Source organism: Rhizobium sp. N122 (genome assembly GCF_002211295.1).
Taxonomy (GTDB): Bacteria; Pseudomonadota; Alphaproteobacteria; order Rhizobiales; family Rhizobiaceae; genus Rhizobium.
Map to the genome: position 1 here is coordinate 1 of NZ_LOKU01000033.1, position 44,086 is coordinate 44,086.

Sequence of the window (44,086 nt, forward strand, 5' to 3'; positions counted from 1 at the left end):
CCGACGCCGAGGCCAGCTTCTCACATTTGCAAGCTTTGCTGGGCGCGAATTCGCCGTCGCAGATCCTCGAACAGCAGTCGACCTTTTTCCGCAAGCGGGTTGAGACAAGTTTGCAGCACGCCAAGGAGGTCCGGGTGCTCTCAAGCAGGGCGGTGGAGGAAATCTCAAAGCCGGTCAAGGATGCTTTTGACAAGGTGCTGACGGACCTCAAGGCGACGTAAAGTTGACTCGGCACTAAGATCAGGGCTGGACGAATCATGATCGGAGCTTCTTTCGAGGAGACAACATTATGCGGCCGACTGATGTTTCATCTGTTCGCGGCGCTGGCGAATTCCGGCGTGATCTGGTCAGAGAGCGGACCCGTGCCGGCCCGGAGGAACGTGGTAGGCGCGGCGGCCGCCGCCGCTGATAAGCTTGCCAGGGCCCATGGCATCTGGTGGCTGGCCACAAAGTGCGCGAGGCCATCGCACCTTACGAGGCTCTTAGATGGTTACATGTGGGGGATAGTAAAATGATTGTAGCTGTTCCAAATAGCGGGGCGTCACGGATTAACCAATCCGGTGTAGAAGCATTACGAGAATTTCCCAACTTTCCAATAGGCGGGATCTTGTTCAAGGATATAGCGCCTATGCTGGCTGGTAGAGGTGCATTGGGCGAAGTCGTTTCTACCGTCGCAAGCCAAGTGTCGGGAACAGAAATCGATGCCATTTTGGCGGTTGATGCGCGTGGTTTCATCTTGGGCGCCTCATTGGCTGATAGGCTTGGTTGCGGTTTCATCATGGTAAGGAAACCCGGTAAACTGCCGGGGGACGTCCTCTCATTTGAATACAGCTGTGAATACTGCTCCGGAACCCTGGAGGTAACTGCCGGCCTCATCGGTGACGGCCTGCGATGCCTGATTGCTGATGACCTTCTAGCGACGGGTGGCACTGCTCGGGCGACTGGGAATTTTGTCAAGTCCCAAGGCGGAGAGATCGCCGGATACGCATTCATACTCGAAATCGAAGTTTTGAAAGGCAGGCGTCAATTGGACGACGCACCAGTGATCAGTGCGATGACGTGCTAGCGCAGCAGCATAGACGTGAGGAGGCAAGCGCATGAATACCCCTGATTGGCTTTCGACACCGCAGGACGTGCATGTAACCAGTCAGACGCTACGGGCCCTCGTCACAAGTGAACTTTCGAAACGAGTCGTCTCGGAAAACGAAATTAAAACGATCTATCTGTTTCTAACACGCAAGTGCAATTTGGGATGCCACCACTGTTACATCGCAGGCGTCGGGTCCAAGGCCAAGGGCATTGATTTCAACCTGGAGACGATCCAAGGACTGATCGAGCAAGCACTACCCAATGGGCTGCGCAAGGTTAAGGTTTCCGGGGGTGAACCGATGGTTCACAAGGAATTCATGGCAGTCATGGAATATCTCGCATCCTGTGGGCTGAAGGAGCTGGTTTTCGAGACGAATGGAACCCTCTTTGACGAGTTCACGATCGAGCAGCTAAGTAGGCTCCCCAATTTGACGGTCTTCATCAGCCTCGACCATTTCGACCCAGAGGCGCACGACGCTTTCAGAGCAAAATCGGGTGCGTTCGCCAAGACTGCGATTGTCCTGCAGCGGCTTGGAAAAACTGACATCTCTACAGTGGTAACGACGACTGCCTATCGCAACAACTATGACAAGGTGATTTCGATTATAGATTTGGTGCTCGGCTGGGGCATCAAGAAGCATCGGACGCTGCTCAACATACATCCGATGGGCAACGCGCGCAGCCATGAGGACAATGCGATAAGCTTGGAGGAATGCGAGCTACTGATAGGCGATCTTTTGAAATCTCCCCATTTTGAGAGTGGCGCTGCATACATGACTCTGCCGCCGGCTCTGATGCCTCTCAAGTATCTGAACGGCGTGCATACTTGCGGTTGGGGCGACAACGTACTGGGCATACTGTCGAACGGACAAGTTTCGATGTGCAGTGCCTCCTACGATGATCCGGAAATGATCGCCGGCAATGCCTTCGAAATGCCCTTGATGGAAATCTGGCGCAACAGCCCGTTCTTCCATGAGCTACGCGAGGTGGTGAGTGGCGAGGTTAAGGGCGTCTGCGGCAACTGCGTGTTTTATCCAGTCTGTCGCGGCTTCTGCAAGATGAGTAGCTGGTCGCACTATGGTGAAAAGGACGCGCCCTATCCGCTGTGCCAGGAACTTTACAATAACGGAGGTTTTCCGGAGTACGCCCTGGTGGACCCGACGAAAGATTCCACCTACCGCCGCGGAGTTATAGCGAAAGAGCGTCGGCCCGCCGCCGAAGCTCCTGTCTATAACTTCTCGGAGGAAATCGCGGCTGCTGCGCAACACACTCACTAACGCAGGAGGCGCGACGTAATAATTGCTGTGTCGACGACGTAATTTAACCAGGTCAACAAAAATAACGTGGAGGATTGGGGATGAGCAGAGCTTTCCGAGGTGCGGCGGGTGTGGCGCACACACTTGCGAACAACGCGATACGATCCGGCAACAAAGCAGCCGCCCAGCAAGCCCAGGTGATTTCTCGTCTCGCGGAAGGACTCGCCCGGCTGCAGGCGGGTTTGGATGACCAAGCTCAGCAATTGACGGCTGGCCTTGTAAAATTAGAGCAATCGCTAAAGGTGTCACGCAGATCGCAACGGTCGAAATCCGGCTCACTCGCTGCTAACGGCGAACTACAAGACTACTACGTTGATATAACCGCCTCGAAGAAATTTGGCAAAGCCAATTGGCCGCGCGCCGCCGATTCAGGTCTTGTAGGACGCCGCATTGGGCGAGGACCGGTTAGGATGACTGGTTCCGACACACAATCGGCAAAGGCGGTTACCGCCGCATTCGCCAAACTTCTCTCGGCTCAGGCACAATTGCTGCAGATACGCAGTGAAGTGGAAGACCTCAAGAAGGCTCAGAGGTAGCGGCAATGGCTAGTTCCCGACTGTTTGGCTACGCCGTTGACGAAGAGGATGGCAAGCTGGTAATCGTGATTGACGGATTGCTTGCCGAAAGTTGCATCCGGCAAATTCGGGACAGCGCCCAGACGGGCCGCGGTGGTGAACTCTTGTCGCGATTGCTGCCGGTAAGTTCGGTTTACAAGCTTATGTCTGGACAAGAGGAACGCGCTGAAGAAACGCTCAGCCTTGAACAGTTGCTTGGACAAAACGTCGACCAGAGTTTCGCTTCCTTCGAACAACAGTTCGCCGACCTGAGGCAGACACTAGCCGAATTCAGCAGCTCGGAAAGTTCGAAATGAATCACGCAGCCGTATCAGGAGTCTCCGCGATGCTTCGGTTGTCACCAGAAGACTCTATTTTGCTGATCACCTGCCGGGCCTACCTACGACCCGAGGATGAAGAGCGTTTGGTCCGTCTCTGCAAGGAGCCTGTCAACTGGCCCTATGTGGTATGGCGCGCCGAGCATAATCGGACGGTGCCGCTGCTTGAGAATCACTTGCGCCGCCTCGATTTGTTGACACTATTGCCCACTGAGGCGGCGCATTACGTTCAGTGCTGGACTGTCATGTCAAAGGTCAGGTCCGCACTCGAATTTCGCAATCTGCCAGAAATCATGGATGCGCTGGATCGGGCCGGCATCGCCTGGTTCCTGGTGAAGGGACCAGATCTCGCGCTTCTCCACTATCCCGATCCACTCCTACGGCCGATGACCGATCTCGACATCATGGTCAAGCCCGCTGACGCGCAGCGCGTGCAGCGGCTCATGTTCGATCTCGGCTACCGGCACGGTATTTTCGACCCTTCAAATGGCAACTGGCATCCGGAACGAAAGGAACTCGATGACGAAACCTTCCGCGAAAGCTATTCCTTGCCGGTGTTTGTAAGGATAGAATCCGTTGAATCTCCGTTCCCTGGTCCCGCGGTGCCACGCCAGCTGCGCTACCGCCACGTAAAGGGATACATCGATTCCGCGAAGAAGCTGCACATGCCCATCTTCATTGATATGCATGTAAATCTTTCCGTCGGCATCGATGTCGAAGACATATGGTCAGGCGTGCGTCTTGCAAACGGTCTAGGCCGCATATTGCAGGTCCAATCCGCGACTGGCGCCGTCTGGTTCCTTTCGGCCAGGCTTTATCACGAGGCCTTCCTTTATAATTCGCTTCGACTATTGATGTTCGGCGATCTTCATGCGGTTCTACACAAAGAAATGGCGAATATTCGCTGGGCGGAGGTCGCTGCGATAGGTTACAAATACGAGATGAGGCCGGCGTTATTTTTCGTCCTGACGCAGATGAAGCGCATCTGTGGGATAGACATACCGTCCGAGTTCCTAGAGCTCATTCGACCTGATCAAACCGAGGTACCACTTCAACATGATTGGGGCGACGTGTTGCCCAAACTGCTGTCTATTCCCACTGTTAACGATCTTGAGCTGGCGTAAATATGGCGCCCGAGTCACCATATCGTACAGATCCTGCGGCGAACGACCTTCGTATCGCAGCAACCGAAACCTCTGCAAAGTTTGCGTCAACAGTCCATCGGGCCCTCACGCGGTCAGGAATAACGATCCTAAACACGCAGGTGTTCAGCAATGGCCAGATGGCTGTCACTCCGCGCGACGGCGGGCTTGGCGGAGATGTGGTGGTCGTGCAAACATTTCCTGACAGCGTTCATGATCGTCTTTTCGAGTTGTTCCTAGCGCTTGGTGCCGTGCGGGCGCGGGGTCCCCGCACGATTACCGCTGTTCTTCCCTACCTCCCATATTCGCGTTCGGATCGCCCTGCCTTCGACGGCGGACCTGTACCGGTGCGAATCCTTGCGGGGATTATCGAAACGCTCGGTATAGATCGGCTGATAACTTTCGAACTCCATGTTCCTCAGTTGTGCGCCGCATTTGCCTGTCCTGTCGTCAATCTTCAGTTCGCTCCCGCCCTAGTTCGCCATCTCGGTTCTGCGGCCGTCGATGGCGACATGGTCGTTTCACCGGACTTCGGCGGAGCGAAGCGAGCTGAGCACTTGGCGGCCCTGCTCGGCTGCCCATTCGCTGTCATGCGCAAGCACCGCAGAGACGATGATGACTTTCGGGAGAGCGTCGAGATTCTGGGGGACGTTGCTGGCCGGACGATCATCCTGATTGACGACGAAATCAACAGTGGTCAGACGGCTTTTTCAGCCGCCGCACATCTCAAAGCGGCAGGCGCTCGCAAGATAACCCTTGCCGCAGCCCATGCCATATTCACGCCGTCGCTGAACGAAAACTGGGGACGGTCTCAGATCGACCGCATCGTTGTGACCGACAGCGTCGGACGTACCGACAATTTCCCCGACAGTGTCGAAGTAGTCTCGATCGGCAACGAAATTGCAGGCGCGCTGCAGGCACGCTGAGAAGCATTACCTGAAATCTAGCATCACGCGATTAACACGTGGATCGAGCGCCTGCTCGAATGCCTCTTGGGCGTTTGACGAGGGCCAAAGATTGACCTGCAGCACGTCGAAGCGTGCGGCGTGTTCAACGATGGTTCGGATGGCATTTCTCACGTCGTCCGCGCTTTGGGCTATGGTGCCGATCAGTTCAATTTCCCGGTAATGCAGAAAGTTAGCGCCTACCGATAGCAAATCGGACGTCGGAATCGATTGGTAGAGTACAATCCTGGCACCGCGTGACGCCGCAGCTATGGCCCCCTGAATGCCTCTGACACCGAAGCGCGTGCAAAAGATGCAGTCGAAGCCCCAGCCATCCGTTAATTTCTCGACGAGTTTCGGATCAGACAGAGAATGAACTGACCCCGTTGCATGGGCGCCGGTCGACATCACAGGCCCATGCGTTGCCACGTCGTCATCGAAAAGGTAAACGTCGCATCCTTTGGTTGTCAGAAGTATCGAATGGAGAAGGCCCATCGTGCCTCCGCCGATGACGGCCACAGTGTCTCCAGCCTTTGCACGCGCCCTATTTATGCCGCGTGCCACGCAGGCGACAGGTTCAACTAACGCGGCACGCTCGGGAGCCAAAAAGGAAGGTACGGAAAAAACCTGATAGGCCGGTACGCCCACAAAATTGGCCAATCCCCCCGGCCCCTGCGGCACCCCTCCTCTCGCTTTAGGATTTAAATATGCACAGTGGTTGTCCAGTCCGAGGCGGCAGGCACGACATTGGCCGCATCTGCGCATTAAAAGCACCGCAACGCGGTCTCCTACGCGCAGGCCATCCGGTACATCGTCCGGCAGAGACACGATCGTGCCTGACAACTCGTGCCCGCCCCAATAGGGGTAAGTCGGCTTGGCGCCCCGATAAACGCGTTGCTCCGGTGTGCAGAGTCCACACAACTCTATCCGCACACCGACTTCGGACGATACGGCGAGTGGAACCGACAATGTCCATTCTTCAACCTTGCGGGGGCAAGTAATTACGAGTCCACGAACCTCCATACGAGACCTCTCGCTCCCCGACACACCGACTGTCCTAAATATGTACACTTACTTGCATCCAGAATCTAGACAACAACCACAGGCGGCAGTCAGAAAGCTGATGAAATCACGTGCCTGCTGGCGGGCTTGCTTATGTCCTGGGTCTTGACAAGCTTCTCGGAGATATCGTCGGCGCGAACGGCAAAGGACGTTTCAAGCGGCAGAAGTGTTCCCTTGCGCAAGGAGCGACGAAACTATTGAAGGTAGAGTGGAGCGCTTGGGCCGCGTCAATGCCACCAGCCTCAAACACGAGCCGCGGTTTACCAGCCCGTTCTTCGATGCATCCTCATCTGCGAAGATGCCATGTCGCCTTCCCTCATCCGCCCGCGCGACCCTCCTAAGAGCCTATCGCCACATCGTCCAAAGCTTCATCCTTCGTGGCGCACCGGTTCGAACCGAACAGACCAACAATCCGAGTCGCACCCGAGAAGGATGACGGCAACTAGATCGGTAGTTGGGCGGCCGCAACATCAGAAAGGTCTCAGCGTTTGCTGGACGCGTGCCTGCGATGGCGGTGGTGGCAACGATCTTCTCTGGCTGCCCCAGGCGCGGGAGAGGCCATTCGACGCTAGCAAGAGTTCGCTCGAACCTGATATCCGTTACCGCAACGACTTCGCTGAGACCACCTCCCAGGCACCATTCTACGATGCCGGCGAACAAGGTCAGCGTTGCCTCGTGAACGGAACCATCTCCCCTCCCCTCCCCTCCACTCTTCGAGGTGTCGACGCAAAAGCGAGAACTCTAGACCATCAGGGGATTGGCGTTCAGGCGGCCCTTCGGGAGCAGAGACGGAAATACGTCTACCAGCATGGTCGGTCCCATCGCAGACAAATCGCGTGCACATCCTGCAAGTGGTCCAGCCGCGGTGACATCCAGGATGGCAGTCGGGGCGAGAGCGTCAACCCCATCTGCCTCGCACTCGTCGACTACTTCTACATCCCAAGTGCGAGTGGAAAAGATCCTCGCACGTAGCCTATGATCGTCCTGAAGCAGCTACGCTTCGGAGTAAATTTTTGGTGTCGAGATCGCGAATACCTGCATGAATTTCTCCGCCGCCGTTAGGCGCCGGGAACTCTGCACGAATTGGAATCGGGCGTCCGTTGTAGAATGCTTACGGTTTTGTGCGAGTGAGTCGCGGCAAGGGGATCACCGACTTTGCCGAGGTCTTCTGCTTTTCGTCTAAATCGCCGGGGCACATTTGTAGGATTCACAATAAAACACACCATGACCAATCGGTACCGCGGTCTTGCTAAGCTGCAGGATATAAACGGAAAAATCCATTTACTCTACGTTCCGGGTTTATCCACGTTAGCCTTTCGTTAACCTAAAACCCCTTGCTCAAAATGCAGAATCGGCTCTAATAGCTAGTGGCGGAACTTTGGCGGTTTCGCGAAAAGTTCCGCCACTTGCAGGAAATGGATTTTGAGATGGCGAAAACCGCAGCAAAAACAGCGCCGGTCGCCGAAGGGTTGACCGCATTGATGGAGCGTCATGCTGACGCTCTCTCCAGCCAACTTCAAGCACATCATCTCAAGGTCTTCCCGCCGACGTCCGAAAAGGGCATTCGATCCTTTGCACCGTCAGAAGCCTCAAAATTGCTTGGCATCGGTGAGTCTTATCTTAGACAAACTGCTTCGGAAATGCCTGAACTGCACGTTAGTATGAGCCCTGGCGGTCGACGCACGTTCACGATCGAAGATATTCATTCAATCCGTAAGCACCTGGACCTGATTGGCCGCGGGAACCGGCGCTACCTGCCCCATCGTCGCACGGGGGAGCAGCTTCAAGTCGTCTCGGTGATGAATTTCAAAGGCGGCTCGGGCAAGACGACGACAGCCGCGCATCTGGCACAGTACCTGGCAATGCGTGGCTACCGGATTCTCGCGATTGATCTTGATCCCCAAGCAAGCCTTTCCGCACTCTTCGGCAGTCAGCCAGAAACTGACGTTGGTCCGAACGAAACACTCTATGGCGCCATCCGGTATGATGACGAGCAGGTCCCAATCGAGCAGGTTGTCCGAGGAACGTACATCCCGGATCTTCATCTAATTCCTGGCAATCTTGAACTGATGGAGTTCGAGCACGATACCCCGCGCGCGCTTATGAACCGGAAGGAAGGTGACACGCTTTTTTACGGTCGGATCAGTCAGGTCATCGAAGACATCGCGGACAACTACGATGTCGTCGTTATCGATTGCCCTCCCCAACTTGGCTATCTCACGCTTTCAGCTCTGACCGCCGCAACCTCGATCCTCGTCACCGTCCATCCCCAGATGTTGGATGTAATGTCGATGAACCAGTTTCTGGCGATGACCTCGAATCTCCTTCGGGAAATCGAGAACGCAGGCGCCCAGTTCAAGTTCAATTGGATGCGCTACCTCGTCACTCGTTTTGAACCGAGCGATGGCCCGCAGAACCAGATGGTGGGCTATCTGCGTTCGATCTTCGGCGAAAATGTCCTCAATTTTCCGATGCTCAAGACGACCGCCGTTTCGGACGCTGGCCTGACGAATCAAACCCTCTTTGAGGTTGAGCGCGGACAGTTCACGCGCTCGACCTATGATCGGGCCTTAGAGGCGATGAACGCCGTCAACGACGAGATCGAAACTCTAATCAAAAAAGCATGGGGTAGAACCACATGAGTCGGAAGCACCTCCTTGACGTCACCACGGACGCGCCCGACAGCTCATCAGCTGCTGAACACAGAGCGGCAAAGACTCGCTCCATGCCGCTTCTCGGCGTGACCAGAAAAGAACGAGATCCAGCGACGAAGCTGACTGCAAACATCGGTAACGCGTTGCGCGAGCAAAATGATCGTCTTGGTCGTGCCGAGGAGATCGAGCGGCGTCTCGCCGAAGGTCAGGCCGTGGTTGAACTGAACGCGTCGTCAATCGAGCCGTCCTTCGTTCAGGATCGCATGCAAGGTGATATCGAAGGACTTCGTGCATCCATCCGCGAGCAAGGACAGCAGGTCCCAATCCTTGTGAGACCTCATCCCGTTAAACCCGCGCACTACCAAGTTGCCTTTGGACACCGCCGGCTGCGCGCCGTTTCGGAGCTAGGACTGCCGGTCAAGGCGGTTGTTCGAGACTTGACGGACGAGCAGTTGGTTGTCGCACAGGGTCAGGAAAACAATGAGCGCGAAGACCTCACCTTCATCGAAAAGGCACGTTTCGCACACAAGCTAAACAAGCAGTTTCCACGAGAAATCGTCATCGCGGCTATGTCAATCGATAAAAGCAACTTGTCGAAGATGCTCCTGCTTGTTGACGCCCTCCCCTCTGAATTGATCGATGCCATCGGCGCCGCTCCAGGCGTTGGACGCCCAAGTTGGCAGCAATTGGCAGAGCTGGTTGAGAAAGCATCGCCTCCGGCAGGCGCTGCGAAATATGCTGCCTCGGAGGAGGTGCAGGCGCTGCCGTCGTCGGAACGGTTCAAGGCAGTGATCGACCATCTGAAACCGCGTCGGACTGCGCGCGGGTTGCCAGACGTCCTGTCGACCCCCGATGGCGACAGGCTTGCGCAGGTCACGCAGAGCAAGAGCAAGCTCGAAATTACCATTGACAGGAAAGCCACGCCGGATTTCGCGGCTTTCGTACTCGAGCATTTGCCGGCGCTTTACCAGGAGCATCGCGCAAAGCATCAACGGAAACAGGGAGTGTAACCCGCAAAAGAAAAGAGCTCCCTCAACGTCGCCGTCGTGGAAGCCCTTCTGTCTCTGTAGCAAGAACAGAATCGCATTTCCTCGAATCCTCGTCAAGAGTCTTTGGCGCCGTTTTGGTGAGCGAATTTCCTTTGCCTGCTGAAAGGTGAGAGACAATGCAGTCGGGGAATGTAGCGACGCCGTTCGGGCGGCGGCCAATGACGCTTGCGCTCGTGCGGCGCCAGGCGGCAATGGAAATCAAGCATGGAAAAGCTGCCGATAAGTGGAAAGTGTTGAGAGACGCTTCCGCCGCGATGGAACTGCTCAAGATCCAGTCGAACAGTCTGGCTGTTCTTGACGCACTTTTGAGCTTTTATCCTGACAATGAGTTGCGTCAGGATGCACAATTGATTGTCTTCCCCTCGAATGCCCAACTGGCGCTTCGGGCGCATGCAATGGCTGGCGCAACGTTGCGGCGGCATATTGCCATTCTGGTGGAGTCGGGGTTGATCGTCCGTAAGGATAGCGCCAATGGCAAGCGCTTCGCCCGCAAGGGCGACGATGGCCAGATCGAGAATGCTTTTGGCTTCGACCTGTCGCCCCTCCTGGCGCGATCGGAAGAGTTGGCGATGTTGGCGCAAAGAGTGGCGGCCGAGAGAGCCTCGCTCAGGAAAGCCAAAGAGAGCCTTACAATTTGCCGGCGGGATGTTCGCAAACTTATTACTGCTGCAATGGTCGAGGGCGCCGACGGCGATTGGAAGACGACCGAGGACATCTACATTGCGCTCGCGAGCAGAATTCCGCGCGTTCCGACCCTTGAAGGGGTCACTAGCGTTCTCAATGAAATGGAGATGCTCCGTGAGGAAGTGCTTAATCGTTTGGAAAACCTCGATAATGCTGAAAAAATTAGCACCAATGCTGCTCATATCGAGCAGCACATACAGAATTCAAAACCCGAATCCATAAATGAATCTGAACCACGCTCCGAAAAGGAGCAGGGGGCAAAGGCGAGCTTGAGCCATCAGCCGAAGAATGAATCGCAAAGGGCGTTCCCCTTGGGATTGGTGCTCAAGGCGTGCCCGATGATCAGCGACTATGCACTGCGCGGCGTGGGGAGCTGGCGAGATCTGATGTCTGCCGCTGTGGTGGTTCGATCTATGCTGGGGGTAAGCCCTTCCGCCTACCAGGATGCCTGCGAGGCGCTAGGACCGGAGAATGCTGCGGTGGCAATTGCGTGCATCCTGGAAAGGGCTAACTTCATCAACTCTCCTGGAGGCTATCTGCGGGATCTAACGCGCCGAAGTGAGCGCGGTGAGTTCTCGCTTGGCCCGATGATAATGGCGTTGTTGAAGGCCAACGGGCAAGGCGGTTTGAGGGCTGGGTAAGTGCGGCTGATCGTTATTCCTGCCGTTGAGGATTTCGGTTGTGGTCAGCTGACCACCAAGCTAACCCCTTGGAAAACACCAACTTTCAAAGGCGGCTTGTCGCAGGCATTGTGCCGGTTACCGTCTGGCTCCCGAGCCAAATGACGCCTCTTGGGGGAACAGTAGACCGTGATCTCAATACGAACGCGCCCAAGGTCGCGCACGAACAAGACCAGGAGCGAAGTCTTCGCACGAAATGGCAGCCGCCTTTCATCAATTCATTGGCACCGGCGCGGCAAATCGCAAGGCGGCCGGCTGTGCCGGCTAATCGCGAGTGGGCGATGGCGCCGCATGGATAGGACGCAATAGGAACAACTACCTGCTGCCATCCGCAGCGCCGGAATCTACGGGGCTGATTCGCGGCGGCACTTCCACAACACTGGGAGAATTCATCAACCGCTATCTTGGGCGAGGTGACGCAATGATCCACTCGACCCTATGGTCTTTTGACCAGGCAAGAATGGCATTCGAGGTGAGTTTGGTGCCGTTGTCGGAGAGATCATTGCGAGTTTCGAGCGAGGCGACGACCGGAGATCGAGGTGTCCGGGGATCGCCGCGAGGCATTCTCGCGTCGCGTCATCGACGATGTTGAGCACGCGAAACCCCCTTCCGTAAGCGAACTTGCAGGCACGCGCGCACCGATCCTGGCCAACGCGAAGGCTCTGCCCGCTGGTCGCTGGATTTTGTTCGTGACCAAAAGCAAATGATCCAGTGGAACATTTCTCCACCGAACGACTGAGGCATATACCTATCTCGCAAGGCCCAGCCATCGGCACAGTATTTGAGTCCGTTGAAGAAGGTGATGGGTCCAGGCGGCTTGGAGGAGGCATAGCCGATCCAGCCGCCGAGTTTGGCGATGATCCAAGCGGCCCAGGCGAGCGAAGCTTTGGGATGGGGATTGGATTGCAGCTTGGTCTTGCCCTTGAAGCGGCTTTCGAGGGCGGCGAGCGTGTTGATCTCGTGGGGACTGACTGCCAGGCTTGCCGGGTGAGGATCGCCGCCACTGCGGTCCTGCACGAGTTGGAGGACGATTGCCGCGGCCTTGGCGGCGATGGCGACGAGCTTTTCCAGCCGCGGCGCTAACTGCAATTGGCTGTCCTCGATCTTGAAGCCCTGCGTCTTCATCACCCGGAAGAACTGCTCGATCATCCAGCGCTGCTTGTACCAAGCGACGATCTGCCAGGCGTCAGTCGCACTGGAGAGCGCATGGGTGGTCAAGAGCAGCCAATGCAAGGGCTCGACACCGTCGGGTGCGTCCGGTTCGACGACCTCGACCCAACTGAGCCTAACCCCGTCGGGCAGCCCTTCTTCGCGCAGGTTTTGCGGTCGCCTGATCGTCGCCTGGCCGAAGCGCAGGCACAACGATGCCTGCCGCGCCGGACGGTCGGCGCGCTCGCGCAGCTCGCTCGTTTGGGTGTCGCAGAACCGAACTGTCTCTACGACATCACGCAGTTTAGAGCCGCCGATGAGTGCATGGTCATGCATGACGCGCGACAAAAGATCGAAGCGTTGGTCGGGCAGGCGCGCCCACATCATAAAGAAGTCGCCCTATTGCGCGACCTCGCCAATGAGCGATGGCGTTTCGGCGACCGGCGGCTTCGGCGGGGGGGGAGCGCCGTTGGGGTCGACCGCATCTACGGGCTCTATCGCGAAGAAGGACTTTCCGTTCGCAAGCAGAAAAGCCGGGGCGGCACGCTGTCGGCACGCGTGGCCCGATCCTGGTCGAAGCGAAGGCCAATGCCCGAAGCTCGCTGAATCTCGTTCACGACCAGTTCGCTTGCGGAAGGAGGTTTCGCGTGCTCAACTTCGTCGAAGACGTGACCCGCGAATGCCTGGCGGCGATCCCGTGCACCTCGATCTTGCGTCGTCGCGTCGCTCGCGAACTGTCGGTCCTCATCGAACGGCGCGGCAAACCGGGGATGATCGTCTCCGACAACGGCACGGAATCCTCGAATGCCATCCTTGCCAGGTCGAAGGATCATAGTGTCGAGTCGCACGGCATCACGCCGGGAAGCCGATGCAAAACGCTAATGTCGAGAGCTTCAACGGCCGGATGCGGGACGAGATGGTCAACCGAAGCCTGTTCCTCGGCTGCGATTATGCCCGAAGCGCCATTGCTGGGCCGACGATTACAACCACTTCCGGCCGCACTCATCGCTCGGACCAGACCCGGGCACGTGATGCAGATACCATTGCCGCAACCGGCTCCAACGCTGCGCGAGATGAAAGCTTCGCGTTTCCGCCACTTGGCGTACTCGGAGCGCGCAGGCTCTAGTCGCTGCCGGAGAGGATTGAGTGCTAGGTCAGCGGGTCCACTGATCGAGGTTTTTCGCCAGACTCTGCTGTCGTGGGCCAGCAAGTTTTTTGGGGTGGGACGCACTGCCAACAGCTGCTTTTCCGGTGGTCAGCTGACCACAGCTACAACACTCTGAAAAGAAACGACATTTTCGGGCGCTACTATGGACGGCGCATGACCCGCTCCTCGCGCCACCTCTCACAAGATCGGTTGTGTAGAGATAGGTACCGTCCTGTCGCCGCCATGGGTCGCGGGGTCTTGGCGGTCATTTTTGATCGTACATGACGTTCTAAGGGCATTGGTCATGGTTGCCCGGGTAGAATGGCCGACAGCCCTTCTATGCGGCTGGTGTAGTAAGGTCAGTTGATGCACGGAGCCGATTGAGCGGCTTCGTGTTCGAACGAACAATCGCGGTGTTTGTCACGACTGAAAGGAGACATTGCTTTGTAATCTTAACGGCGGTCTCCGCAGGATGCTTCAGGACGAAGACCTCCCAGGCTTAGAGGACAGTCGAAATTTGCTGGTCGTAAAACGAATGTTTGCAGATCTTCGGCCGTAATCATTCTTGTAGGAAATACAGCTGGCGGCGCGGACAAATGGCTCAATCAAATTGTCGAGCATCCTTGAAAGAACGCCGAAACGCGGACGGATTGTAAAAGAAACAAATACTGTCTGACTGAGTTCCGGCTCGCGCCCGAATTCGTCGTGCAGCCGAGACGGCTTTTTGGTAGCGAGGGGAGCGGCTGTCCTCTGCTTTTACCCGCGCCGCCGAGGGTCATGGCCCGCGCGCCTCTGCGGATCATAATCACCGCGGCTGAAGCCTTCAGCACGTTCCGGGGGAGGGGGCGAGCAGGCGGAGGAAGCCGGCTCCGCGGCGAGGATGTAGGCGCTGAGCTGAAACCGCGGAGCGATAGCGACTAGCGGTCCTGGCGCTACAGATCCCCAAAGGCCGGACCTGACGGCTATGCAGTCGAATAGCGACAAGAAAAGACTCTCTGCCATCGGGCGTCGGATGAACCATGCCCTCAACGGCGAATGAGGCCAAATCGGTGGGCTTCGTCCAGCAGGACCCGCACCGAGGACGGTTGCCAGTTCTTGCCGCTGCGCACAGGCCGTTCTCCCATCTGGTCCAGTTGCGCGGCAATGTCGCGCAGCGACAGGTTGGGATCGGCAATGGCAATTGCCGCCACCAGCTTCATCAGATAGTCTTCGGGAGCCCGGCGAGGGGATCGAGCAAGGAGTTCCTTCTCCGCGAGCTTTTCGCGTACCATGCGATGAACAGCGCGACGAAGGCGTTCGACGGTCCAGTCGTGGCCACGGCGATTGAGAACCCGCACGACATTGTCCCAACTGTGCTGCGGCCGGAGTTGACGCACCATCGGCAGCCACGTCTGCGCCGATGCAATGAGTTCATCGAGATAGAGCTTCTCCCGTGCCTGCGAGATTGCCTTGATCGCCTCCGGCCGTCGTTCTCGCAGACCGGGATTTCCAGGAAGCTTTCCGCGTGCCTTCGCCGCCTTAATGCCGGCTTTGGTACGCTCAGCGATTAGCGCCCGCTCGAGCTGCGCGACGGCGCCGAGGACCTGAAGGGAAAACATGCCTTGCGGGGTCGACGTATCGATTGGATCGCGGATCGACCGGAAATGCACGCCGCGGGCCTCGAGGTCCTCGATCACCGACAAGAGATGACTGACGGATCGGGCCAGTCGATCGAGGCGCACGACAATGAGGACGTCGCCGGCGCTAAGTTCAGCGAGTAATCGCGTCAGCACCGGTCGAGCCCGCGATGCTCCGGAACCATGCTCCTGATGGATCCGATCGCAGCCGGCTGCACGCAGCTCGTCCAACTGGGCATCGTGGACCTGTTCATCCGTCGACACCCGGGCATAACCGATCAGCCGCTTGGGAGATTGTTGGTTGTCAAATGTTTGTGGCTTTGCCATCGCGCTTGTAACGGCCCTGTCTCGAAGTAGTTTGTACAGATAAGGCATGCGTTAGAAATCGAACAGTTGCAAGCGTGTTTTATGGCCTAAATGCAGCCCCGTCAGACTCGAAATGCGACGCGGAACGAGCATCCGGCCGTAACCTGCCTAAAACGCGCACTGGTGGCCTTCTGCGGCGGAAATGCCTGAATATAAGGAGATCGGAGGAGGGGAGGGCGATCAAAGCCGTTCGAGCGACAGCGACGACGGAGAATTCTGCACTCACCCACAGGGGAGTGCTGCTCGAAGGGACCACAAGAGCGAAGACGGTTCCGCCGAACCTCGCCGAAATCTACCCAAAAGGCCGGAAAACTAAGGGTTTCCGGTCATCTAAGACGACTGACAGGGTGATTTGGGCGTCATATCAATTTACCATCGATAAGCATGACTTATCGATGGTTAGAGTAGCACCCAACGATCATACCATGTGAGGAACCAAAACTTTATGATAGAGTTCCTGTAAGACTTCGTTTACCATAATATCAATGGCTTACGATGTTTCGAAAATCAGCATTTCAAACTTGGTTAGGCCCGCTTTTGACGCGGCCGTCGCCATGACCCGTCTCGACGAACGCATCGCCCGCTCGCCGATCGGGTCCGGCTTCCTCGAGCGCATGCATTTTGCCGATGCCTGCGCCTCGCTGTGGATCGACGGCGAATTGGTGCATCTCGAAGACCTCGTCCTCCATGATGCCTTTCGCGATACCCGCACCCCCACCCACGAACTCACTATCGCCCGCGACGTTCTTCGCACGCGCTGGCGTATCGCTGCGCAGTCGTCCGACTGGGCTTTGTCGCCGGATGGTATTCGCACTTTGCGACAGACGTCGGACATCAACTCGGTCGGGCCAGAGGCGTCGACGGCAGGCGCCAGCCGCCGCGCGGTACCGGCGGGTTCGGAAGGGGAGGGGGATAATGATGATGACGACACAGAAAATCTCCCTGGCGTCGATCTTGCCGCCATCGATGCTGTGCTGGCCCGATCGGAGGCGGCGATTGAGACTGCCAGACGACCCGGCCGTGGCAGCGCTCAGGACAAAGATCCAATGATTTATGATCTCGACTGGGACGAGGATGCCCGGCTCGACGAATGGCGCGGCGTGCTGCGGCAGGCCGAACATCTTCCGGCAGTGCTGCAGGCGATCGTCGCCCTCGATGCCTGGAACGAGCTTTCGGTCCTGCAGCACGCGCCCTGGCTCGGCCGACTGTTTGCCGCCTCCATTCTGCGGGAGGCTGGCGTTACGCCAGGTACCCATCTCGCCGCCATCAATCTCGGCCTCAAAACCATTCCGGTTAATCGGCGCCGGCATCGCGACCGCGAAACCCGGTTGCTGGCCATCGCCCACGGATTTTTGGCGGCCGCCGAAATCGGCATGAAAGAACATGACCGGCTGATGCTGGCGAAAACGATGATGGACCGAAAACTGGAAGGGCGGCGAGCGTCATCAAAGCTGCCGGAACTGGTCGAGCTCGTCATGGCAAAACCGTTGGTGTCGGCCGGCATGGTGGCGAAGACGCTCGACATGACGCCGCAGGCAGCGCGGCGGATCGTTTTGGAACTCGGCCTCAGGGAGATGACCGGGAGGGGGAGGTTTCGGGCATGGGGCGTGCTGTAGGTGACGCTGGCCGAAACCGAGGTCGCCAATCGCCTGTCTTGATCGCTCTACAAGGGCCTATTTCGTGCCCTGTGGCGCCTGTCGTCGCCGTAGAGTGAAATGTATCGCGATTGCGTCCGAAATCGAAAAAGCGCTCTATAAAAATCGGCAATCGAGGGGGGGGGTTGGATGATTCGGAAAATCAAGATCCAAGGTTACCGAATACATAAGAATTTTTCGGTCGAGCCGAACCGGAAATTCAACCTGATTGTTGGAGCCAATGAGTCTGGCAAGTCAACGCTAATGGAAGCTGTCGCCCTCGCGCTCACAGGCCGGATCAACGGTCGCAGCGTCTCCGAGGAACTGAACCCGCATTGGTTCAACACATTCGTGGTTGACGAGTTCATCAAGAAGCGAGTCAGCGGTTTACCAGTCAGTTTTCCCGAGATTTTGATTGAGCTATATTTCGAGGATCTTCCGGAACTGCAGATCTTATGCGGTGCAATTAACACGCATGTGCCGACTACAGCATGTCCTGGCGTAAGCATGCGGATTTCGGCGAACCCGGACTACGCGGCAGAACTGGAAGAGTGGGCCAGGGCTCCGACATCTCTTCTCCCGGTCGAGTATTACCGTTGTGAATGGCGGTCATTTGCAGACAAGGAACTGACGACACGGCCGAAGGTCTTGGCCACTGCAGTGATTAACTCGCACACCGTCCGGACCTCGTCTGGTATCGACTATCACATGCGCCAAATCCTCGGCGACCAACTGGAGCCCGCGGAGCGAGCGCAGATTTCGCTTGAATACCGCCGTGTAAAGGCTTCAATGTCCAACACTGCATTGAACGCCGTCAATACGAGAATGAGTTCCATGCACGCGACCCTGCACAACCGGCCGATCGCTCTTGCAATGGATCAAAGCGCGAGAACTTCGTGGGAAGGTGTCGTCACCCCGCACGTGGATGACGTTCCATTTAGTATGTCTGGTCAGGGGCAGCAATCGGCAATCAAGATTTCGCTCGCGATGAACCGGCACGCCGGGCGCACCAAGTTCGTCATGGTCGAAGAGCCCGAGAACCATTTAACACACACCAGCCTCGCCACTCTGCTTTCGAGGATCGAGTCACTTTCAGGTGAGTCGCAACAGCTATTCGTTACTACTCACAGCTCATTCGTGCTCAACCGCTTGGGACTGGATGCTCTTCTTTTGATGGGCCATGATGTCACGGCCAAGCTCTCGACGCTCGACCCGGAGACAGTCAGTTACTTCAAGAAACTTCCCGGATATGACACGCTGCGCATCGTCCTTGCTGACAAGATCGTTCTGGTAGAAGGACCGTCCGACGAGATCGTGTTCGAGCGGATTTTCCATGACTGCTATGGGAAGCGTCCGATGGCGTGCGGGATCGACGTGCTGAGTATGCGCGGCCTCTCGCTGGCTCGCGGTTTGGAGCTCTGTGCCGCACTCGGCAAGCCAACAACAGCTTTGCGGGACAACGATGGCATTGACCCAGATGAGCTTCGCGGTCCTGTTGACAAGTGGCTCAAGAAAGGCGTGCGTGAACTGTTCATCGGGGAGGTCGCCCACGGTGAGACACTTGAGCCACAACTGATCCACCACACCGGTGAAGTGTTGCTGCGAGACATTCTTGGGATCGCCGATCATGCAGACCTGCTGAAATGGATGACCAGAGAAAAGACCGAGGCGGCTCTTCGAATCAGCGCTTCAGACGAAAAGATTGTTCCGCCGACGTACATGCTGGAAGCTGTCAAGTTTGCACATGGCTAACCATCTGACGCTTGCGGTCGCAGGCTCTCGGAAGACACAAAGCATCGTTGAGTACTGCGCTTCAGTGCCGCGCGAGCGCCGCGTGCTGGTCTTGACCTACACGCAGGCCAATCAAGAAGAACTGATCAGTCGGCTGAAGCGGTTCGCAGGTGACCACCATCATGTCGAAGTGATGGGCTGGTTCACCTTCCTCCTACGACATTTCGCTAGGCCCTTCGTGCCCTTCAAGTTCGCCGGGAAACGAGTCACAGGCTTCAATTTCGATGGGCGTCCCCATCGCATGTCGACCGGCATTGGTCGATTTTTGGACGCCAGCGGTGCTGCTTACGGATGTGAACTTGGTCGCCTCGCTCACGAGTTGGTTGCCCAGAGTAAGGGGACGCTTCTGAGGAGGCTGGAGTGCATCTACGACGAAATCCTGATCGATGAAGTTCAGGATCTCAGCGCTCATGATTGGGAAATCATCGACGTGCTGCTCGATTCTTCGATCGACGTTCGCATGGTCGGCGACATCCGTCAGTCGGTGCTCGCGACAAATCCGCGTAGTTCCAAGAATGCAAAATATTCGTACGCGGGGTCGATCAAGTGGGCACGCGAGCGTCAGGCTAAGGGGCGGCTCGAAATCGTGGAGAGCGTGACGACTTGGCGGTGCCATCCCGTCGTTGCGAAATTCTCTGACAGCATCTTCGATCCGTCTTGGAAGTTCCCCGAGACGCAGTCTGAAAACAGAACAGTTACGGATCACGACGGCGTATTTCTGGTATCGACAAAGCACGTCAACGAATACGTTCGTCACTTCCAGCCGCAGTGCTTGCGACACAGCATAAATTCAGGCAAGAACTTCGATCTTAACTATCTCAATTTCAAGGTGTCAAAGGGCATGACGTATGAACGCGTCCTTATAGTCCCGACCGCGCCCATCGCCAAGTTCATCGCGACTGGTGCCTATCTAGAGGCAAATTCCGCTTCCAGCTTCTACGTTGCAGTTACGAGAGCGGAGCAGAGCGTTGCGATTGTCCTGGATAAGGCAGGCTCGTCTTCGTTGCCCTTCTGGAATCCAACGGCGGCCAAACAAGAAGCATAGGTCGTCCTAGCCGGTTTAGGGCATAGTTAGAATTTATGTAATTTTTCGCCATTGACCCGGCCCCGACAAGCACTGTCAGTCCAGCTTTGGCATAAAACGAGGACTGGTCATGAGCATCAGTCCACGAGGAACCGATCGACCACCAGACGCCTGAGGCTTTCGCTCGAGTCAATCCTCGCACCAGCAAGGGCCGTGAAAATTCCCACAAGAAATGATGCTCCATAGGCCTTGGCAGCGCTATCTCGCCCAACAGGAGGGGCCGTGCGAGTTGAACCTTGCCGTAGCCTCATATACGGTTGAGGGAACAAGAGGTGATCATGTCGCGGTCAGAAACCAAATCATCTGCTGAGACTGCCAAGACCTCAGCACTCAAACCACTGTCTGCCTCGCGCTCGCGATTTGCCGGTGGTGGCGAGGCGCTTCCCCGCCAAGCGTTTGCCGGAGGCTCGTCCGTCAATGGTAGAGCCGCAGAGTTCCTCGAGCTCGTCGAGCCGCAGCGAAACGTCAAGGAGCTAGTTCTCTCCACCGAGGTTTCGCGAGTTCTTTACGATATCGCCGGCGAATATCGGTTAGGTGAAACAATCCGAAGCCACGGTCTGCCCTTGAGAACGCGGCTCTTGTTCTGCGGCCCTCCCGGGTGTGGAAAGTCAATCACCGCAGAAGTGCTGGCACGCGAACTCGGTCTCCCCTTCCTGGTCGCCAAGCTCGATGCGCTGATCGGCTCGATGCTTGGAGAAACAGCGTCAAACCTGCGCCGCATCTTTGACGCTGCGGAGCGGCAGCCGTCGGTTCTCTTCCTCGATGAGTTTGATGCCCTGGCACGCATGCGCTCTGACCCGACAGAACACAATGAGATGCGACGGGTCGTCAACAATCTGCTTTTGATGATCGAACGCTTCAAAGGGAGGGGCTTCATTCTAGCAGCCACAAACCTTGAGGCGACGATCGATCCCGCGATCATTCGCCGATTCGACGAAGTGGTCCTGTTCAATCGTCCCAACGCCTCCGAGATCCGGCGGCTTATAAAATTCAAGGTTCGTAATTTCGGCGTCGAATTCGACATCGCAGACATCGGTCGCAAATTGGTCGGCAGAAGCCATGCGGATGTGGAACGGATCTGTTTTACTGCCATGCGTCACGCAATCATGGAAAAGCGCAAGAAACTCGCCGACGCCGATGTCGAATATGCAGTAAATTCCGATCGACGTCGCAAAGAGATTCAAGATAAGCTGAGCGTCTCCATTAAATAAGGGAATACGCTTGGCTCGCCGTCCGCACCTTCCACTCCGCCGCCTCGAGGGTTCATTGGAGCGGCGCAAACGCCCCGGATTCCCTTCTTCCCCAGATCGCGATCACCGTGTGCATGGCTCGAAGTTGCAGGCCTCGCTGATCGAACTGGTGTCGCGCAAGGCGCAGCGCAATGACCCGGCCGAAGATCCGGCGATCATCATAAAAATCACTACGAATGGCTACATCAGTGAAGACGGATTGGCCGCCAATGGTTTGACGATCCTGGCACAGCGGGACGATACAGCGACCGTGGCGCTCTCGATGGATCGGCAGCTTTCTCAGGTCCGCGCTCGCTCAGCTCAATATACGGGGGACATCCCGGCCGGCCAAAAATCTGCAACCCATGCCGGGTTCTTCGACGCTATCGAAGAGTTTTCCGAGCTGGATCCATCGGACCGGATCGGCAGCGCTCTCACCCGCAATGGCTTCGATTCGCTTGCGGCAATCCCGGATGGAGGCACTTTCCTTATCGACGTCGAGCTTTGGGACGTCGATGACGAGATGCTCAGGGAAATCTATATCGAGCGCGTCAGGGTGGCCGCGGAAACGCACGGGGGCGACTTTCTCAGCCGCTACCGCGGCGCCGGACTCTTCATCGCCAGGGTCAGAGTGCCCGGCGCTGGACTAAAGGCCCTCTTGGCGATGAACGAGGTCGCGTGGATCGACCTTCCCGCTCAGCCAGATTTTGCACCGGACCCAGCTGCCGATATGACGATCGAGGTCCTGCCACCACTGGAGCCGCCGCCTGCAAGCAGTTTGTGCATCGGCATTATCGATTCTGGCATCATGGCAGCCCATCCCATTCTTGCCGGCGTCGTCGCAGGCACGTTTGGGGTTCCTGACTGGCTTGGGGTGGATGACGAGAAGCGACATGGAACGTCGGTGGCGGCCTTGGCAACCTACGGATCGCTGTCCACGCATCTGGACGAACAGCAACTCACGCCAAGGTTTCGCATCGCCAGCGCCAAGGTCGTAGACGGGAATGGCAGATTTGATGATGATCGCACGGTCGCCGACATCATTGAGGAAGCGATCAGACGGCTCCATGGCGAGTATGGCTGTCGCGTGATCAACATCTCGCTGGCGGATAACGAGCATATCGTGGGCGGAAGGCCATCGAACTGGGCGATGGTCCTCGATAACCTAGTGCGCGAACTGGGTATTATTGTTGTCGTGTCCGCCGGGAACGTCTCTGACGTCAGCGCCCGCTTGCAGAATGAAGGCCTTGCGATCTATCCGGAGTATTTGCGTGACGCTGACAACCGCCTGTTTGAGCCAGCTAGCGCGCTCAATACGCTCGTTGTTGGTTCACTGGCCCATTCAAATGGGTTGATGGCTGGCGATGAAGAAAACGTCGATGTAATCGCATTGACATCGACGCATCATCCTTCTCCGTTCAGTCGATCAGGTCCGGGATTTGCCGACAGCATCAAACCGGATCTGGTCGAACATGGTGGGACTGCCGTCTGGTTGGGCTACGCATCGACATTGTCTGCAGATCGGCCAAGCTGCGGTGTGCTGACGCTCAACGCGAACTATCTTCAGAGTCTGATGACCTATCGCCACGGTACGTCGTTCGCCGCCCCGGTCGCAGCCTTCAAGGTGGCGATGGTTCTATCGGAGTTTCCAGATCGTAGCGCGAATTTTATTCGTGCCCTCATTGGCTTGAGTACCGACCATCCGCCGGCGCTCCTCGACAGGGTGACCGTCGGAACCGGAAGAGAAAGCTATCGCCATGCCGGCTATGGCGTTGCCGATATCAACCTTGCCAGCGCATCAGAAGATCATCGGGTAGTGATGGCAATTGAAGATAGCCTACCGGTGGATCGCTTTGCCGTCTACGAAATCCCGATCCCGACCGACTTTCAGACTGTCAGGGGGCGCAGACACATTAAGGTCTCGCTCGCTTTTGACCCGCCGGTGAGAAACAGCCGGAAGGAATATGCTGGCATCAAAATGGGATATCATCTGGTTCGCGGCAAAACCAGGTTGTCGTCTTGTGCATGCGTTACATCATCGAGAATCTGTCCGAGGAGCAGATCCTGGAGATCGATCGGCAAGGCGACGTGGTGAACTGTGGTGTGACCGAATACGTTGCCGACGCCGGCAACGAGGTCGGAGGCGGCCTGGTCCTGAAACGGTATAACTTTGTCGCGCCGCTTATCGAAGCGGGAGCGCCGGTGACTGCTCAAACAGATGCCAACGTGGCTGCTCGATGATGAGCACGCAGATGATCGACGCACACTTCCTTAAATCTCTGGCTTTGCCGCAACCTTTGGAATGCAGCAAGGAAGAACGGGGGCGGGTGTGCATCATCGGCGGCAGCAGAGAAGTTCCCGGAGCCGTCCTCCTGGCCGCACTGGGCGCCATGCGGGCCGGTGCTGGAAAGCTTCAGATTGTCACCGTTGAAAGCCGCGCCGGAGCTTTGGCCGTGGCAATGCCCGAGGCATTGGTCATCGACGTGCCGGAGACGCCAGCTGGCGGACTGCTATATAGCCCTGTTGCGTCCATGGCGTCACGCTGGGATAGCGCGCACGCTTTGCTCGTCGGACCGGGAATGGTGGAAGAGGAGGATGGCCACGAGATCCTGAAATCTCTACTCGATAGTAGCGGCGAAGCAGTCATTGTCGTCGACGCCGGCGCCCCGCCGCGGATCACCGAGCTCGGCGAGGGTCTGCAAAAGCATATTGGCCGAGTCATCATCACCCCTCACGCGGGAGAGATGGCGAACCTGTTGGGCGTAGACAAAGCGGCCGTCGAGGCCGATCCCACGTTGGCGGCTTCACGTCTGACGGAGGAGTTCGGCCTTATCGTCATCATGAAGGGCAGCCAGACGGTCATAACCGCACCGGATGGGATCTGGCGCTACGAAGGCGGCGGTGTCGGGCTGGCGACCTCCGGCTCTGGTGATGTTCTCGCCGGGATCGTGGCCGGACTAGCGGCGCGTGGCGCGGAACCGGTGGCCGCCGCCATGTGGGGTGTTTTTCTTCACGGCGAAGCAGGCTCGCAACTGGCAATGAAGGTCGGACCCCTCGGATTTCTCGCTCGTGAGATCCCCGACCTGATACCGAACCTGATGAGCGAACAGCCTTAAGGCGAGCGCGCGCAGCCGCAGCAAACATGGTGGTCGGCCTGGAGCAAATCAGTCACACGATGGGGCAGGCCGGCGTGGCCGCAACCACCATCAGGAACGATCTGTATGATCTTGCGCCGTGATCCAATGAACAGAGCCGCGGGCGAGATCAGTTGCCAAGCGCCATCGCGTTGACGAGCAGCAAAGCGGGAAAGCTTGCGACGACAATTGCCGCGATCCACGCGGCAAGGATTTTCAAGATGTAAGCTCTGCGAGCCTTTCGCGTATCCCACTCGTAAACCATCTATCGCGCTCCCGATCGAACATCATTGAAACATTGTCAGCAGTCGTAGTCGAGTGGATTGGGAGCGGGTGCTGCATCGAGCGAGCCGAGCCCTCCGGGAGCTAGGTTAAGCGCGATAGGTTAGGCTACCGGCATTCTCCCGCTGAGACGTTTGATAGGACTGTGTTCAACGCGGATCGTTAACGTGCGCACGGCAGGACGGCACCCATCTGTACGCTATCCGACGGACGTGAAGCGGCCCGGAACTTCCAGACTGCGATCCAGTTAGCGGCCCTCCACCAGGAGGATACCTTAATGCCTGAACTCGATGAAAACAAGCCGGTCCCAACTCCCGCTGTAGCGACCCGGAGACCAGAGCGAAAGTCTTTGGACCTTGAGAAGGTCGACATGAACAAAGAGGGGGTTCAAGGAGATGTCTTCGTATCCAAGGGACGCGCCAGCACTTTTGCATCGGTAATCCCGGGTGTCGAAGATCGTGATGAATGACCCCGACCCAAGGTGTAGATGTCGCCTCTTTGAACGGCTGTCGAAACTTCCCACCTATGGATCACAATGGCCATATACGCTTGGAAAGTATCGGGCAGACCCGACCGCCGAGAAGATTGGCAGCCTAGCCGAGTCGGAAAGCTATCTCGACGGCTCCGACCTTCCTGGGGCCTCGCCCTCAAAAGAAATTGTCGCCCGTACCCTGCTGATGCAGTGTGAGGGCCAAGGCTTCTACAAATCAAGCGCCGACCTCAACAACCGCTGGACATTAACATGGGTGAAGATCGGGGGCAGCCGTCAAGAAAACATTTTTTGATTCGATAGATTTGCTCCAGCTGAAAATCCAAAGGTCTTCGGAAACTTTCCACGTGTCGGCAAGTTAGCGAGGCCACGGTCAATAAAGGAGTCGAACATGGCAAACGCTGATCGAAAGCCCATTGGTTCGGGATCGCAGGGAAAGGGGACGGAACAGGTGCGATGACTGAACTCGACCAGGACGTACTTCCCGAAAAAAATGGTGCTTTCCAACCGCGACAAGGCGAAGCACTCGCGCCAACGGGGATTGGACGGCAAGCCAATCCAGACTGAACAGCTTCATGATCATGAAGCCGACAAAGAGCCAGCTTGATAGGTGAAGACATGAGCAGCAGACCGCCACCCGTTCCAGATGAAAACCGCAGTCCGAAAGGGACCGGTTCGTCGCCAGAACAGCCAGCTAATCTGAAATCTCCGAAAGATCCGGCGGACAATCCCGATAAGATGGGGCAACAAGGCAACAGCAAGGTCAACACGACCCATCAGGGGTATCAGCAGGACCGATAGACCTTCGCGTCACATGCAACCGGCGTGCGAGAGAGGCGATGGAAAACAGGGGGCCGTAATGACCACACCATTGGGGCGCGTCAGAGGATTGGGATCGGCGAAGGGGGGAACCAGAAGCTATGTTCTGAAACAGGCCTCCGGTGTTGCTCTAGGAATCTTGACCCCCTACATGATTACCGAAGCTTGCGAAGCGAAGAACGAGTCTGATCGGAAAGACTGACGGTTCGATTGGAACTAGACGGCCCGGTTGCCACTGGAACAGGAGGGCGTCGGCCCGGAAATCGGCGTGGAATCGTTTACCGAACCAGTTCAAGTTCTCCAGGACACCATCCAACGGATGACCTGATGAAATACCCTCTCCTCGCCAAATACCAGCCATCTCCGTAGGGCGCACGGGGGGAAGCGTGCGGAACCAGGCGGCGGCAGAAGCCTGATCAATCTTACCTGAATCACTTGCCACTAACTCGGTCACGTGGAGCCTTTCGCTGAAAGAGATTTCTAGGTTTATTAATGCAATTCCCGTTCCCACACCTAACCTGTGACGCCAAACTCATAATCTTTGATCCGTCCCAGAGGTGGGCGAAATTAGCGATGGCAACATCGCTGGCGGCCAGTTGCCAAAACTCATCCAGACGCGCTAGCCGGTCCTCAGGCTTGTTTCCGGCGATCAACGCGCCGACGACCGCGCCGACCGATGTCCCTGCAACACGCTTGGGGCGGATGCCCGCTGCGTGCAGGGCGCGATACACCCCGGCGTGGTAGGCGCCCAGGGCATTGCCTCCCGACAGGCAGAGCCAGACTTCCGATGAGGCGTTGATGGCCGTCAAATCATGATCTCGCCACCTGTGACGGGGATGACCGCGCCGGCCATATAGCTTCCAAGCTCAGATGCCAGGAGGACATATGCGCCGGAGAGCTCCGCCGGCTGTCCGGCTCGCTTCAGCAGCGTTTGCTCACCGAACTTGGCTGCTTTTTCCGCCGGCATGGTCGAGGGGATCAGCGGCGTCCAGATCGGGCCTGGCGCCACCGCGTTCACCCGGATACCTTTTTCGGCGAGCATTTCCGCGAGCCCAGCCGTAAAATTCGAAACCGCTCCCTTGGTGGACGCATAGGCAAGGAGTTGAGGCGACGGCTGGCGCGATTGGATCGAAGTGGTGTTGATGATCGCGCTGCCGGGCTTCATGTGCGGAGCCGCTGCCTTCGACAGGAAGAAGGGCGCGTAGATGTTCGTCCGGAACGTCTCGTCCCATTCATCGGCTGTAATGTCGGCGATGTCGGCATAGGTCCGCTGGAAGGCGGCGTTGTTCACCAGAATATCGAGACCACCGAGCTCATCGACGGTGCGTTGCACGAGCGTGTTGCAGTGGCCCTCGGATTTGATGTCGCCTGGCACCACCAGCGCTTTGCGTCCGGCCTCCTCGACCCATTTAGCCGTATCTTGGGCGTCTTCATCCTCGTTGAGGTAGGAGATGACAACGTCGGCGCCTTCGCGGGCAAAGGCGATCGCCACCGCTTTGCCGATCCCGGAGTCGGCGCCGGTGATCAAGGCCACCTTGCCTTCTAGCTTGCCGTTCCCCTTGTAGGATTTTTCGCCGTGATCGGGGATGGGGTCCATCAGCGCCGTCTCGCCCGGCGGCTCCTGCTGCTGTTCGCCGTAGGGAGGGGAGGGGCGACGAATGTCGGTCATGGCAAAGCTCCTGGTTTGATTGTAGCGGGCTGCAAACCTTGGGAAGGGCACAAGGTTCCGTAGCAAATCGCCGATGAGGCAGAGGAACTATTTCTCGCATTGGCGCTTCTCAAAGTTGCACCCCTTGCAACGTGCTTTTGGCGTTTTCAATTTCCTCTATTGCTTAGTCCATTATGCTTCATGCACTGATACCCGAACGCTCCGACGGCTCAATTTCGAACCGCCGCGTCTTCGTTCACAAGGACGACTGGCATCCCGAGGAGGATGATGATCCGCGTGGTCGCCCCGCCGGCGAGGCGGCCGCCATTCTAATGGAGGGAGCCGGTCGCGCAGGAACCCCATTAGCGGACATGGAAGTTCGCGCAGACCCTCTGGGTTATGCGCATAGTCGAGTATGATCTTGAATCAATCTCGGCTTCAAGTACCTCCTCCATGACAGCACGGATCACCTCGGGCAGCGCATCGGGTTCGAAAGCAAAATATCTTTGACGGCACCAACGGCAGTCTTATCTTCAGTCTTGGTCATGGTGGCGTTCCTTCCAGGAAATCAGGTGACGTTGAACATCACCAGCCTGCCATGGCCGACCCTCTCGGCGAAATTTGCAGAATCTTCCGCACACTACCAAAAATAGTCGCTGTCAGCGACTACTGCGCGACACTGAGGCCCTGATCATGATGACAACGGTCGATATGCTCCAAGAGCTTGGGCATTCCGTCCGCAAGGCTGGGTCGGCCGAAGAGGCACCACGCCTGATCGAGGCAGAGGTGCCCGACGTCATTGTCAGTGACCTTAGCTTTCCGGGAATGGGGGGAGAAGCTTTCTGAAAAAAGGTGTTTACAAATCTCAGGCTGTTCAAGATGCCAAGGCGGAACACTGCGCCTATCCGCAGGTTAGGCAACGCGATGGAGTATGGGACATGTGACGGATAGGGGGCTTTGAAAATGAGTTCAGCGATGTCGGCGGTAGCGCTTCTTTCGGCGGCTTTGGTCCTCATTAACCCGACGCGCTGGTCCGCAGCGGGGGCTTGCGCGTTGAACGCCATCGCGTCAACGTACGGATGGTGGAGCCTCATCTTCAACTGATACTGTGACCTAGCGTTGATTGCCGCTCCGCAGCGCTGAACGCTTCAGCCCCGCTTTTGTGGTCTCAGCAGGACGGGCTGTTCGCGCGGCTTCGCCAATACAGGCTGGCAAGGCGTTTCATGCCTTCAGTTAAGTTCGACGCCGACCGAATCGGATTAACCATGATCATCTCGGAATCATTGCTGACGAGAGACCGGTACCGGCGCGGCTACCGCTCCGGCCACTACGGTCGTAACGCTCTTCTGCAAACGAAGCCTGCAATCCGCGCGCACAGCTATCGGCGCGTGCGACGTCCGGTGATGAAAGAAGCTGCATGGACGAGGCGAGCCGTCGGCTTGTACGTTAGAGATCTATGAAAACATGCGCTATTTGTCATTATAATATTTTAAGGAATCTATCCTTCGTAAAACGCCTCTTTAAACTGTGCGATTTAGGACAAAAGTTCGGCGCAGCATAATAAATGTAACAACGTTTCTTGTTCTTTGGTATTGAATGTGAGGCCGCTCAACTGTTTGTTGCTATCACCCTGAGCATCTAGTTCTCCTGTATGTTGGGCGGCCGACTATTATTGGCTCTTAGGCTGGAGGACCTGCGTTGCCACGCCCTGTAGAAAGCGTGGCGGTGGCCGCGGTCGGAAGAACCAGAAAGAACGAGCTCCTGAACATTATGAAGAACAGGACTTCGCGCATATGAAACCGATAGCAACCCTTCGGGTGATTATCCTTTCAGATGCCTCGCATCGTTTTCCCAAGTTCCGCGTAGGAGGAAGCACCGAGAATGACACCAACTGCTCAATTTAATCGCGCCATCTGCGTTCAACGCGGTTATCTCACTAAAGACGTCAAAACCCTAGACGACGTACTAGAATACCTGGAAAGCTGGCCGCAAGAGCGGCGGGGACTGGCGTACGAGACCTTGTACAAAGCGTGTCGCGAAGCTGCCGCTGGAAGATTTCCGGTGAGCGCCGTTGCGGAGAATTTTCGTCGCTTCTTGAAAAAGGCCGATATGCTGGCCGAAACTCAGCCAATTCGTGCGTTCACCAATTAGCTCACTGATCAGACAAATGCGATCACTGCCCGCGCCGTGAAGTAGTCGGATTGTAGATACCACGTTTGTGGTTCTGTCATATTCAGGGCTCCCGCATCAGCTCCGCTATACTGTCACGATCCAACGGCATGTCGCGACCGTGAGCGCGGATGTGGAGAAAAATCCCAAGCAGGATATGGTCAAATGCCTTCAGGTAGTCGATTGCATCGCTAAGGGCTGAAATTCTCGCTCATCATCCTGCTCCATGTGGCGGCAAAGCCACTGGATCCGGCACCAGGATAGTCGGCTGCGGTTCCCGACCTGCGGGCATTCAGCTTATGCTTGTCCAGGTGTGAAGAAAGCCAAATACGCCACCGCTACCATTATCGCGACAACGAAGATGGTCAGCACGTATTTGATCAGGCCTCTCGCGGCTTTTTGATCTGTATTGCGCATACGAGCTATAAGATCGGTCGACTATAGAAGTTCCTGTCGTTCGCATACTAGACGGTTAGCTTCTTAACGACCTCATCGATCGTCTTTCTGACGGGATGATAACTTGGTGCGCCATCCTGTTGCGGCGCACGGCATGGAGGTGGGTGCTGTTGGCGAATTCTTGCACAACCTGTTCCGGATTATTGAGCACCATGGCGGGGTTATGACCCTTATTGGAATGGCACCAGTCTCATCTCGGTCTCCTCTCGAGTTCATCTCTGGCGTCGAACCATGAGTGCCGGCGTTAGTTGCAGGGCTATTGGGCATTCCTGTAGCCGTTCAAAACACGAAACCTAATCAATCCATTGGTCGCCCCCTTGGGCCTGACCGAGGACCGAATGACACCGACCTCATCGCCGGGGTTCCACGGCACCATAAGCGGGAAGTAGCGCGACTGTGGACAGTCTGGGCACGATGAATTGGTGCATCACGTAAGGCTCTGTGGCCGGCAAGGGAGGATGGAGGAGGCCTTCGCCGCTTTGGTCTTTTTGACGGTTGGTAGGCCTATACCGCGACGCTGTTCGTCAGCGCATACTGCTTCGCGGCGTCAGTTATTTTGATGATGCCAAGGGTGGCTTGGGAACAAGCATCGAGTTTCCGGCATTCATCCACAATTGCTCGCGGTTTCTCTCATGGTATCATCGCCCATCGAAAACACATCCGCAAAACGAGACCCCAGCATTCTAAGGGCGTTGGGCCCGGGATTGGTCACTGGAGCCGCCGACGACGATCCCAGCGGCATCGCAACTTACAGTCAGGTCGGTGCCGAGTTCGGCTTTGCTTTCGGCTGGACCATGCTTTTCAGCTATCCTCTGATGACGGCCGTCCAAGGTTTGAGCGCGGGCATCGGGGCCGTGTCAGGAAAGGGGCTCGCCAAGAACCTCAAGCTCCATTACCACCGCTGGTTCGCCTACGGCGCTATGGCCCTATTGTTCACGGCGAACTTCGTCAACATCGGTGCGGATCTCGCCGCCATGGGGGCAGCGCTCCGGCTCCTGGTAGGTGGGCCAGAGGTTGCTTACGCCTTGCTGTTTGGCGTCCTTTGCGCGACGATCCAGGTCTTCGTACCCTACCCCGCTTACGTCAATGTCCTGAAGTGGTTGACGCTTTCGCTCTTTGCATACGTCGCGGTGGTTCTTGCGGCGGAGGTGCCCTGGGGTAAGGCGCTCGGTGGGCTTGTGATACCGACATTCGAGCTGAATGGCGACCACTTCACCGCGATCGTCGCGATCCTCGGCACCACGATAAGCCCCTACCTATTCTTCTGGCAGGCAGGTGAGGAGGTGGAAGAACTGAGGAACAGGAAGCTTGCCCGGCTACGGCGGAATCCGGAAGCGGCGGGGCCTGAACTCGGCCGCATCCGAATGGACACCGCAGTGGGGATGGGATTCTCGAATATCGTTGCTTTGTGCATCATCATCGCGGCCGGCGCGACGTTGCACGCCAATGGCGACACCCAAATAGAGACCTCCGCACAGGCAGCTGAGGCGCTCAAACCTGTCGCAGGGGATTTCGCGTTCGCAATTTTTGCGGCAGGGATTATTGGCACGGGGCTACTCGCAGTCCCGGTTCTGGCGGGTTCGGCGGCTTACGCCGTTGCCGAATGCTTTGGATGGCCCGAAGGTCTAGACAAGAAGCTCAAGGACGCTAAGGCTTTCTATGCCACCATCGTTATCGCGACGCTCGGCAGTGTCGCAGTCACAATGCTGGGACTCGATCCGATCCGCGCATTGTTCTGGAGCGCGGTCGTGGAACGGCGTCCTGGCCACGCCGATTATCATCCTTATGGTCTTGATGGCGAGGAATCCAGCCATCATGGGAGAGCTCAAAGCCCCCCGCTGGATGGTCTACGTAAGCGCCTTCACGGCGGTGGTTATGGCACTTAGCACACTCGGCATGCTATTGCTCTAAAGGAACCACAAGCCCTCCTTGGCATTGACGCGTACGCCAGATCAGCGGGCAGACGCGCCTATCGCGGCACTCTCCATTGGTCACGGAGAACTAAGTGGCCAGGAAACCTGCCTTCGCCGGATGCTTACGCTGCTATCAGTGATAGCTTACTGCAGGCCGCTCTTGGGTCGTCCGAAGCGGATGCCGCATCCGCCGAGGCCCGGAATTGAGCATGTGCGCGCCGTGGTGACGACGCCCTAGTCAATGATCCGGCACCCGAAGCTCGAGATCGCAAATCTGCGTCGGAGCAGTGCGGCCGGAATTGGGGTAGGGGCCAATTGATGGATCAAGGTTGTCCGCGTGCGCTTGGGACAGATTGCGTCGAGGTCGGCCTGTAGAGCCAGCCGGGATCGCATTGGACCTGCGCGCTTGGCGATCGGAACGGGCATGGATGCCGCGAGTCTAACTGTTGAAGGATCGCGAGGGCGGTTCTGCAAGAGTGATGCGATTTCCGTCAGGGTCTGCAAGTTGTGCGATCCGTCCGTAGTCGCCTTCTAATTCACCTGTGAGCTTTAAGCCCATTTCCTCAAGGGTTTTGCGGGCTTCATCGATCTTCGGCACGACCACGGTCAGTCTGCCTGACCCCGCATGTTCCTTGTCGTAGAAAATCCGTATGTTCGCGCCTGCGATGCCCCGCCATTTGATCAAGCCGTCCATTGGACGATCATCAGGCTCCCGTTCGAAAAGCCGCGTGTAAAAATGCTCAGCACGATCCATGCTTGCCGTTGCTAGCGCGGCATAGATTCCTTGGATTCTCATTGGTGTGTCTCCGTCACAAGTATGATTGTCAGTAAGCTGAAAACCGCGATTGCGTGATCGAGCGCTGAAGGTCAAATGGTAGCAGACCCTTGCTGCCGCCTCCACCAAAGATGATTTCGATGCCGGGTGACGCGCTGCAGATCGCGGTTGAAAGAGCCGCGATAGCCAGTCCAGGAGGACGGTGCGTTTGTCGAACAAGCATCGCTTTTCGCGGCTGAACTATTTGTTCTGGCGCAAGTCGAGCAGTCGACGTGGGATGGCAGGATGAGCTTGAACGGTTAAACGTCGACAACATGATCTGGTCTGCAACTAGTCCGGCGCGGTGTGTCGATCTCTTCCGGCTCCTTCTGATCAAGCCGGGTGATTTCGTTCTTGGCCTCAAACCGCGGCGTTACCGCAGCGAGAAATACCGGCCTCCTGGAATCGGCAGGTCGATTCGTGGCATTCCTTGACGCTGACGACCTCTGGCATCAGACGAAAATCGAAAAGCAGGTAATGTGCTCGATCGCTTCCCCACGTGGGCTGCGATTTATGTTCTGCATCAAATCATCAGTCATGATGATAAATTATTCGCTCCTGCGCCCCCAACGTGGCGAGAGGATATGTATTCGCCCGGCATCTGACTTTCAAATATGTCGGCAACGGAAGCTCGCTTCTTGTCCGTCGTGATGTCGCGCTCGAGATTGGTGGTTTGATAGCTCATATGTAGCAGGTGGCGCTCACTCAAGATTAGTCGACCATTGCTTCCGCGGCGATCTCTCCGAAAAAACCCCGCCGAGGCGGGGCAAGTCTGGGGATCGACACGGGAGGAACAAACAACCGTGCTTTCCTACCGTTTTAACAATCAAGAGCAGGCAAGGTTCCGGTACAGTGTCATTGAGGATGTTCCGCCTGACGGCCGATCGCCAAACTTGCTCCTGGAGTGGGTGAAACCGGGGTTGAAAACATAGCGAGTGACGACGCGCCGGCGCAGAGCTCAGGCTACGGGCGGGAGGCGACCGAGCGTGTTCTCCTGCATCAACTCAAAGCTAGACCGCTATGGTATTGGGGCACACAGGCCCGCCGAAGCGGCAAGCCTGTGTTTTTCACGGAGCACCCCTGATCCTGTCGACCACGATGAAATACTTCAGCAAGCGTTGGCCGCCCCGGATTGTGCGGAACTATTGGGAGTCGGATCGCCGGTGCCACTTCCAGCAGCCACCATGCCTTGCCAGCCGCTTCCCACGTCAAACGACGCTCCGTGGCATTCGTGCAGCCGACATTAGGGGTTGGGCAACCTGATCCAGCAACTGGCCCGCGTTCTGCTCTTCACCCAGCGACAGTGTCAGCAATTGAGCGACCGCCGGTTGCGCAAGTTGGAGCGCCAGGTTGCGAGCCGTGGTGTAGGCGGCAATTTCGTAATGTTCGACCCGCAACGCCGCTCCGATCAAAGCCAGATCAGCGGGCGCGTCGTCCTTCTTGCTGCCTTCCGCCATCACTTCCTCGCCTTCCTCTACCAGGCCGGCCATGCCCTTGCACGGTTTGGCGCGAGCGGCCGTGCCGAGAATGCGCAGACATTCATTCAAGCGATCGACCTGGCCTTCCGTTTCGGCAAGATGGTTGCGCAACAAAGTCTGGAGCTGCTGGGTACGCGCGGCTTTCTGCATTTTCGGAAGCGCCTTCAATAGCTGCTTTTCCGCATGCAGCAGGTCACGGAGTTCATCAACGAGGATCTCCTGGATGGCTTCCGATCCTTCCGGAGGAGCGCTTTGAGCGCGGATCTTCGTGCCTGCATTCTCCGTTCCCCTAAGATCCTGGAACGCCGGCGCCTGCACGAATTCCCAAGTCTCGCCTTCATTCCAGGGACCGCGGGTATCAACTTCACCGAGATCCCCTTCTCCCGTCGAATCGTTAAAGAACTGATCGACCAGCCCTGCGGTCGGCGCAATCCTGCCAACGCTCAGCGGCGGCTTGCCCATGCTTTCAAGGGCCAGGGCGAAAGCGCGCATGTGGGTGATCTCCCTGGTCATCAGGAACTGCAGGGCATCCTTAGTGCCCGGATCGCGGCAGAAATCGATCAAGCGCTCGTAGACGATCTTGGCGCGTGCTTCCGCGGCGATATTGCTCCGCAGATCCACGTCCAACTCGCCTGTAATTTTGAGATAATCAGCAGTCCAAGGATTTCCCATCGAATTGAAGAGGTTCACACCACCGCCGCCGGCAATGGCGATGAGCGGATCGGCTTCCGCCTCCTCTCTGACCGACTTCAACGGCTTCAGATGCATCCTCGCCAAGGTCCCAACGATCTCGAGGTGACTGAGCTCTTCCGTGCCGATGTCCATCAGCAGGTCCTTGCGTCCGGGATCCTCACAATTCAGGCCTTGAATGGAGTATTGCATTGCAGCGGCAAGTTCACCGTTTGCGCCACCGAACTGCTCAAGGAGCATGTTGCCAAATTTTGGATCGGGCTCATCAACCCGAACGGTATACATGAGCTTCTTGACGTGGTGGTACATTGCGTGTCCTCCGGGTTGAAAAGCCCCTAACCTGCTCGTCGAAGGAATGTTCCACGTTTTTGGCTTTAGGCCTGGCCCTCGGCGGCGTAACTCCTAAGCGCCTTTCATTCGGGATCGGAAGCGTCTGATGCGAGCGTGGCTGCCGCAGGTCGCGTCTGAACACCACATCGTCGTCCGCTCTTGGAATGATCGGTAAGGCGAGCACTTGGGCAACCGAGAATTCGTTAAGGACGTCGGGCCGCGATGGTCGGTGAAGCCACGCAAGCACTAGCCGGTGCAGCGAAGACCTAGAGGCAGCGACTGACCAATCCATCCAAGCGCGCAGCAGGTGCCGATGTCGACGATAGCTCCGCTATCCTTGATGAAGGGCGGCATGTCCCAAGAGGAGGCGGACTCGCGCGATCAGCTTTCCTTATGCGGCTCCCGGACAGGTCGACGCGTTTCGAGGTCGAACAGATCGCCGGCGCTCAAGACGTGGAGCCTGAGGTCATAGATCGAAAGCGCTTCCTCCGGAGAAGCCTCGGCAATGTTCGAATGCGTGACATCACCGCCGTCGACGAGATAGACGGCTCCACTGCCGATCACCCGGAACTGCTGGCCCTGAACGACGATCGCCGTATCCTCGTCGATTCCTATGCCGAGCACGCGCGGGTTCTGTGAAACCGCACCGATCAGCCGGCCGATCCGGCCACGTTCGGCGAAATGCTGGTCGATGATCACGTTCGGGAGAAGCCCCAGACCGGTAGCCATGCTGATATCGCCGATGCGAAAGGAGGAGGCGTTGCGACCGCGCACCAGCATCGTCTCGCTCATCGCCGACGCGCCCGCCGAGGTTCCTGCAATAACCCCGCCGCCGGAAAAGATCTCATGGATCTGCCGATAAATAGGCGTATCGCCGATCAGGCTCGTAATGCGCAGCTGATCGCCGCCTGAGAAAAAAACCGCTCTGACCTGCCTCAGGCTCTCAAGTTTCTCGTTCATCGCCGCCTGGTCGCGCTCATCGATGTAAAGCTCCGTCACATCAGTCACCCCGAGGTCGGCAAAGGAAGATCGGTATTTTTCCAGATAACCGTCGGGTTCGTGCGACGCGACCGTTGCCAGCACCAGTTTCCCGTCCTTGATGCGGCTGGCCACCTCCTTTAGAATCACCCGGTCGCCCTCGTGATCCTCGTGACCGCCAATGATGATCAAGGTGCCGCGGCCGGATTTGCCTGTCTTGCCTTCTTTAGCCATGGCTCGCTTCCCCCTTCCTCAGATAGACCTTTGGATCGGGACTGGCGCTGCTTGCGATAGCGACTGCAAAATCCTCGCTGGTATGACCCCAGCCGAACTTTCCGTCCGGCGCCAGGACGATCCCACCTGCCTCTCCGCCGATGCGTTCGATATGAGCCAACGCTGCCTCGACAGCCTGATCGGGCGACAAATCCTCCAGCGCCTGCATCACCCGCGACGCCAGAATCATCCGCGCAATCTGTTCCCCGTCACCGGAAAAGACGACTCCGCCAATATTGTCATCGCAGTAGAAGCCGCAGCCAGGCTGCGGTGAATCCCCGATCCTGCCTATCGGCGCGCCCTCGAGACCGCCGGTGGATACCGCCGTCGCGAGGCGACCCCTCTCATCCAGAGCAATGCAGCCGACCGTGTCGTGTCCCCGTTCTTCTTTCGCCGACCGTTTCGGCTTGGGGATCATCGCGTCCGGGTGGCAGAGCCTAACTCCCGCCTCAGCGGCGAACGCCCGGGCGCCATCCCCAGCGATCAGAACGGGCTCCTCATAGAGCATCGCCTTCGCGACCGAGATTGGGTTGCACACGCCCTTGGCGACAGCGACCGCCCCGACGTTGAAGCTCGTTCCCTCCATCAGCGCTGCGCACATCTCGACCTCGCCGTCGATATTGAGCGCGCTGCCATAGCCCGCATTAAAGGTCGGATCATTTTCGAAAACGCGAACGGCGGCTTCGACTGCGTCGATGCTGCTGCCGCCATTCTTCAAGATTTCCGCACCCGCTTCCAGCGCCGCACGGCACCCGGCACGATTTGCTGACGCGTCCTCCTGCTCGATCGTTTTGGCGCCGCCGTGCACAATAATCGACCACATCAAGATATCCTCGCCTCGCTCGTCAAAGCCTGTTCGGTTTGCACGAAGGCTCCCTTTTTCCGACGACGGGCAGGACGCGATACCTGATGCCACACGCGGCCGATGTCGTCGGCGGCAATAACGATGAGATCATTCGGCAATGCCTGAGCGAGAGCTTTGTCGACCGCACGGCGTTCGCTCAAAACAATCTCCATGTCCGCCAATGGTGTTCCTGCGCGGCGGGCTCCCTCCATTAGAATGGCGGCCGCCTCGCCGGCTGGGCGACCGCGCGGATCATCATCCTCCTTCAGAATCAGCCTATCGAAGAGCCGGCCGGCGAGCGTCCCCATTTCAACTATGTCTTGGTCTCTTCGGTCGCCTGCGATCCCGATCACGCCGATACAGCGAGCATGTTCCCCCTTGAGCTTGTCAATCAGGCTGCCCAGAGCGCGCAGACCCTCTGGGTTATGCGCATAGTCGACGATGATCTTGAATCCATCCTTCTCGATGATGTTCAGCCGGCCTGGAGATTGCTCGAATGTCGTCCCGAAACTGCCCAGCGACCGGCGGATGACCGGCAGCGCGACACCTCCACAATAAGCCATCGCCGCCGCAGCGAGCGCATTCTCGACGTTGAAGCCCGCCAACCCGCTGAGCGTCGCTGGGATGTTGTCTGCGGTCGTGACCAGGATCATCTGGCCGCCATCGAAGAGCACTATATCCTTTCGCGTCGACGCCAGCTCGCAGACGACGGCTCTGCCGCCTTTCCGCACGTGACTTTTGAGGAAATCCGGCCAACGATCCTGCGGCTGCGTCGTGAAGTAACACAGTTCACCGCCTGCCTCCTCGCGCATCGCGGCTGTGTGGCTGTTGTCGGCGTTCAGAATGCTCCATCCACCCCGCCGGACCGACTCCACGACGACAGACTTGACGCCAGCCAGATCCTCGACAGTCTCGATGCCCTGCATGCCAAGGTGGTCGCTTGCAACGTTCGTTACGCAACCGACATGGCAGCCATCAAAGCCCAGGCCCTCGCGCAGGATGCCACCTCTGGCCGTTTCCAGCACCGCCACGTCGATGGTCGGCTCGGAAAGGATGAGGCGGGCGCTTTTCGGGCCGGTGCAGTCCCCGCTCGTGGTCAGCCGGCCGTCAATATAGATGCCGGTGCTCGTCGTCAGCCCCACCTTCCGGCCGTCTGCTGAAAGAATATGGGCGAGCATACGGGCGGTTGTGGTCTTGCCATTCGTGCCCGTCACGGCGAAAATCGGCACGCGCGAAGGCGCCTCCTCCGGATAAAGAAGGTTGAGAACGGGCTTTGCGACATTGCGGGGTCGTCCCTGGGAGGGATAAAGATGCATGCGAAAACCAGGCCCCGCATTGACCTCAATAATACCGCCGCCGGTTTCGATGACTGAGCGGCCGATATCAGGGGCGATAAAATCAATGCCGGCAATGTCGAGGCCGACGATCTGGGCGGCGCGGCAGGCTATAAACGCATTGTCGGGATGAATGTCATCCGTGCAGTCGACGGCGATGCCGCCGGTTGACAGATTGGCTGTCGGAAGCAGAACTACGCGCTCGTTCCTGGCCGGCACACTCGATAGGTCGAGCCCCGACTGGGAAATGAAATGCACCAGGCAGTCGTCCACCACGATCTTGGTGAGAGCCGCCTCGTGCCCCTCACCGCGCCGGGGATCCAGATTTACCTGCTCGATCAGCGTCTGGATCGTCGATCGGCCGTCGCCGATGACATGGGCAGGAACCCGTTTGGCAGCCGCCGCGATTTTCCCGCCCACGACCAGGATCCGATGATCTAGGCCGGTCAGCTGCTGCTCGACAAGGACCAACGAGCTGTGGGCCTGCGCCTGCAGGAAACCCCATGTCACCTGGTCCTCACTTGTTAGGCCAACGTCGACGCCTCGGCCATGGTTGCCGTCGACTGGCTTGGTTACAACGGGGAAGCCCAACTGACGTGCAGCTCGCACGGCAGCATCGGCATCTTCGACGATCATGCTTCGAGGAACGGGCAGCCCCGCCTCATGCAGCAGCCTGCCCGTCAGATCCTTGTCGCAGGCAATCTCCGTTGCAATTTCTGAGGTCAGCGAACTACAGCTCGCTCTGATGCGTCTGAGATGCTTGCCGTAGCCGAGTTGCACCAGGCTGCTCGAGTCCAGGCGACGCCAGGGAATGTCCCGTGACTCCGCCTCCTTTATGAGCGATGCGGTGGTCGGGCCGAACGCCCGGTTCAGATGAAGGGAGCGTAGCGCCTTCAGCGCGCCGGCAAGCTCGAAGCTTTCCAGTGAAGAGGCCGCGATCTGATCGGCACCCGATACACCCTGCAGTTTGGGGGGTAGCAGACTATCGACCAGTTCCAGGGCAAAACGTCCGGCCAAAAGGCCGACATCCTCGTCCTGATAGGCAAACATGATGTTGTACACGCCGGTTTCGCCGGATACCGAACGCGTCTTGCCTCTGGCGACGTTCGCTCCGACCATGTTTTGCAGTTCAATCGCGACATGTTCGACCACATGCCCCAGCCAAGTGCCGTCCCGTAGGCGGAGGAGAAATCCACCAGGCTCTCCATAGCAGCAGCCATGGCCCTGCAGCCCGGGCAATAGCTGTGTCAGCGTTTCCGCAAATCCTGGCAGGCGGTCCGTCGGATATTGCTCCAAGGTGCCCAGGTTCAACTGGATCCGGATCATCGGCGTTCGACTGTAAAGATGTGGTCCGCGATAGACGGCGGCTTCGCGCACATCCATGGGTCTCACCGCCCGCTTGCTCGTGACGGTGTTGAGGGGGTTCATGCGGTTCCTCCAGGTGTTGAATAAGGCACGGGTCGCTTCGGTCCACGACAACCGCTCTCCCACCGTAGTGGTTCCGCGATTGTACGAGACCGCACTCTCTCGAAATGAGGGATTGTTGCACAGCGGCCGACCCTTCATGCCAAGGTGATCCAGCCTCTTCCAGTGCGAGGTGAGCTCAGGCCGATTACTTCGAAAACGCGGAGGTCGACGGGCCGAGATTGAACAATGGCGAGACGGCTCGACCGAGAATGTTAAGCAAGGCCGTCTGTCGGAACTTGCCGATCCGACTAACGCCGCTCCCCGAGGACGGTCTAATATTGGCGGTCGAGCGACAAGCGACGCGACACACCGTTCCCCGGTAAGACTTTCTGATGCGTTTGTGCGTTACGAAGAAACCAAAAACGATGGCCCGGCTGGTCTTGCCCCTCTTGCCATGAATCAATCGCATGCAGCTCAACATTCTCAGATACGACTAGGTCGCAAGTTCGATCTCGTTCAAGAGGGTCGATTTCAGACCAAGTCGCTATGCCTGTGTACGGGAACCACAATTGCTCCGGCGGGCCACCGGGAGTAATCTTGCCTCGCAGCGAGCCCGGCTCGAAAGCCGAGTGAATGCGGAACCGCCACGGCTTTCAAAGGTTGGTGGAGCAGGAGGATGTCTTTGATGTCGCAAGGAAACCTCAACGGCAAGAAAGTCCTCGTCGTCGAGGACGAATACCTTCAAGCTCGGACGATCGCCGACGCCTTAATGGAGCACGGCGCCGATGTCATCGGCCCTTTCCCGACGGTCGAAAAAGCGCTGCAGTACTGCGGGCGGGATGTGATCGACGCTGCTATTCTCGACGTCAAAGTTGGCGACGTCACCTCGTTTACCGTTGCGGAAAGCCTCTGTCGCGACGGTATCCCTTTCATTTTTCTGACAGGTTACGATCGCGAGATGATCCCGCCGCGGTTCAAATTGGTCCCGCATTACCTGAAGCCATTCGTCGGAAGGGACGCCCCAACGGCCCTGGCGCTTGCGATCGCGCAACTTCGGTCCGAGCTCCCGCCGCGCCGGCCGACCAAGAGGCCGGATAGTTGAATTTTTTCTGTCAATGTCGCGACGCCTTACGCGAGATTCTTATTGCCACCTCGATCAGAACTTCGAAAGGCGCAATCGGCTTCCGGATTATTTGCTCTTTGCGGAACCGCTTCGGCAGCACGTCCCTGTCGAACCCGGTAACAAAGAAGAAGGGGATGCCTTTTTCGCGAAGAACGTCCGCAAGTGGAAATACGTCCTCGGCATTAAGCCTAATGTCGAGCACAGCGGCGTCGAGCGCCGCCTTTCCGAGCGCCAGAAAAGCTGCCTCGATATCGGGGTAGGGACCGACGACGTCACCACCATGCTTTTCGATCGCGCGCGCCATGTCCTGGGCTTGATCGTAATCATCCTCTACGACGAGGACGCGTCTGCCCACCAGATCAGAGAAGCTCACGCGCGTGCTCCCAGGATGTACAGGTTCCGAGAAGGCGGAGAAAGATCCGGTGCCAGTCCATCCGTCATCACCGAACGTGATCCTCAACCAAGCTTCGACTTTAGCATGTCGAGGTGGTCGATATGTTCCTTAATTTGGCCACGTGCAAGCTTCATAAGGCTCAGATGCTCGCGATCCTGGCCGATCTTGAGGTAGCCCTCTTGAATCGCCAGCAGCTTCTTATGGCCTTCGAGTTGGGCGGTAACGAACGCCTTGTCGAATTCGGCTCCGGATGCAGCCTTCAGCGAGTCCAGCGAAGCCTTGCCATCGCTGTCGAGGATCTTGGCCACTTCGTCGTCCGACGGCGGCTTCAGCGCTCCCTCCGCCTTTCCGCCCATCTCCATGGACTTCAGGATATCGGCGATGGTCTCCTGCTCAGCGACTTCCCATTTTGCAAACGACTTCACCATCCCGTCGGACGCCTTTTCGGTCGCGACGCGGCTTATGGCCAGCGACAGCGAGCCGACCTTCTTGGTATCTTCCGCATGTTTCTTTTCAGCGTCGCCCATGGCGGGGGAATGCGATTGAGCATGGACGAAAGTGGACGACAAAAGGGTGGGAAGCGCGGTTGCGGCTGCGAGTCCCGTCAGCATCTTACGGCGGTTCATGGGTATCTCCGGTCTGTTGAGCGGCCTCGATAACTTCAAGGCCGCCGCGAAGTTCCCGGTGACGTCCTTCAGCTAGGCAAGAACGTGCTCGATGCGCTCGACATGATGCTCCGGCACCGGTTCGCCAGGTTCCTCGGCAGCGGCGATTTCCGCCACCGTAAGTCCGGTCGCAATTGCAAGCTCCTCCAGGCTGTAGCCTCTGGAGATACGAGCAGCCCTGCGGCTTGCTGCTGGGGTCGTATCTGACATGACAATCTGATCCATGTTTTTCATTTCCAAATTTGCGTGCAAGAAATGTCCTAAGGGACGTTGAGTTCCATTACGAGAGTTAGCCGCCCTTTTTGCTCTTCTCCTTGCGTAGTCGCGACATCTTCAGACCCTCCGTCAGCCGCACGCTGGAGTATGCCATCTTCACTACTGAGGAGAAGGGCAGGATCCCTGACAGTGCAGTACCAAGTGCTTCAGGGTGGCGGTCATGGCGCGGATCGCCACCGTCTTGCGCTCGGGTTCCTCGATATGATGAGAAGGTCAAAAGCCTCGTGCTTTCCGGATAGCCTCTCTCATGCTAAGTTCGATCTCGATATCTTCGAGAAATCGGCGGGACTATTTCCGCAGCTTTCCAGCCTTGGAGTTATCGCAAGCGGGAGAACTCGTCGACTGTTTCGCTGAAGCTAAATGAATAGACGGCCGCGCAGCAGCGGTCGAAGTGGGAAGGGACCAAAGCTTGCCACTGCGCGGCCCGAACCCCCGCGGAGGGGTGGATCGCGAAGAGTGCAGGGCTTGCGCTGTCCAACAATCCAAGCGCCTAACCACTGTCAGTGTCGAGAGTTCCCGCAAGTTCCTACCAATAGCGAGATCGAATGATTTAGGGGTGGTGGACCGCACGACCACTGCCATATGGGGCGCAGCGTACAGGAGACTAATTTTCGTGCGGTCCGAGCGTGTAACAACGCCGCGGCGTCTGGGTTCACCAAGGTCGGCGAGGGAGGAGGCTGGATTGTAGATGGGGTGCGGGGAGACTGGACAGCTGTGTCGCCGCAGATTTGGCGACGCTCGCTTATCTCGGGCAGATAACCTTGAGTAAGTTCCTAAGACGATGGCTTCAGTGGCCATACGATTGGGAGGGCCTCCGTCCCTAACTAGCTAAATCCCGTCCCAACGCTAAATCAGTTTCCAGGTGAATGATGCCAGCTGCTGGCCGCGCATCGCCGGGAACTGATCGTCTATAAGGATGTTCGGGGGAATTCAAATGACAGGCCCGAGGAAGCAAGTGCTGGATCATGGGCAGTTAATCAAGCGTCAGAAAGTCCTCGCCGATTTCGGGGAATTTGCGCTTCGCTCCGACGATCTGGATGC

General features: G+C 57.5%; 36 protein-coding genes and 8 pseudogenes. 26 read left to right on the plus strand and 18 right to left on the minus strand.

From position 1 onward, the window contains the following. From ATY75_RS21355 to prs, 7 genes are all read left to right on the plus strand, one after another. A partial coding sequence (locus ATY75_RS21355; RefSeq protein ID WP_190241400.1) for a phasin family protein occupies positions 1–221 on the plus strand: 221 nt, incomplete at its 5' end. A gap of 290 nt (positions 222–511) precedes the next feature. Next, a complete protein-coding gene (locus tag ATY75_RS21365; protein ID WP_004672710.1) occupies positions 512–1,066 on the plus strand; it encodes an adenine phosphoribosyltransferase in 555 nt (184 codons plus the stop codon). A 31-nt stretch (positions 1,067–1,097) separates the two neighbouring features. Next, positions 1,098–2,366: a radical SAM protein gene (locus ATY75_RS21370; RefSeq protein WP_088939101.1), complete on the plus strand. Its 1,269-nt coding sequence runs from the start codon at positions 1,098–1,100 to the stop codon at positions 2,364–2,366. 80 nt (positions 2,367–2,446) lie between these two features. Continuing rightward, positions 2,447–2,941, plus strand: a complete 495-nt coding sequence (locus tag ATY75_RS21375) for a hypothetical protein (RefSeq protein ID WP_088939102.1) — start codon at positions 2,447–2,449, stop codon at positions 2,939–2,941. Between the two features lie 5 nt (positions 2,942–2,946). Further along, positions 2,947–3,276 (plus strand): hypothetical protein, encoded by a 330-nt coding sequence (locus ATY75_RS21380; protein ID WP_016737353.1) that lies wholly within the window; start codon positions 2,947–2,949, stop codon positions 3,274–3,276. After that, positions 3,273–4,421 carry a nucleotidyltransferase family protein gene (locus tag ATY75_RS21385; protein ID WP_245317610.1) on the plus strand — a complete coding sequence of 383 codons (1,149 nt, stop codon included), beginning with the start codon at positions 3,273–3,275 and terminating at the stop codon, positions 4,419–4,421. The genes ATY75_RS21380 and ATY75_RS21385 overlap by 4 nt, the downstream gene beginning before the upstream one ends. A gap of 2 nt (positions 4,422–4,423) precedes the next feature. Next, a complete protein-coding gene (gene prs, locus ATY75_RS21390) occupies positions 4,424–5,365 on the plus strand; it encodes a ribose-phosphate diphosphokinase (protein WP_081278605.1) in 942 nt (313 codons plus the stop codon). A gap of 6 nt (positions 5,366–5,371) precedes the next feature. Here the strand turns inward: prs and ATY75_RS35475 are convergent, their stop codons facing one another. Both ATY75_RS35475 and ATY75_RS21400 read right to left on the minus strand, forming a co-directional pair. Next, positions 5,372–6,406 carry a medium chain dehydrogenase/reductase family protein gene (locus ATY75_RS35475; protein WP_011053500.1) on the minus strand — a complete coding sequence of 345 codons (1,035 nt, stop codon included), beginning with the start codon at positions 6,404–6,406 and terminating at the stop codon, positions 5,372–5,374. 384 nt (positions 6,407–6,790) lie between these two features. Then, positions 6,791–7,438: pseudogene (locus ATY75_RS21400) on the minus strand (acyl-homoserine-lactone synthase). A gap of 434 nt (positions 7,439–7,872) precedes the next feature. Here ATY75_RS21400 and repA point away from each other — a divergent pair. The 3 genes from repA to repC all read left to right on the plus strand — a co-directional run bounded on the left by repA (position 7,873) and on the right by repC (position 11,473). Further along, a complete protein-coding gene (repA, locus tag ATY75_RS21405; RefSeq protein WP_088939125.1) occupies positions 7,873–9,087 on the plus strand; it encodes a plasmid partitioning protein RepA in 1,215 nt (404 codons plus the stop codon). Beyond that, positions 9,084–10,109, plus strand: a complete 1,026-nt coding sequence (gene repB, locus ATY75_RS21410; protein ID WP_088939103.1) for a plasmid partitioning protein RepB — start codon at positions 9,084–9,086, stop codon at positions 10,107–10,109. The genes repA and repB overlap by 4 nt, the downstream gene beginning before the upstream one ends. 155 nt (positions 10,110–10,264) lie before the next feature. Further along, positions 10,265–11,473, plus strand: coding sequence for a plasmid replication protein RepC (gene repC, locus ATY75_RS21415; protein WP_088939104.1), 1,209 nt, complete (start codon positions 10,265–10,267; stop codon positions 11,471–11,473). A 465-nt stretch (positions 11,474–11,938) separates the two neighbouring features. Here the strand turns inward: repC and ATY75_RS21425 are convergent. Together ATY75_RS21425 and ATY75_RS21430 are read right to left on the minus strand one after the other, a co-directional pair. Next, positions 11,939–12,132 (minus strand): annotated as a pseudogene (locus tag ATY75_RS21425) (IS3 family transposase); the annotation flags it as partial. Further along, a complete protein-coding gene (locus ATY75_RS21430) occupies positions 12,089–13,048 on the minus strand; it encodes an IS4 family transposase (RefSeq protein WP_088939106.1) in 960 nt (319 codons plus the stop codon). The gene ATY75_RS21430 and the pseudogene ATY75_RS21425, both read right to left, overlap by 44 nt. 15 nt (positions 13,049–13,063) lie before the next feature. Between ATY75_RS21430 and ATY75_RS21435 the strand changes: the two are divergent. Next, a pseudogene (locus ATY75_RS21435) lies at positions 13,064–13,807 on the plus strand (integrase core domain-containing protein); the annotation flags it as partial. Positions 13,808–14,833: 1,026 nt separating this feature from the next. Here ATY75_RS21435 and ATY75_RS21445 read toward each other — a convergent pair. Then, positions 14,834–15,751: a recombinase family protein gene (locus tag ATY75_RS21445; RefSeq protein ID WP_008534020.1), complete on the minus strand. Its 918-nt coding sequence runs from the start codon at positions 15,749–15,751 to the stop codon at positions 14,834–14,836. Positions 15,752–16,266: 515 nt separating this feature from the next. On the opposite strand from ATY75_RS21445, the gene ATY75_RS21450 reads away from it, so the two are divergent. From ATY75_RS21450 to ATY75_RS21475, 7 genes are all read left to right on the plus strand, one after another. After that, positions 16,267–17,406, plus strand: a complete 1,140-nt coding sequence (locus ATY75_RS21450; RefSeq protein WP_088939107.1) for an RHE_PE00001 family protein — start codon at positions 16,267–16,269, stop codon at positions 17,404–17,406. 168 nt (positions 17,407–17,574) lie between these two features. Continuing rightward, the gene (locus tag ATY75_RS21455; protein WP_088939108.1) at positions 17,575–19,176 is read left to right on the plus strand and encodes an AAA family ATPase; all 1,602 of its coding nucleotides are present in this window, start codon (positions 17,575–17,577) and stop codon (positions 19,174–19,176) included. After that, a complete protein-coding gene (locus tag ATY75_RS21460) occupies positions 19,169–20,260 on the plus strand; it encodes a UvrD-helicase domain-containing protein (protein ID WP_088939109.1) in 1,092 nt (363 codons plus the stop codon). Before ATY75_RS21455 ends, ATY75_RS21460 begins: the two co-directional genes overlap by 8 nt. Positions 20,261–20,577: 317 nt before the next feature. Continuing rightward, the gene (locus ATY75_RS21465; RefSeq protein ID WP_088939126.1) at positions 20,578–21,510 is read left to right on the plus strand and encodes an ATP-binding protein; all 933 of its coding nucleotides are present in this window, start codon (positions 20,578–20,580) and stop codon (positions 21,508–21,510) included. 10 nt (positions 21,511–21,520) lie between these two features. Then, positions 21,521–23,623 (plus strand): S8 family peptidase, encoded by a 2,103-nt coding sequence (locus ATY75_RS21470; RefSeq protein WP_143535331.1) that lies wholly within the window; start codon positions 21,521–21,523, stop codon positions 23,621–23,623. Further along, positions 23,554–23,769 (plus strand): hypothetical protein, encoded by a 216-nt coding sequence (locus ATY75_RS34090; protein ID WP_143535332.1) that lies wholly within the window; start codon positions 23,554–23,556, stop codon positions 23,767–23,769. Before ATY75_RS21470 ends, ATY75_RS34090 begins: the two co-directional genes overlap by 70 nt. A gap of 11 nt (positions 23,770–23,780) precedes the next feature. After that, on the plus strand, positions 23,781–24,644 hold the full coding sequence (locus ATY75_RS21475) for an NAD(P)H-hydrate dehydratase (protein ID WP_245317611.1): 864 nt from the start codon (positions 23,781–23,783) through the stop codon (positions 24,642–24,644). A gap of 148 nt (positions 24,645–24,792) precedes the next feature. On the opposite strand, the gene ATY75_RS35480 is transcribed toward ATY75_RS21475, so the two are convergent. Further along, positions 24,793–24,927 carry a hypothetical protein gene (locus tag ATY75_RS35480; RefSeq protein ID WP_280950610.1) on the minus strand — a complete coding sequence of 45 codons (135 nt, stop codon included), beginning with the start codon at positions 24,925–24,927 and terminating at the stop codon, positions 24,793–24,795. 294 nt (positions 24,928–25,221) lie between these two features. On the opposite strand from ATY75_RS35480, the gene ATY75_RS21480 reads away from it, so the two are divergent. The 4 genes and pseudogenes from ATY75_RS21480 to ATY75_RS35150 form a co-directional block, all read left to right on the plus strand. Beyond that, a complete protein-coding gene (locus ATY75_RS21480; RefSeq protein ID WP_088939111.1) occupies positions 25,222–25,413 on the plus strand; it encodes a hypothetical protein in 192 nt (63 codons plus the stop codon). After that, a complete protein-coding gene (locus ATY75_RS34100; protein WP_143535333.1) occupies positions 25,406–25,729 on the plus strand; it encodes a hypothetical protein in 324 nt (107 codons plus the stop codon). Before ATY75_RS21480 ends, ATY75_RS34100 begins: the two co-directional genes overlap by 8 nt. Before the next feature lie 323 nt (positions 25,730–26,052). Further along, complete coding sequence (locus ATY75_RS21490) at positions 26,053–26,235, plus strand: hypothetical protein (protein WP_088939112.1); 183 nt, start codon at positions 26,053–26,055, stop codon at positions 26,233–26,235. A gap of 58 nt (positions 26,236–26,293) precedes the next feature. Next, positions 26,294–26,386: pseudogene (locus tag ATY75_RS35150) on the plus strand (succinate dehydrogenase, hydrophobic membrane anchor protein); the annotation flags it as partial. Positions 26,387–26,410: 24 nt separating this feature from the next. On the opposite strand, the pseudogene ATY75_RS21500 reads toward ATY75_RS35150, so the two are convergent. The 4 genes and pseudogenes from ATY75_RS21500 to ATY75_RS34105 all read right to left on the minus strand — a co-directional run. After that, a pseudogene (locus ATY75_RS21500) lies at positions 26,411–26,674 on the minus strand (GXWXG domain-containing protein); the annotation flags it as partial. A gap of 109 nt (positions 26,675–26,783) precedes the next feature. Continuing rightward, positions 26,784–27,053 (minus strand): annotated as a pseudogene (locus ATY75_RS35155) (patatin-like phospholipase family protein); the annotation flags it as partial. 5 nt (positions 27,054–27,058) lie between these two features. Further along, the gene (locus tag ATY75_RS21510; RefSeq protein WP_190241401.1) at positions 27,059–27,922 is read right to left on the minus strand and encodes an SDR family oxidoreductase; all 864 of its coding nucleotides are present in this window, start codon (positions 27,920–27,922) and stop codon (positions 27,059–27,061) included. Between the two features lie 404 nt (positions 27,923–28,326). Then, positions 28,327–28,448 (minus strand): annotated as a pseudogene (locus ATY75_RS34105) (IS256 family transposase); the annotation flags it as partial. A 1,334-nt stretch (positions 28,449–29,782) separates the two neighbouring features. On the opposite strand from ATY75_RS34105, the gene ATY75_RS21520 reads away from it, so the two are divergent. Continuing rightward, positions 29,783–30,052 carry a DUF982 domain-containing protein gene (locus ATY75_RS21520; RefSeq protein WP_088939114.1) on the plus strand — a complete coding sequence of 90 codons (270 nt, stop codon included), beginning with the start codon at positions 29,783–29,785 and terminating at the stop codon, positions 30,050–30,052. Between the two features lie 1,106 nt (positions 30,053–31,158). Continuing rightward, complete coding sequence (locus ATY75_RS21525; RefSeq protein ID WP_245317612.1) at positions 31,159–32,412, plus strand: divalent metal cation transporter; 1,254 nt, start codon at positions 31,159–31,161, stop codon at positions 32,410–32,412. A gap of 466 nt (positions 32,413–32,878) precedes the next feature. Here the strand turns inward: ATY75_RS21525 and ATY75_RS21530 are convergent, their stop codons facing one another. Beyond that, positions 32,879–33,235 (minus strand): VOC family protein, encoded by a 357-nt coding sequence (locus ATY75_RS21530; RefSeq protein ID WP_088939115.1) that lies wholly within the window; start codon positions 33,233–33,235, stop codon positions 32,879–32,881. A 381-nt stretch (positions 33,236–33,616) separates the two neighbouring features. Between ATY75_RS21530 and ATY75_RS21535 the strand changes: the two are divergent. Then, a pseudogene (locus ATY75_RS21535) lies at positions 33,617–33,952 on the plus strand (glycosyltransferase); the annotation flags it as partial. 509 nt (positions 33,953–34,461) lie between these two features. Here the strand turns inward: ATY75_RS21535 and ATY75_RS21540 are convergent. The 4 genes from ATY75_RS21540 to cphA form a co-directional block, all read right to left on the minus strand. After that, positions 34,462–35,730, minus strand: a complete 1,269-nt coding sequence (locus ATY75_RS21540; protein WP_088939116.1) for a DUF892 family protein — start codon at positions 35,728–35,730, stop codon at positions 34,462–34,464. A gap of 402 nt (positions 35,731–36,132) precedes the next feature. Further along, complete coding sequence (locus ATY75_RS21545; protein ID WP_088939117.1) at positions 36,133–36,963, minus strand: cyanophycinase; 831 nt, start codon at positions 36,961–36,963, stop codon at positions 36,133–36,135. Beyond that, entirely contained in the window at positions 36,956–37,825 is an 870-nt protein-coding gene (locus ATY75_RS21550) for an isoaspartyl peptidase/L-asparaginase family protein (protein WP_088939118.1), read from the minus strand. Before ATY75_RS21550 ends, ATY75_RS21545 begins: the two co-directional genes overlap by 8 nt. Next, the gene (gene cphA, locus ATY75_RS21555) at positions 37,825–40,608 is read right to left on the minus strand and encodes a cyanophycin synthetase (RefSeq protein WP_088939119.1); all 2,784 of its coding nucleotides are present in this window, start codon (positions 40,606–40,608) and stop codon (positions 37,825–37,827) included. The genes ATY75_RS21550 and cphA overlap by 1 nt, the downstream gene beginning before the upstream one ends. Before the next feature lie 664 nt (positions 40,609–41,272). Here cphA and ATY75_RS21560 point away from each other — a divergent pair. Then, on the plus strand, positions 41,273–41,689 hold the full coding sequence (locus ATY75_RS21560; protein WP_190241402.1) for a response regulator: 417 nt from the start codon (positions 41,273–41,275) through the stop codon (positions 41,687–41,689). A gap of 10 nt (positions 41,690–41,699) precedes the next feature. On the opposite strand, the gene ATY75_RS21565 is transcribed toward ATY75_RS21560, so the two are convergent. The 3 genes from ATY75_RS21565 to ATY75_RS21575 all read right to left on the minus strand — a co-directional run bounded on the left by ATY75_RS21565 (position 41,700) and on the right by ATY75_RS21575 (position 42,994). After that, entirely contained in the window at positions 41,700–42,083 is a 384-nt protein-coding gene (locus ATY75_RS21565; protein ID WP_088939121.1) for a response regulator, read from the minus strand. 83 nt (positions 42,084–42,166) lie between these two features. Next, the gene (locus ATY75_RS21570; protein ID WP_088939122.1) at positions 42,167–42,730 is read right to left on the minus strand and encodes a DUF4142 domain-containing protein; all 564 of its coding nucleotides are present in this window, start codon (positions 42,728–42,730) and stop codon (positions 42,167–42,169) included. 72 nt (positions 42,731–42,802) lie between these two features. Next, complete coding sequence (locus ATY75_RS21575; RefSeq protein WP_009986110.1) at positions 42,803–42,994, minus strand: hypothetical protein; 192 nt, start codon at positions 42,992–42,994, stop codon at positions 42,803–42,805. Positions 42,995–44,086 lie beyond the last annotated feature (1,092 nt).

Bases quoted from the DNA above. Each gene is read 5' to 3' on its own strand.
- ATY75_RS21365 (WP_004672710.1), top strand. From the start codon at position 512: ATGATTGTAGCTGTTCCAAATAGCGGGGCGTCACGGATTAACCAATCC.
- ATY75_RS21370 (WP_088939101.1), top strand. From the start codon at position 1,098: ATGAATACCCCTGATTGGCTTTCGACACCGCAGGACGTGCATGTAACC.
- ATY75_RS21375 (WP_088939102.1), top strand. From the start codon at position 2,447: ATGAGCAGAGCTTTCCGAGGTGCGGCGGGTGTGGCGCACACACTTGCG.
- ATY75_RS21380 (WP_016737353.1), top strand. From the start codon at position 2,947: ATGGCTAGTTCCCGACTGTTTGGCTACGCCGTTGACGAAGAGGATGGC.
- ATY75_RS21385 (WP_245317610.1), top strand. From the start codon at position 3,273: ATGAATCACGCAGCCGTATCAGGAGTCTCCGCGATGCTTCGGTTGTCA.
- prs (WP_081278605.1), top strand. From the start codon at position 4,424: ATGGCGCCCGAGTCACCATATCGTACAGATCCTGCGGCGAACGACCTT.
- ATY75_RS35475 (WP_011053500.1), bottom strand. From the start codon at position 6,406: ATGGAGGTTCGTGGACTCGTAATTACTTGCCCCCGCAAGGTTGAAGAA.
- repA (WP_088939125.1), top strand. From the start codon at position 7,873: ATGGCGAAAACCGCAGCAAAAACAGCGCCGGTCGCCGAAGGGTTGACC.
- repB (WP_088939103.1), top strand. From the start codon at position 9,084: ATGAGTCGGAAGCACCTCCTTGACGTCACCACGGACGCGCCCGACAGC.
- repC (WP_088939104.1), top strand. From the start codon at position 10,265: ATGCAGTCGGGGAATGTAGCGACGCCGTTCGGGCGGCGGCCAATGACG.
- ATY75_RS21430 (WP_088939106.1), bottom strand. From the start codon at position 13,048: ATGATGTGGGCGCGCCTGCCCGACCAACGCTTCGATCTTTTGTCGCGC.
- ATY75_RS21445 (WP_008534020.1), bottom strand. From the start codon at position 15,751: ATGGCAAAGCCACAAACATTTGACAACCAACAATCTCCCAAGCGGCTG.
- ATY75_RS21455 (WP_088939108.1), top strand. From the start codon at position 17,575: ATGATTCGGAAAATCAAGATCCAAGGTTACCGAATACATAAGAATTTT.
- ATY75_RS21460 (WP_088939109.1), top strand. From the start codon at position 19,169: ATGGCTAACCATCTGACGCTTGCGGTCGCAGGCTCTCGGAAGACACAA.
- ATY75_RS21465 (WP_088939126.1), top strand. From the start codon at position 20,578: ATGTCGCGGTCAGAAACCAAATCATCTGCTGAGACTGCCAAGACCTCA.
- ATY75_RS34090 (WP_143535332.1), top strand. From the start codon at position 23,554: ATGCGTTACATCATCGAGAATCTGTCCGAGGAGCAGATCCTGGAGATC.
- ATY75_RS21475 (WP_245317611.1), top strand. From the start codon at position 23,781: ATGATCGACGCACACTTCCTTAAATCTCTGGCTTTGCCGCAACCTTTG.
- ATY75_RS35480 (WP_280950610.1), bottom strand. From the start codon at position 24,927: ATGGTTTACGAGTGGGATACGCGAAAGGCTCGCAGAGCTTACATCTTG.
- ATY75_RS21480 (WP_088939111.1), top strand. From the start codon at position 25,222: ATGCCTGAACTCGATGAAAACAAGCCGGTCCCAACTCCCGCTGTAGCG.
- ATY75_RS34100 (WP_143535333.1), top strand. From the start codon at position 25,406: ATGAATGACCCCGACCCAAGGTGTAGATGTCGCCTCTTTGAACGGCTG.
- ATY75_RS21490 (WP_088939112.1), top strand. From the start codon at position 26,053: ATGAGCAGCAGACCGCCACCCGTTCCAGATGAAAACCGCAGTCCGAAA.
- ATY75_RS21510 (WP_190241401.1), bottom strand. From the start codon at position 27,922: ATGACCGACATTCGTCGCCCCTCCCCTCCCTACGGCGAACAGCAGCAG.
- ATY75_RS21520 (WP_088939114.1), top strand. From the start codon at position 29,783: ATGACACCAACTGCTCAATTTAATCGCGCCATCTGCGTTCAACGCGGT.
- ATY75_RS21525 (WP_245317612.1), top strand. From the start codon at position 31,159: ATGGTATCATCGCCCATCGAAAACACATCCGCAAAACGAGACCCCAGC.
- ATY75_RS21530 (WP_088939115.1), bottom strand. From the start codon at position 33,235: ATGAGAATCCAAGGAATCTATGCCGCGCTAGCAACGGCAAGCATGGAT.
- ATY75_RS21540 (WP_088939116.1), bottom strand. From the start codon at position 35,730: ATGTACCACCACGTCAAGAAGCTCATGTATACCGTTCGGGTTGATGAG.
- ATY75_RS21545 (WP_088939117.1), bottom strand. From the start codon at position 36,963: ATGGCTAAAGAAGGCAAGACAGGCAAATCCGGCCGCGGCACCTTGATC.
- ATY75_RS21550 (WP_088939118.1), bottom strand. From the start codon at position 37,825: ATGTGGTCGATTATTGTGCACGGCGGCGCCAAAACGATCGAGCAGGAG.
- cphA (WP_088939119.1), bottom strand. From the start codon at position 40,608: ATGAACCCCCTCAACACCGTCACGAGCAAGCGGGCGGTGAGACCCATG.
- ATY75_RS21560 (WP_190241402.1), top strand. From the start codon at position 41,273: ATGTCGCAAGGAAACCTCAACGGCAAGAAAGTCCTCGTCGTCGAGGAC.
- ATY75_RS21570 (WP_088939122.1), bottom strand. From the start codon at position 42,730: ATGAACCGCCGTAAGATGCTGACGGGACTCGCAGCCGCAACCGCGCTT.
- ATY75_RS21575 (WP_009986110.1), bottom strand. From the start codon at position 42,994: ATGGATCAGATTGTCATGTCAGATACGACCCCAGCAGCAAGCCGCAGG.